The 56,734-nt window shown below is 64.6% G+C and carries 52 protein-coding genes (1 of these 52 running past the window's edge); 30 read left to right on the forward strand and 22 right to left on the reverse strand.

All coding sequences use genetic code 11. The features are described 5' to 3' along the window. The 6 genes from BraRD5C2_RS24585 to BraRD5C2_RS24610 form a co-directional block, all read right to left on the reverse strand. A partial coding sequence (locus tag BraRD5C2_RS24585; RefSeq protein ID WP_223972330.1) for an FAD-dependent monooxygenase occupies positions 1–601 on the reverse strand: 601 nt, incomplete at its 3' end. Between the two features lie 283 nt (positions 602–884). Further along, positions 885–2,879, reverse strand: a complete 1,995-nt coding sequence (locus BraRD5C2_RS24590; RefSeq protein WP_223972332.1) for a carbohydrate porin — start codon at positions 2,877–2,879, stop codon at positions 885–887. Between the two features lie 307 nt (positions 2,880–3,186). Beyond that, positions 3,187–3,426 (reverse strand): hypothetical protein, encoded by a 240-nt coding sequence (locus BraRD5C2_RS24595; protein ID WP_223972334.1) that lies wholly within the window; start codon positions 3,424–3,426, stop codon positions 3,187–3,189. After that, on the reverse strand, positions 3,423–5,108 hold the full coding sequence (locus tag BraRD5C2_RS24600; RefSeq protein ID WP_223972336.1) for an Nramp family divalent metal transporter: 1,686 nt from the start codon (positions 5,106–5,108) through the stop codon (positions 3,423–3,425). The genes BraRD5C2_RS24595 and BraRD5C2_RS24600 overlap by 4 nt, the downstream gene beginning before the upstream one ends. 13 nt (positions 5,109–5,121) lie before the next feature. After that, entirely contained in the window at positions 5,122–5,415 is a 294-nt protein-coding gene (locus tag BraRD5C2_RS24605; RefSeq protein ID WP_223972337.1) for a hypothetical protein, read from the reverse strand. Between the two features lie 335 nt (positions 5,416–5,750). Next, entirely contained in the window at positions 5,751–5,894 is a 144-nt protein-coding gene (locus BraRD5C2_RS24610) for a hypothetical protein (protein WP_223972339.1), read from the reverse strand. A 337-nt stretch (positions 5,895–6,231) separates the two neighbouring features. Between BraRD5C2_RS24610 and BraRD5C2_RS24615 the strand changes: the two genes are divergently transcribed. Continuing rightward, complete coding sequence (locus tag BraRD5C2_RS24615) at positions 6,232–6,501, forward strand: metal-sensing transcriptional repressor (protein ID WP_050403822.1); 270 nt, start codon at positions 6,232–6,234, stop codon at positions 6,499–6,501. A 133-nt stretch (positions 6,502–6,634) separates the two neighbouring features. Here BraRD5C2_RS24615 and BraRD5C2_RS24620 read toward each other — a convergent pair whose 3' ends face one another. Together BraRD5C2_RS24620 and BraRD5C2_RS24625 are read right to left on the reverse strand one after the other, a co-directional pair. Continuing rightward, positions 6,635–6,898, reverse strand: coding sequence for a hypothetical protein (locus BraRD5C2_RS24620; protein ID WP_173640237.1), 264 nt, complete (start codon positions 6,896–6,898; stop codon positions 6,635–6,637). Between the two features lie 146 nt (positions 6,899–7,044). Beyond that, positions 7,045–7,851 (reverse strand): creatininase family protein, encoded by an 807-nt coding sequence (locus BraRD5C2_RS24625; protein WP_223972341.1) that lies wholly within the window; start codon positions 7,849–7,851, stop codon positions 7,045–7,047. A gap of 145 nt (positions 7,852–7,996) precedes the next feature. Here BraRD5C2_RS24625 and BraRD5C2_RS24630 point away from each other — a divergent pair, with 145 nt between their 5' ends. From BraRD5C2_RS24630 to BraRD5C2_RS24680, 11 genes are all read left to right on the forward strand, one after another. Next, the gene (locus BraRD5C2_RS24630; protein ID WP_223972343.1) at positions 7,997–9,034 is read left to right on the forward strand and encodes an ABC transporter substrate-binding protein; all 1,038 of its coding nucleotides are present in this window, start codon (positions 7,997–7,999) and stop codon (positions 9,032–9,034) included. A 15-nt stretch (positions 9,035–9,049) separates the two neighbouring features. Further along, positions 9,050–9,853, forward strand: a complete 804-nt coding sequence (locus tag BraRD5C2_RS24635; RefSeq protein WP_223972348.1) for an ABC transporter ATP-binding protein — start codon at positions 9,050–9,052, stop codon at positions 9,851–9,853. Then, positions 9,850–10,638 (forward strand): ABC transporter permease, encoded by a 789-nt coding sequence (locus BraRD5C2_RS24640; protein ID WP_223972350.1) that lies wholly within the window; start codon positions 9,850–9,852, stop codon positions 10,636–10,638. The genes BraRD5C2_RS24635 and BraRD5C2_RS24640 overlap by 4 nt, the downstream gene beginning before the upstream one ends. Continuing rightward, positions 10,638–11,621 carry a 2-hydroxyacid dehydrogenase gene (locus tag BraRD5C2_RS24645; protein WP_223972352.1) on the forward strand — a complete coding sequence of 328 codons (984 nt, stop codon included), beginning with the start codon at positions 10,638–10,640 and terminating at the stop codon, positions 11,619–11,621. Before BraRD5C2_RS24640 ends, BraRD5C2_RS24645 begins: the two co-directional genes overlap by 1 nt. Then, positions 11,621–12,316 (forward strand): AprI/Inh family metalloprotease inhibitor, encoded by a 696-nt coding sequence (locus BraRD5C2_RS24650; protein WP_223972354.1) that lies wholly within the window; start codon positions 11,621–11,623, stop codon positions 12,314–12,316. The genes BraRD5C2_RS24645 and BraRD5C2_RS24650 overlap by 1 nt, the downstream gene beginning before the upstream one ends. A 269-nt stretch (positions 12,317–12,585) precedes the next feature. Next, the gene (locus BraRD5C2_RS24655) at positions 12,586–12,957 is read left to right on the forward strand and encodes a YciI family protein (protein WP_223972363.1); all 372 of its coding nucleotides are present in this window, start codon (positions 12,586–12,588) and stop codon (positions 12,955–12,957) included. A gap of 15 nt (positions 12,958–12,972) precedes the next feature. Then, positions 12,973–13,323: a YciI family protein gene (locus BraRD5C2_RS24660; RefSeq protein ID WP_223972365.1), complete on the forward strand. Its 351-nt coding sequence runs from the start codon at positions 12,973–12,975 to the stop codon at positions 13,321–13,323. Positions 13,324–13,354: 31 nt separating this feature from the next. Further along, positions 13,355–14,638 (forward strand): RNA polymerase sigma factor, encoded by a 1,284-nt coding sequence (locus BraRD5C2_RS24665; protein WP_223972367.1) that lies wholly within the window; start codon positions 13,355–13,357, stop codon positions 14,636–14,638. Between the two features lie 68 nt (positions 14,639–14,706). Next, complete coding sequence (locus tag BraRD5C2_RS24670) at positions 14,707–15,084, forward strand: hypothetical protein (protein ID WP_223972369.1); 378 nt, start codon at positions 14,707–14,709, stop codon at positions 15,082–15,084. A gap of 122 nt (positions 15,085–15,206) precedes the next feature. Continuing rightward, positions 15,207–16,235, forward strand: a complete 1,029-nt coding sequence (locus tag BraRD5C2_RS24675) for a putative zinc-binding metallopeptidase (RefSeq protein ID WP_223972377.1) — start codon at positions 15,207–15,209, stop codon at positions 16,233–16,235. Further along, positions 16,232–17,266: a D-alanine--D-alanine ligase family protein gene (locus BraRD5C2_RS24680; protein ID WP_171947882.1), complete on the forward strand. Its 1,035-nt coding sequence runs from the start codon at positions 16,232–16,234 to the stop codon at positions 17,264–17,266. Before BraRD5C2_RS24675 ends, BraRD5C2_RS24680 begins: the two co-directional genes overlap by 4 nt. 9 nt (positions 17,267–17,275) lie before the next feature. Here BraRD5C2_RS24680 and BraRD5C2_RS24685 read toward each other — a convergent pair whose 3' ends face one another. Both BraRD5C2_RS24685 and BraRD5C2_RS24690 read right to left on the reverse strand, forming a co-directional pair. Then, positions 17,276–17,548 (reverse strand): hypothetical protein, encoded by a 273-nt coding sequence (locus BraRD5C2_RS24685; RefSeq protein ID WP_223972385.1) that lies wholly within the window; start codon positions 17,546–17,548, stop codon positions 17,276–17,278. A gap of 363 nt (positions 17,549–17,911) precedes the next feature. Then, complete coding sequence (locus BraRD5C2_RS24690; protein WP_223972398.1) at positions 17,912–18,538, reverse strand: Crp/Fnr family transcriptional regulator; 627 nt, start codon at positions 18,536–18,538, stop codon at positions 17,912–17,914. Between the two features lie 102 nt (positions 18,539–18,640). Here BraRD5C2_RS24690 and BraRD5C2_RS24695 point away from each other — a divergent pair, with 102 nt between their 5' ends. Beyond that, entirely contained in the window at positions 18,641–20,194 is a 1,554-nt protein-coding gene (locus BraRD5C2_RS24695; protein ID WP_223972400.1) for a serine hydrolase domain-containing protein, read from the forward strand. A gap of 379 nt (positions 20,195–20,573) precedes the next feature. Here BraRD5C2_RS24695 and BraRD5C2_RS24700 read toward each other — a convergent pair whose 3' ends face one another. After that, entirely contained in the window at positions 20,574–20,750 is a 177-nt protein-coding gene (locus BraRD5C2_RS24700) for a hypothetical protein (protein WP_223972402.1), read from the reverse strand. 287 nt (positions 20,751–21,037) lie between these two features. On the opposite strand from BraRD5C2_RS24700, the gene BraRD5C2_RS24705 reads away from it, so the two are divergent. Next, positions 21,038–21,265, forward strand: a complete 228-nt coding sequence (locus BraRD5C2_RS24705; RefSeq protein ID WP_223972403.1) for a hypothetical protein — start codon at positions 21,038–21,040, stop codon at positions 21,263–21,265. Between the two features lie 121 nt (positions 21,266–21,386). On the opposite strand, the gene BraRD5C2_RS24710 is transcribed toward BraRD5C2_RS24705, so the two are convergent. The 4 genes from BraRD5C2_RS24710 to BraRD5C2_RS24725 are packed head-to-tail and all read right to left on the reverse strand — an operon-like array spanning position 21,387 to position 24,992. Next, complete coding sequence (locus tag BraRD5C2_RS24710; RefSeq protein ID WP_223972405.1) at positions 21,387–22,142, reverse strand: GntR family transcriptional regulator; 756 nt, start codon at positions 22,140–22,142, stop codon at positions 21,387–21,389. Between the two features lie 6 nt (positions 22,143–22,148). Beyond that, entirely contained in the window at positions 22,149–23,129 is a 981-nt protein-coding gene (locus BraRD5C2_RS24715; protein WP_223972407.1) for a Gfo/Idh/MocA family protein, read from the reverse strand. Further along, positions 23,126–24,013, reverse strand: coding sequence for an NAD(P)-dependent oxidoreductase (locus BraRD5C2_RS24720; protein ID WP_223972409.1), 888 nt, complete (start codon positions 24,011–24,013; stop codon positions 23,126–23,128). Before BraRD5C2_RS24720 ends, BraRD5C2_RS24715 begins: the two co-directional genes overlap by 4 nt. Before the next feature lie 19 nt (positions 24,014–24,032). Continuing rightward, positions 24,033–24,992 (reverse strand): Bug family tripartite tricarboxylate transporter substrate binding protein, encoded by a 960-nt coding sequence (locus BraRD5C2_RS24725; RefSeq protein WP_223972411.1) that lies wholly within the window; start codon positions 24,990–24,992, stop codon positions 24,033–24,035. A 138-nt stretch (positions 24,993–25,130) separates the two neighbouring features. On the opposite strand from BraRD5C2_RS24725, the gene BraRD5C2_RS24730 reads away from it, so the two are divergent. From BraRD5C2_RS24730 to BraRD5C2_RS24740, 3 genes are all read left to right on the forward strand, one after another. Then, positions 25,131–25,520, forward strand: coding sequence for a carboxymuconolactone decarboxylase family protein (locus tag BraRD5C2_RS24730; RefSeq protein WP_223972413.1), 390 nt, complete (start codon positions 25,131–25,133; stop codon positions 25,518–25,520). Positions 25,521–25,580: 60 nt separating this feature from the next. Next, complete coding sequence (locus BraRD5C2_RS24735) at positions 25,581–26,942, forward strand: class-II fumarase/aspartase family protein (RefSeq protein ID WP_223972421.1); 1,362 nt, start codon at positions 25,581–25,583, stop codon at positions 26,940–26,942. A gap of 119 nt (positions 26,943–27,061) precedes the next feature. Further along, a complete protein-coding gene (locus tag BraRD5C2_RS24740; protein WP_223972423.1) occupies positions 27,062–28,318 on the forward strand; it encodes an aminopeptidase in 1,257 nt (418 codons plus the stop codon). Positions 28,319–28,525: 207 nt separating this feature from the next. Here the strand turns inward: BraRD5C2_RS24740 and BraRD5C2_RS24745 are convergent, their stop codons facing one another. The 3 genes from BraRD5C2_RS24745 to BraRD5C2_RS24755 are packed head-to-tail and all read right to left on the reverse strand — an operon-like array spanning position 28,526 to position 31,379. Continuing rightward, on the reverse strand, positions 28,526–29,458 hold the full coding sequence (locus tag BraRD5C2_RS24745) for a GNAT family N-acetyltransferase (RefSeq protein ID WP_223972425.1): 933 nt from the start codon (positions 29,456–29,458) through the stop codon (positions 28,526–28,528). An 11-nt stretch (positions 29,459–29,469) separates the two neighbouring features. After that, positions 29,470–30,519 (reverse strand): amidohydrolase family protein, encoded by a 1,050-nt coding sequence (locus BraRD5C2_RS24750; protein WP_223972434.1) that lies wholly within the window; start codon positions 30,517–30,519, stop codon positions 29,470–29,472. Between the two features lie 44 nt (positions 30,520–30,563). Then, the gene (locus tag BraRD5C2_RS24755; protein ID WP_223972437.1) at positions 30,564–31,379 is read right to left on the reverse strand and encodes an MBL fold metallo-hydrolase; all 816 of its coding nucleotides are present in this window, start codon (positions 31,377–31,379) and stop codon (positions 30,564–30,566) included. 174 nt (positions 31,380–31,553) lie between these two features. Here BraRD5C2_RS24755 and BraRD5C2_RS24760 point away from each other — a divergent pair, with 174 nt between their 5' ends. Next, a complete protein-coding gene (locus BraRD5C2_RS24760) occupies positions 31,554–32,492 on the forward strand; it encodes an alpha/beta fold hydrolase (protein ID WP_223972439.1) in 939 nt (312 codons plus the stop codon). On the opposite strand, the gene BraRD5C2_RS24765 is transcribed toward BraRD5C2_RS24760, so the two are convergent. Beyond that, positions 32,489–34,006 carry a permease gene (locus tag BraRD5C2_RS24765; protein WP_223972441.1) on the reverse strand — a complete coding sequence of 506 codons (1,518 nt, stop codon included), beginning with the start codon at positions 34,004–34,006 and terminating at the stop codon, positions 32,489–32,491. The genes BraRD5C2_RS24760 and BraRD5C2_RS24765 overlap by 4 nt on opposite strands. After that, positions 34,003–34,755 (reverse strand): ABC transporter ATP-binding protein, encoded by a 753-nt coding sequence (locus BraRD5C2_RS24770; RefSeq protein ID WP_097670958.1) that lies wholly within the window; start codon positions 34,753–34,755, stop codon positions 34,003–34,005. The genes BraRD5C2_RS24765 and BraRD5C2_RS24770 overlap by 4 nt, the downstream gene beginning before the upstream one ends. Positions 34,756–35,049: 294 nt before the next feature. Between BraRD5C2_RS24770 and BraRD5C2_RS24775 the strand changes: the two genes are divergently transcribed. The 6 genes from BraRD5C2_RS24775 (at position 35,050) to BraRD5C2_RS24800 (ending at position 41,907) form a co-directional block, all read left to right on the forward strand. Beyond that, complete coding sequence (locus BraRD5C2_RS24775) at positions 35,050–35,925, forward strand: branched-chain amino acid ABC transporter permease (RefSeq protein WP_050423026.1); 876 nt, start codon at positions 35,050–35,052, stop codon at positions 35,923–35,925. Positions 35,926–35,935: 10 nt separating this feature from the next. Continuing rightward, positions 35,936–37,087 carry a branched-chain amino acid ABC transporter permease gene (locus BraRD5C2_RS24780; protein ID WP_223972443.1) on the forward strand — a complete coding sequence of 384 codons (1,152 nt, stop codon included), beginning with the start codon at positions 35,936–35,938 and terminating at the stop codon, positions 37,085–37,087. Next, a complete protein-coding gene (locus BraRD5C2_RS24785) occupies positions 37,084–37,842 on the forward strand; it encodes an ABC transporter ATP-binding protein (RefSeq protein ID WP_223972445.1) in 759 nt (252 codons plus the stop codon). The genes BraRD5C2_RS24780 and BraRD5C2_RS24785 overlap by 4 nt, the downstream gene beginning before the upstream one ends. A 10-nt stretch (positions 37,843–37,852) precedes the next feature. Next, positions 37,853–38,632 (forward strand): ABC transporter ATP-binding protein, encoded by a 780-nt coding sequence (locus BraRD5C2_RS24790; protein WP_223972448.1) that lies wholly within the window; start codon positions 37,853–37,855, stop codon positions 38,630–38,632. A gap of 158 nt (positions 38,633–38,790) precedes the next feature. Continuing rightward, a complete protein-coding gene (locus BraRD5C2_RS24795; RefSeq protein ID WP_223972450.1) occupies positions 38,791–40,629 on the forward strand; it encodes an AMP-dependent synthetase/ligase in 1,839 nt (612 codons plus the stop codon). A gap of 78 nt (positions 40,630–40,707) precedes the next feature. Then, the gene (locus BraRD5C2_RS24800) at positions 40,708–41,907 is read left to right on the forward strand and encodes an ABC transporter substrate-binding protein (RefSeq protein WP_223972452.1); all 1,200 of its coding nucleotides are present in this window, start codon (positions 40,708–40,710) and stop codon (positions 41,905–41,907) included. Positions 41,908–42,044: 137 nt separating this feature from the next. Here BraRD5C2_RS24800 and BraRD5C2_RS24805 read toward each other — a convergent pair whose 3' ends face one another. Then, entirely contained in the window at positions 42,045–42,797 is a 753-nt protein-coding gene (locus BraRD5C2_RS24805; protein ID WP_223972454.1) for a transglutaminase-like cysteine peptidase, read from the reverse strand. Positions 42,798–43,391: 594 nt separating this feature from the next. On the opposite strand from BraRD5C2_RS24805, the gene BraRD5C2_RS24810 reads away from it, so the two are divergent. Together BraRD5C2_RS24810 and BraRD5C2_RS24815 are read left to right on the forward strand one after the other, a co-directional pair. After that, positions 43,392–47,555, forward strand: coding sequence for a VCBS domain-containing protein (locus tag BraRD5C2_RS24810; protein WP_223972456.1), 4,164 nt, complete (start codon positions 43,392–43,394; stop codon positions 47,553–47,555). 95 nt (positions 47,556–47,650) lie between these two features. Beyond that, entirely contained in the window at positions 47,651–49,885 is a 2,235-nt protein-coding gene (locus BraRD5C2_RS24815; protein ID WP_223972458.1) for a CHASE2 domain-containing protein, read from the forward strand. A 184-nt stretch (positions 49,886–50,069) separates the two neighbouring features. Here the strand turns inward: BraRD5C2_RS24815 and BraRD5C2_RS24820 are convergent, their stop codons facing one another. After that, a complete protein-coding gene (locus BraRD5C2_RS24820) occupies positions 50,070–51,677 on the reverse strand; it encodes an ABC transporter substrate-binding protein (protein ID WP_223972467.1) in 1,608 nt (535 codons plus the stop codon). Positions 51,678–51,886: 209 nt separating this feature from the next. Between BraRD5C2_RS24820 and BraRD5C2_RS24825 the strand changes: the two genes are divergently transcribed. The 4 genes from BraRD5C2_RS24825 to BraRD5C2_RS24840 form a co-directional block, all read left to right on the forward strand. Next, entirely contained in the window at positions 51,887–53,539 is a 1,653-nt protein-coding gene (locus BraRD5C2_RS24825) for an ABC transporter substrate-binding protein (protein WP_374708040.1), read from the forward strand. Positions 53,540–53,738: 199 nt separating this feature from the next. After that, complete coding sequence (locus BraRD5C2_RS24830) at positions 53,739–54,692, forward strand: ABC transporter permease (RefSeq protein WP_223972469.1); 954 nt, start codon at positions 53,739–53,741, stop codon at positions 54,690–54,692. A 91-nt stretch (positions 54,693–54,783) separates the two neighbouring features. Next, on the forward strand, positions 54,784–55,671 hold the full coding sequence (locus BraRD5C2_RS24835; protein ID WP_163161839.1) for an ABC transporter permease: 888 nt from the start codon (positions 54,784–54,786) through the stop codon (positions 55,669–55,671). A gap of 3 nt (positions 55,672–55,674) precedes the next feature. Continuing rightward, positions 55,675–56,734, forward strand: partial view of an ABC transporter ATP-binding protein gene (locus BraRD5C2_RS24840; RefSeq protein ID WP_223972471.1) — the 5' portion only. 14 nt of this gene lie beyond the right edge of the window; the window shows 1,060 of its 1,074 coding nt (coding positions 1–1,060); the start codon lies at positions 55,675–55,677; its stop codon lies beyond the right edge, outside the window.

A 56,734-nucleotide genomic window follows, 5' to 3' on the forward strand; every position in this document is an offset into this window, starting at 1 on the left:
CATAGATGCCGGCGTCGTCGTGGCGAAAGCCCCATTCCGGTTCGTCCGATGTCTCGGCTTCGGCGATCAGCCAGCTCCTGGTCGGATCCCATCCGGCGAATTCGATGCCCGCCGCCTTGCGGACGATGCTGCGGCCGCCGTCGCAGCCGACGAGATACTGCGCCCGGAGCAATTGGCCATCCGACAGCGCGACATCGACGCCATCGTCGTCCTGCGTGAAGCCGGTCACCTCGCGCCCGCGCTCGATCGGCACCGCCAGTTCGTCGGCCCATTCGCCGAGCACGCGCTCGATATGGTTCTGCCGCAGCCCCAGCGTGAAGTTGCGCCGGGTCGGGAAGTCGCTGATCCCAAGCGGAACCAGATGCGAATGGAACAGCACCGCCGGATGGCGCGTGCCCAGTGCAACAAAGCGGTCGCCGATGCCGCGCTGGTCGAACACCTCGATGGTGCGTGCGTGCAGGCCACCCGCCCGCGCGCCGATCAGGTCCGGACTCGCGCGCCGCTCGACAATCGCAACATCGACGCCGGCCAGCGCCAGCTCGCACGCCAGCATCAGCCCGGTCGGCCCTCCGCCGGCAATCACCACAGCATGTTCCCGCATCCCGCACTCCTCCGTTCGATTGGGCGCGCGTTCTACGGGATGACCCCGGGCTTGCGGCAAGCCCGGGGGGTCTACATATATCTAAGTGGGAAGAGGGCGTTTTGCTGCTCGAACCAATCCAGCTCACATAGCGAAGAACTGCGCGACAAATTCAATGTCGTCCCGGCGAAAGCCGGGACCCATAACCACAGGATGTTGTGTTTGCCTCGCTGTGGCCCCAGCCTGCCATAACCACAGACAGCGGTGGCTATGGGTCCCGGCCTTCGCCGGACGACGTTGGGACTCAAAACTCGCCGTGGATGCGGCCGGAGAAGATGTGCACCGGGCCGCGGTCGGCGTTGTAGGCGGGGTTGGTGATGAACTGATAGTCCGCGGTCAGCGTCAGGCTCTTGTTCACCTGGTAGGCATAGTAGGTCTCGAAGATCCGCTCCGGGCTGTAGTTCAGCGCGCCGTCGCCGATCAGAAGGCCGAGGCCGCCGGCGGCGAGGTAGTCGCGATGCGCCGATGACAGTCCGTTGATCGCGCCGCCGATTCCGATCGTGTCGTTCGCCCGGCCCCAAGTGCTGCCCTTGATCGACACGCCGCCGGAAACGCTGCGGTCGACATCGGTGAACGACAGGATCTCGTTCCGGCCGTCGTTCCAGCTGAGCCGGCCGAACAGGCCGACATCGGTCGCGATCTGCTGCTCGCCGTTCAAATAGAAGCCGTACTTGGTGTTGTCCTTGCGGATACCGGCCATCACGTCGTTGATGTCGAGCCCGGGGTTGGCGTCCTCGATCGCGAGCGCCTGGCGATAATTACCGGTGTTGCCGCGGTTGCCGAATACGCCGACGCGCAGCTTGCCGGGTTGATCGAAGATCGAATAGCGGCCTTCGAATTCCACCACCGCGCCGCCATTGTTGGCGTTGAAGATCAGCACGTCGCTGTTCGGTGCATTGGGCACCTGGAACACACCGGCGCGCACCGCCCAGTCCTTGCGGTTGAGCTCGACCACGGCGCCGCGGGTATAACCGGGCAGATCCGCCGGGAAGTCGTAGGCGGCGGAGGCCCACATCGCCCAGTTCATGAAGTCGGCGCGCGGATCCTTGGCGTAGGAATTGCCGTCGAAGAAGTCGCCCACCGCAAAGCGCCCGACCACGATCGTGAGGCGGTCGATGTCGCGCTTGCCCGCGATCTGGTTGGGGCCGTCGGGGACGTCCTCCTGCTCGCCGCCGAAGCCGAAGGTCTGCTTGAAGTAATAGCGCTGCGGGCGGATCTTCGGGAATTCGGCGCCAGCCTTCTGCGCTTCGCCGTTCGAGAAGCCGGCCAGACCGAGCGTGCCGTTGAGGCCAAAGCCCTGCGCCGTCTCCGGATTGAAATAGAACTCGCCGCCTTCCCATAGCCGCACGCCGAGAAACGCCGTCGTGGTCCAGGTCTGTTGCACCTGTCCCGGGCCCGGAAGGCTGTTGGTGCCGGTATAGGGCGCGCGGAACGACGGATAGCCCTGACCGAGCAGCGTGGTCTGTCCGTGCACGCTCCAGTCGCTCGATTCCGGCAGCGCGGTGCGCGTCGGCGTCGCCGACCAGGGTGAGTCGCCGAGCTGGTAGTTCAAGCCGAACTTCAGCAGGTGGATGCGCGGGTCGATGCTGACGCCGGGCATGCCGAAATCGTTGAGACCGAGCGTGCGCCGCGACAGGTCGATGTAGTCGTATTCGACCTTGGCCGTCCAATTGCCGCTCACCGCGAATTCGGCGCCGGCACCGACGGTCCAGCCGGTCTGGTACTGGCCGGGCTGCGAGATCACATTGCCGCCGGCATCATTGACCCTGACCTCGGTGTGCCCCCAGGCGAAGCCGCCGGTCACATAGGGCATCCAGGTGCCGAGGCTGTAACCGGCGCGGCCGCGCAGCGTGCCGACATAGTCGATCGACGCGTTGAAGGGCCCGAGCACGCGCCGCGGCAGGTCGGTCGGGCCGGTGAAGGTCGCATCCGCCTCGACGCCGAGCACGAAGCGGTTGGCAAATTCCTTGTTGTATCCGGCCTGGAAGCCGCCGATCCCGCCGGTGATCGTGGGCGGAAAGAACACGCCCTGTTCCAGGATCGGATTGGTGCCCGGTCCCAGCGTGCCGTCGCCATAGCCGACATGAGCGCCGACGTAGAAGCCGGTCCAGCTGTAGACCGCCTTGGCGGCGGGGGACTTGAGCGGCAAATCGGCCGCGGCCGCCGACGTGCCGAATGCCGCCGCGCCGAGCGCTGCGCCGGCGGCGATCCGAACCCGGAAGAGACGGACGCAAGTCATGACGCGGCTTTCCGCGAATGGTTGGCGGTTTCGCCCGGCATTACAGATTTGGCGGCCACTTGCCACCCGAGATTTGAAGTCATCGCCCGCCGTCCCCGGTCCGATCCGTATCGTCCCATCCAAAGCCAGATCAGCACCTAGCATCCCCTGTCGCCTGTTGCAAGTAATTCGCAATAGCAACTGAGGTGCGCCGGATACCTCTTCGATTTGCACGCGACTATGACAGTCGCGTAACGCCACGAGGCCGCGAGCCTGATCGGCTGCGATCGACCGCACATCTGTGGCAAATCGGTCGAGATCCGACCGTTCAATCGAGGCCACCATTGTCTTCGTCCCTTGTCTTGATGAATGCCGGCTGCGATGGCCGGCCGAGTACGACCCTCGCGCCGGCCCGTTCGACGCATCGCGCCATCGACAGCGCCGTCCGCAGATCGGCGCCTGAAATCACACGCCGCTGATAGAGCGCGGTCGCGCCGCGCAGGATGGCGCCCGCCAGCCTGAACAACACGATCGCGCCCCATCGTCGGCCGCGGCCGAGTGCCGTCACGCTCCCACCGTGGCGAGCTGGACGATCCGCAGCAGCACCAGGCCGGCAGCGACGACGAGGTAGCCGCGCAGCACCAGCATCCAGATCCGGCTCAGCGGGCTGAGCCGCGCCGGTGGCAGCCGGTCAAGCGGCGGCATCCGCCAGGTGTCGCGGTCGAACAGTGGCGGCTTGTGCTTGAAGCGGGAGGACGCGCGACCGTGCGACAGCATCTCGTACAGCTTGACCGCCGCGGTGACTGCGAGCGCAAGCAGGCTGCCGCCGACCAGGATGCCGATGATCCACGTCTCGCCGAGATCGGGGAACAGCACCGCGGCAGTCAGGATCACCGACAGCATTACGAGGCCCGCGACCACCGCGCCGGTGAACAGGTTCAGCCTGACGGAATTGACCCAAGGTCCGAGGATGTGGCGGTCGTTGCACAGCAAGAGCAGGAACACGGTCGCGCTCGGCAGCAGCACGCCGGCCAGCGTCTGCACCGCGTTGGTGAGCAGTCCGAGCGGTGTGCCCGGCGTCAGCACCAGCACGGCGGCGAGCACGATCAGCCCGCAATAGACGCCGTAGAAACCTTTCGCATCCCACGGCTTGCGGTGCAGCGAGTGCTTGACCGCGAACACGTCACCGATCGCATAGGCGGTCGAGAGGGAGACCGCGGCCGCGCCGATGATGCAGGCATCCAGCAGTGCGAGGGCAAACAGCACCGCCGGCAGCCGGCCGGCATATTTCTCGAGCCCGACCGCGGTCCCCAGCGCGTCGGTGTAATTGCCGAATTCGGGCTTTCCGGCGAACACTTCGGCGCAGAACGAGATCATCGCCACGGCGCCGACTACGACCAGCACGATGCCGATGCACAGATCCATCCGCTCATAGCGGATGAAGCGCGGCGTGATCCGCTTGTCGACGATGTAGCTCTGCTGGAAGAACAACTGCCACGGCGCCACCGTGGTGCCGACGATGGCGACGATCAAAAGCATCACCTCGCTGAGCTTGGCGTCTTGCGGCATCTTCGGCACGAAGAAATCCGCCGCGATCTGCCCGACCGGCGGATGCACCATCAGGATCACGGGCACCAGCAGCAGGCTGCCTGCGACCAGCACGATGCCGAAGCGTTCGAAGCGGCGGAAGTCGCCGGTCGAGACCGCCAGCATCACGATAACAGCCGAGGCCAGCACGCCCCAGAACTGCGAGACGCCGAGAAAATGCAGCGCGAAGGTGATGCCGATGAATTCGGTGACGATGGTCAGCGCGTTCAGCACCAGCAAGTCGATGACGCTGAAGGCGCCCCAGAACTTGCCGAAGCGCTCGAAGATCAGCCGCGCATGGCCGACGCCGGTGACGGCGCCGAGCCGCACCACCATCTCCTGGTTGACGTAGAGCACGGGAATCAAAAGCAGCAGCGTCCAAAGTAGCGTGGTGCCGTAGTTCTGCCCCGCCTGGGTATAGGTGCCGAACGCGCCGGCATCGTTGTCGCCGACCATCACGATCAGGCCGGGGCCGACGATCGCCAGCAGCGTCTTCAGCCGGGCGAGCCATGTCGCGCGCGGCGCGGTGTCACCTTCGGCGATGCTTCCAAGCGCGCCATGGATGTCACCGAGATGCGCGCGGTCGAGCACCGCGGTGCGGACGGAGCTGGCGGTGGCCTCACGATCGGAGGCGTGCACGTTCAAGTCATTGACGACGGTCATGACTCATTCCTTCTCATTTGCGTGGTTTGGTCGTTTTGGGAGTTGGAAAGCGGATGATGTTGCCGGCTTCAGGCACTGGGATGGAGTCTGAAGCCGGCCGGCGCCGCGGTGGCGCGCGGCCGGTGTCCAGCATCAGCGCGATGCCAAGCGCGGCGACATGGCGCACGAGGCCGGCGCTCTCGTTGATGAGACCGACGATGCTCCGCATCACCGGAACGAGCCGGTCGTTGGCCGGTGCGGGATGCCTGACGGCACCGGCAACGGTCGGCCGACGGGCTTGCCCGAAAATGTCATTTGTCTTGCTCATCGTCGTCTCCCCGCTGCCTGTTGGGCACGGCGGGAGGGACGCGGAGCAGCTCTATGCGCGCGCGCAGCCTCCGCTGCCGTGAGCAGCGGCAATTCCAAAATTGATGTCGTTCCCCGGAGGGAGTCCCGTTGCCGCGCCGCGATGGCGCGCAACGGGACAACTAGGTCCTTCGTCCATGTCGGTCCTTCAGGCGCTTGCGATCATCTTTGCTGCGGAATGCGCAGGTATTGCGCGCGGGCCGGAGTACCGGTCCGCGCGCCGCTTTCGATGGAGATCATTCGTCGATGATTCGAGGGTGGTTTCGACGATCCACCGGCACTCCGGGCGGCCGTCGATCAGGATCCAATGACAGGCCGGGGTTGGACGCCGGCGGTCCGCCGGGCGGCGAAAACCGGCTGGTTGTCATTGGAATAGGTGGCCGCCCGCGGCGGGATCTGCCGCGGCTCGAACGGCCGGAATTTTGCGAGCTTTTCGAACATCGCTCACCTCCACTTCCGCTGTCGCGCGGCAGGCCGGTGAGGAGCAGGCGGTTACGCGAGGCGTGACCACCCATCCACGCAGGCGAAATCTGCGCGATCAGTCTTGCTATGTTGCGGCGTCAACAGTCCCGTTGCCGGTCTACTGTCGCCTGAGTTGCTACTGCCCATGTGCCTTCTGTGTTGGCTCGTGGTCGGGTTGATGTCCGGGATCAGACCCCGGTGCGGAACGCATGTTCCGGCGATCGGCCACTACGCCTGCCACAATGGCCTGTCAAGCCGATTCTGCTATCCTCCGGGGAGGATCATGATTATCCTCCAGGGAGGATAGGAGAACCGAATGTCAGACGACCATCCACACGCAGCGATTGCCCGGCGCCTGAAGCGCGCCAACGGCCATCTCGAGACCATCGTCGAGATGATCGAGCAGGGCCGGCCCTGTGCGCAGATCGCACAGCAGTTGCAGGCGGTGGAGAGCGCGATTGAGAGCGCCAAGAAGGCGCTGATCCACGATCACATCGGCCACAGCCTGGAGGAGACGCTGAAGGCGTCGGGTCCGAAGGGCCGCAACGTGCTGCGCGACTTCCGGCTGATCGCAAAATATCTGTGATCCGAGCCCGCATGTCGCGAGCTCGCAACGGTTGACCCGCCCGGGGGGATGACCGGACGGGTCGTGCGCGACACGGGGTGGATGAGGACCCGTGCCGAACGCAGGATCCGCAGCCTGAGAAAAAACCTGTCGATCAGTAGCAGGAGCGCACGCGGCCGATGTAGTTGCCGTAGGCGTCGAACTGGCGCACCCAGGCGCAGCGCCGATAGCCGCCGTCGTAATAGCCGTCACTGGCCGCGATCGCGCTGCCGACGATGGCGGCGCCGACGAGGCCCGCGCCGACGCCCCAACCCCAGCCATACGGCTTGGCATTGGCCTGCGACGTGGTGGACGCGATGGTGCCGGTCACGGCGAGCGCGGTGAGGGCGAGGGCGGCAAACTTGGTCTTGATCGACATGGAATACTCCATCCAGTTGGGCGCGGTCCGGTTTGTTCCGCATGCCCGTTGGACGGAGGCTTTTCGGTTCCGGTTCGAAGGCCGTGCCGGAAATATGGTTTCGTGAATTGTTTCGTCGGCCTCTGCCAGGACGAAGGAATTCCCGGTCAGTTGCCCCCGAAGACGCCCGGATCGAACCTGTCGACGTCGGCGAGCAGCTCGCAGAACGCGCGTGCGCCGTGCTCGAGCAGCTGCTCGCCCTTCTCGGCCGAGGCCTTGGTCGCATCGCCGATCGCGCCGCTCGGATTGAGGTCCTGCGCCTGCCAGGCGAACGGCGCCGGCCGCTGGGTCGACAGGAGGCGGTGGTCCTTCTCGATCTGCACGCTCGCGGGCTTGAAGTCCGCGATCGCATCCTTGCGCACATGTTGCGGATATTTCGCCAGCATGATCGAGGTCTCGATCGCGCCGCCGTGGATGCCGTGGCGCAATTCGTCGGCATCGAACAGCCCGTCCGGCGTGCCGAAGCGCGACCAGCTCGTGGTCACCACCAGCATCTTGTGTTGCGCGCGCAAGTCCTGCGCCACGAGCTGCATCGCGGCGGAATTGCCGCCATGGCTCGTCACCATCACGAGCTTCCTGGCACCGGCGCGCACCACGCTCTCGCCGAGCGCCATCCAGCTGTTCAGCGCCACCTTGGTCGGCAGGGTCAGTGTGCCCGGAAAATCGATGTGCTCGGTGGAGATGCCGACCGGCTGCTGGGGCAGGAACGTCGCCGGGATCGCCGCCGGCAGCAGCTCCTGAACCCGTGCCAGATACGCCTCGCCGATCATGACGTCGGTTCCGAGCGGCAGATGCGGCCCGTGCTGCTCGGTCGCGGCCAGCGGCAGCACCGCGATCCAGCGCGCTGCCGCGTCCTTGGCGAGGTCGGGCCAGTGGATGGCGGTCCAGTCACGGGGCGGAAGCTGAGAAGTCATCAAGCCGGTCGTTTCAATACAAGCGTTTCATGGGATGGATTTGCAGGCTAGTTTGTTTAACATCGGTGAGGCGTTCGCGTCTCCGGGCGCGGTGCGCGTCTTCCCGCCTTCCATCATGGGCCATAATGATCGACGGAGTCCAACCATGATCCCGGCCTTTTTGCCGCGAGCGTTAACCACAGCCGTTCTGGCCGCGACCCTCGGCGTTTCAGCGGGCCTCCTCCCGGCGCGGGCGCAGGACAAGACTTTGGACAAGGTCTCGTTCGGCACCAATTGGGTCGCCGAGGGCGAGCATGGCGGGTTCTTCCAGGCGCTCGCCGACGGCACCTACAAGAAATACGGCCTCGACGTCACAATCGTGCCCGGCGGTCCCAACGAGAACAACCGCATGCTCCTGATCGCGGGCAAGCTCGACTTCTTCATGAGCGCGAACTCGCTGCAGACCTTCGACGCCGTCACCAACAACGTGCCGCTGGTCGCGGTCGCCGCGATGTTCCAGAAGGACCCGCAGGTCTTCCTGACCCATCCCGAGGTCAAGGTCAGCAAGATCGAGGATCTGAAACCGCTGACACTTTTGATCTCGAAGGAAGGCATCACCAGCTACTTCCAGTGGCTGAAGTCCGAATACGGCTTCGACGAGAACAAGGTGAAGCCCTACACCTTCAATCCGCAGCCCTTCATCGTGAACAAGCAGACCGCGATGCAGGGCTATGTTACCTCGGAGCCCTTTGCGGTGGAGAAAGCCGCCGGCTTCAAGCCGAACGTGCTGCTGATTGCCGACTACGGCTTCAACTCCTACTCGACCCTGATCGAGACCCGCCGCGACCTCGTCGACAAGAAGCCGGACCTGGTGCAGCGCTTCGTCGATGCCTCCATCGTCGGCTGGTACACTTACGTCTACGGCGACAACTCGGCCGGCAATGCGATGATCAAGAAGCTCAACCCTGATATGAACGACGAGCTGCTGGCCTATTGCGTCGCCAAGATGCGCGAGCACGGCATCGTCGATTCCGGCGATTCCATCAAGAACGGTATCGGCGCAATGACCGACGAGCGGATGGCGAGCTTCTTCGACAAGATGGTGCGCGCCGGCGTGGTCAAGGGCACGATCGACTATCGCCAGGGCTACACGCTGCGCTTCGTCAACAAGGCGGTCGGCGTCGAGCTCCGGCCGAAGAACTGAGGGTGCGGACGCGCAATGGCGGAGCCTGCGTTGTCTGGACCTGATGCCGCATGGGCGGTGCGCCTGCGCGGCGTCACCAAGACCTATGACAGCGGGGTGACGGCGCTCGGGCCGCTCGACCTCGATGTGGTCAGTGGCGAGTTCGTCTCGCTGCTCGGACCCTCCGGCTGCGGAAAGTCCACCGCGCTGCGCCTCATTGCCGGCCTCGCCGCACCGAGCGCCGGCACGGTCGAGCTCGCCCATCACGGCGCCGAGCGGCGCGGCAGCCACAGAGTAGGCTTCGTATTTCAGGAGCCGACGCTGATGCCGTGGGCCAATGTGCGCGACAACGTCCGCCTGCCGCTCAAGCTCGCGCGCCCGGCGGCGACTGACGCCGATGCACGCATCGAGGCGGCGCTCGATCAGGTCGGGCTGGCGGACTTCGCGGCCGCCTATCCGCGCGAACTCTCCGGCGGCATGAAGATGCGGGTATCGCTGGCGCGCGCGCTGGTCACCGATCCCGATATCCTGCTGATGGACGAGCCGTTCGCGGCACTCGACGAGATCACGCGCTTTCGCCTCAACAACGACCTGCTGTCGCTGTGGCGCAACCTGCACAAGACCGTCATCTTCGTGACGCACTCGGTGTTCGAGTCGGTCTATCTCTCGCAGCGCGTGATCGTGATGACGGCGCGCCCGGGCCGGATCGGCGCCGAGTTTCGCATCACCTCGTCGGAGCCGCGTGGTGAAGAGTTCCGCACCTCGGCCGAATATGCCGCGTTCTGCCGCGAGGTCTCGGGCGCGCTGGCGCCGTCCTATGCAGGGCAGGCAGGCGCATGAAGTCTCCGCAGGACCTCGTCCGCTTTCTGCTGCCGCTCGCGGTGTTTGCCGCGGGCCTCGTGCTCTGGGAAGCGATCGTCCGCGCCTACGGCATCCAGCCCTATGTGCTGCCGAGCCCGCTCCTGGTGCTGAGAACGCTGGTCGCAGACTGGCCGGTGCTGTCGCAATCGCTCGGCGTCACGCTGCTGACCACGCTCGAAGGCTTCATCGCCGCCGCGGTCGGCGGCGTCGTGCTGGCGCTGCTGTTCAACCAGTCGAAATGGCTGGAATATTCGCTGTTCCCCTATGCGGTGGTGCTGCAGGTCACGCCGGTGATCGCGATCGCGCCGCTGCTCCTGATCTATCTGCAACAGCAGACCGCGGTGATCGTCTGCGCCTGGATCGTGGCGTTCTTTCCGGTGCTGTCGAACACGACGCTCGGCCTCAGTTCGGTCGATCGCAACCTCGCCGGATTGTTTCAACTTTATGGCGCCTCGCGGCTGCAGACGCTGCTGTTCCTGAAGTTGCCCGCGGCGCTGCCCTATATTCTCGGCGGCCTGCGCATCGCCGGCGGGCTGTCGCTGATCGGCGCCGTGGTCGCGGAGATCGCGGCGGGCAGCGCCGGCGCCGGCTCGGGCCTTGCCTTCCGGATCGCTGAATCAGGCTACCGGCTGAATATTCCCCGCATGTTTGCAGCACTTCTGCTGCTATCGCTGGCCGGGATTGTCATCTATGGGGTGCTGGCGCTAGTTTCGCACCTTCTGTTGCGGCGTTGGCATGAAAGCGCGTTAGGAAAGGACAATTGATGGCCCCGATTTCTTCCGAAAAGATCGATCTGTTGGTTTATGGACCGATCCGGCCAATCCTCGAAAACGGCTTTTCCGATCAATACGTGCTGCACCGGGCCGAGAGCCGCGGCGATCTCGAGCGGCTGACGCCCGATACCATGGCCAAGATCCGCGGCATCGCCGTCACCTATCACACGATGGCGACCGACAAGACCGCGATGGCGATGTTTCCCAAGCTCGAGATCGTCGGCAGCTTCGGCGTCGGCTACGACCACGTCGATTCCCATTATGCCCGCGATCACAATATTGTGGTCACCAACACGCCCGACGTGCTGACCGAAGAGGTTGCCGACGTCGCGATGGGGCTGCTGATCGCGACGCTGCGCGAATTCGTCAAGGCCGATCGCTATGTGCGCTCCGGCCTGTGGCAGACCCAGAATTATCCGCTCAGCGTCGGCTCGTTGCGCGATCGCAAGATCGGCATCGTCGGCATGGGCCGGATCGGCCAGGCGATCGGGCGGCGGCTCGAGGCCTCGCGCGTGCCGGTGTCGTATCACTCGCGCAATCCGTCCAAGGACGTCGCCTACAAGCACTATCCCGATCTGATCGAGATGGCGAAGGCGGTCGACACCCTGATCGTCATCGTGCCGGGCGGCGCTTCGACCGCGAAGATGATCAATGCCGATGTGCTGAAGGCGCTCGGCCCGCGCGGCGTGCTGATCAATGTCGCGCGCGGCTCCGTGGTCGACGAGCCGGCACTGGTCGCGGCGCTGAAATCCGGCACCATCCTCGCCGCCGGCCTCGACGTATTTGCGGCCGAGCCCAATGTGCCGGACGAGTTGAAGGCGATGCAGAACGTCGTGTTGCTGCCGCATATCGGTTCGGCCTCAGTGGTGACGCGCAATGCGATGGACCAGCTCGTGGTCGACAACATCACGAACTGGTTCGCCGGCAAGCCGCCGCTGACGCCGGTTGCGGAAACGCCGGTGAAGGGCCGCTGATGCCGCTGTCCCGCTTCAACCTCGTGCTGCTTGTACTGCTGGCCGCGTACGGTCCGGCTGCCGCGCAGGACATCTCGACGTTGAAGAAGGACATGATCGGGCAGTGGGAGCTCGCCACCACCGAGCGCAGCAAGACCTGCGTCGTGACGCTGAAGAGCGATGCGACGCCACAAGGCTTTAAGCTCGAGCTCGAGCCGGCCTGCGCCGCCGCGCTGCCCTTCACCAAGGACATCACCGGCTGGAGCATCAAGGGCCTCGGCGACATCGTACGGCTGCACAATGCGGCCGGCGAGGCGGTGATTGATTTCACCGAGGTCGAGACCGGCATCTTCGAGGGCATGCGCACCAACGAGGGCGTCTACATCCTGCAAAACCTCGCAGCGGCGCGCGCGCTCGCCAAGTCGATGGACCAGATGATCGGCGACTGGTCGATGGTCCGCGGTAATGGTCAGGCGATCTGCGCGCTGGTGCTGACCAACACCGACGCCGGCAACGACAATTTCCAGGTGTTCCTGAAGGGCAAATGCGATCCCGCGGTCGCGGCCTTCAACCCGACGCTGTGGCGGCTCGACCATGGCCAGATGGTCCTGATGTCGCCCAAGGGCGAGACCTGGCAGTTCGAGGCCGACGACAACGCCCAATGGCGCCGCGTCCCCGATAGCGCCGACCCGCTGATCATGTTGCGGGAGCAATAGGGCGCTAACCCTCGCTTGCCTCTCCCGCTTGCGGCGGGTGGAGGCTTTCTCCGCGCAAATGCACGGCGTCATTTGCGGCAACACCCCCACCCCGACCCTCCCCCGCAAGCGGGAGAGGGGGTGCACTACCGCTGCGGCCGTAGTTGATGCATTTTCTCCAAAAATAATTCGCTTTCCTTGTCGATCCGGCATGCCCCGGATCGTCGTCCTCGATAGCGAGCCGATTTCACCGCGATAATCCCGTGGCTTGCCGAAAACAGGAGCATTTCATGCGCTTTATGTCGATCGTCACCTCGCCCCAGTCCCCGGCACAGCCGACCCCGGCGCTGCTGGAGGCCATGCACAAGCTCGCCGACCGCGAGATCAAGGCCGGCCGCATGGTCGATACCGGCGGGCTGATGCCGCTCGCGACCGGCGCGCAGGTCCGCATTGTCGACGGCCATCTCAGCGTCGTCGACGGTCCGTTCGTCGAGGCCAAGGAAGTGATCGGCGGCTACGCGATCTTCGAGCTGGGCAGCAAGGAAGAGGCGGTGGCGCTCGCAGTCGAGTTCATGCAGCTCCACAAGGATCACATGCCCGGCTGGCAAGGCACCTGCGAGGTCCGCGCCTTCGCAGGCTTTGCCGGACAATGTCCCGAGTGAGCCGGAGGGCAGGCGATGCGCTTCATGTATGTCCTGGTGGCGGAGAAGCCGATGCTGCCGAATCCACCATTGAGGGAGGCGATCGGCAAGCTCGCCGAACGCGAGATCGCGGCCGGCCGCATGCTCGATACCGGCGCGCTGTTGCCGCGCATGGCGGGCGCGGAGGTGAAGATCAAGGACCGCAAGCTCACCGTCACCGACGGTCCTTTCATGGAGGCCAAGGAGGTGGTCGGCGGCTACGCCGTGTTCGAGCTGAAGGACAAGGAGGAGGCCGTGGCGCGCGCCGTCGAGTTCATGCAGCTTCATCTCGACCATATGCCGGATTGGGAACTGTCATGCGAGGTTCGCCCCTTCATGGAGTGCTGACCGTCGCCTCCGTCGCATGCCGGTGGTCGGCGTGACGGAGGACGAGGTCAAGCGCACCATCCTCGGCGTGTGGCGCATCGAGCAGCCGCGGCTGATCACCAGCCTGTCGCGGATGCTGCGCGACGTGCCGCTCGCCGAGGATCTGACCCAGGAAGCGTTGATCGCGGCGCTCGAGCACTGGCCGCTCAGTGGCGTGCCGGAGAAGCCGGGTGCCTGGCTGATGGCGACCGCCAAGCGGCGCGCGCTCGATCACATCAGGCGCAACCGCATGCGGACCGAAAAGCACGGCATGCTGGCGCATGATCTGGTGCGGGAGCAGGAGACCATGCCGGATTTCGATGCCGCGCTCGACGACGATATCGGCGACGAATTGCTGCGGCTGATCTTCACCGCCTGCCATCCGCTGCTGTCGCGCGAGGCGCGCGCCGCGCTGGCGCTTCGGATGATCTGCGGCCTCACCACCGAGGAGATCGCGCGCGCCTTCCTGCAGGCGGAGGCAACCATCTCCCAGCGCATCGTGCGCGCCAAGCGCACGCTGTCGGAGTCAGGTCTTGCCTACGAGACGCCGCGCGGCGAGGCGCTGTCGGAGCGGCTAGCCTCCGTGCTCGAGGTCGCCTACCTGATCTTCAACGAGGGCTATACCGCGGCAAGCGGCGACGAATGGCTGCGGCCGCAGCTCTGCAACGAGGCGCTGCGCATCGGCCGCGTGCTGAGCTCGATCGCGCCGCAGGAGCCGGAGGCGCACGGATTGCTGGCGCTGATGGAGTTCAACGCCTCGCGGATGGCGGCGCGCACCGATGCGGCCGGTGAGCCGATCCTGCTGATGGACCAGAACCGCGCGCTGTGGGATCGCCTGCAGATCCGTCGCGGGCAACTGGCGCTGGCGCGTGCCCGCGAGCTCGGCGGCGCCGGCGGCTTCTACACATTGCAGGCCGCGATCGCCGCCTGCCACGCCGAGGCCGACACGCCTGACGCGACGGATTGGCGCCGCATCGCCGCGCTGTACGGCGATCTCGCCGCGCTGCTGGATTCGCCTGTCATCGCGCTCAACCGCGCGGTCGCGATCGGCATGGCCGAAGGGCCGCTGGCCGCGCTTGCGATCGTCGACGGCCTCGCGGACGAGCCGGCGCTGAAAGCCTATCATCTGCTGCCGAGCGTGCGCGGCGATCTGCTGCACCGGCTGAGCCGCTTCGCGGAGGCGCACACCGCGTTCGAGGCCGCCGCTGAACTGGCCGGCAACGCGCGCGAGCGCGAGTTGCTGCGGCGGCGCGCCGCGGTCGCGGCACGCGCCGCGCAGGAGCAGGCCCGCGGCTGAACGGCCTCGCGATCGACGCAAAGCGCCGGCATGTTCGCCGAATCGCAATGCGTCAGGGAACCGCGACCATGACGAAACCATCCGTGCTGGCGATCGGGCTCGACCCCACCTTCGTCGATCTGTCCGTCATGCCGCAATTCACGCCCGAGCTCGTGCGCAGCTACATCGACGCGCAGATCGAGGGGCTGCGGATGCTTGGCTACGATGTCGAGAGCTGTCTCGTCGACCTCGGCGATACGGCCGAAGCGGTGACGGCGGCGGCCCTCAACGCGCGCCGTTACGATTGCGTCGTGATCGGTGCCGGGCTGCGCGAGCCGCCGGAACGGCTGCTGCTGTTCGAGGCGATCCTCAATCTGGTGCACCGGCTCGCGCCCGGCGCCGCCATCTGCTTCAACACCAACCCGGCCGACACCACTGCTGCCGTGCAGCGCTGGGTCAAGCCTTAGCGCGCGGCGCGGTAGATTGGCACGCGGGCCGAGCCCACCGCGAAGGCCCGGCGGTTGTTGCCAGCCCCAACCTATCTATGACAACATTCAAAATTCTGAATTGTCATGGCTTTTGGGACCCTATGCCGCGCCGCAAATTTGCCTGGGAGAAGCTCACGGATGCGCAGTTGCTCGAGCAACGCCTCAGCAGTCTGAGGGTTGCGGTCGAAGGCACCTGGCTCGCGGATTGTGTCAGCACACTCTACGAAGAGCTCGAAGAGCGCGGCATCCGGCTGCGGCCGCATGCATGGATCTCGAGCGAATGGTTCAGCCCGGCCGATGTGCCCGGCATCGCTATTCCGTTCTATCTCGCCCATCCCCGCCTGATGAAGCTCGAGAAGAAGATGATGCTCGACGTCGAGGGCGCATCGTGGTCCGAGTGCATGGCCATTCTCCGCCACGAGGCGGGGCACGCCATCCAGCACGGCTACCAGCTGCAACGCCGCCGGCGCTGGCAGCAGCTGTTCGGTCCGTCGTCGCAACACTATCCGCGCTACTACCGGCCCAATCCGGCCAGCCGCAATTATGTCCAGCATCTCCGGCTGTGGTACGCGCAAAGCCATCCGGACGAGGATTTCGCCGAGACCTTCGCGGTGTGGCTGCGGCCGCGCTCCAACTGGCGGACCCGGTATGCCGGCTGGCCGGCGCTGAAGAAGCTCGAATATGTCGACGAGCTGATGGGCGAGATTGCCGGCGAGCGGCCGCTGCTGACGACACGCGAGCGGGTCGATCCGCTGCATACGCTCAAGCAGACGCTGGGCGAACACTACAAGAAGAAGCAGGCGTTCTACGCCTTCACGCCGCCGAAGACCTACGACCGCGATCTGTCGAAGCTGTTCTCCGCCGATCCGCGGCATCACCGGCATCCGCCGGCTGCGTCCTTCATCAGGCGGCATCGTGCTCAGGTCAGGCAGCTGGTCGCGCGCTGGACCGGCGAGAACCAGTTGACGCTCGATGCCGTGCTCGACGACATGATATCGCGCTGCCGCGAGCTCAATCTGCGTGCCGTCGGCCCCGAGCAGAAGCTGGTGACCAACTTCACCATCCTGCTCACAGCCAAGACCATGCACGCGCTGTTCGGCCCGTCGCGCCGGAAATGGATCGCGCTATGAAACACTTTCGCATTCTGGTGCTGATGCACCCGGACTGTGTGCCGCCGGACTCCAGCGACGGATACTCAGCGCGGGAAATCAATGAGTGGAAAACCGAATACGACGTGGTGAGCACCTTGCGTGCGGCCGGCCATGAGGTGCGTCCGCTCGGCGTGCAGGAAGAAATCAAGCCGGTTCGCGACGAGATCGAGGGCTTCAAGCCGCACGTGGTGTTCACGCTGCTGGAGGAGTTTCACTACGACGTCGTGTATGACCAGCACATCGCGAGCTATCTCGAGCTGATGAAGATCCCCTATACCGGGTGCAACCCGCGCGGCCTGATCCTGGCGCGCGGCAAGGATCTGTCCAAGACGCTGGTGCATCACCGCCGCATCCCGGTGCCGGCCTTCGCCGTGTTCCCGATGCGCCGCAAGGTCAAGCGGCCGCCGCGGCTTGCGCTGCCGCTGATCGTCAAGAGCCTGAGCAGCGATGGATCGCTCGGCATTTCGCAGGCGTCGATCGTCGATACCGACGAGAAGCTCGCCGAGCGTGTCGCCTTCATCCATGAACGGATCGGAACGGCCGCGATCGCCGAGCAGTTCATCGAGGGACGCGAGCTCTATGTCGGCGTGATCGGCAACAACAGGCTGCGCGTCCTGCCGGTTTGGGAATTGAAGTTCGGCAGCATGGGCGGCCCTGCTGCACGCCAGATCGCCACCGAAAAGGTCAAGCACGACACCAGCTATCAGGAGCGCATCGGAATTGCGGACGGGCCGGCCGAGGATCTGACGCCCGAACTATCCGCCCATATTCAGCGGCTGGCGAAACGCATCTACCGGACCCTGGGGCTCGACGGCTACGCGCGCATCGACTTCCGCCTGTCCACCAATGGCGTTCCGTATTTCATTGAAGCCAATCCCAATCCCGAAATCGCCAAGAGCCAGGAGTTCGCGACAGCCGCGGGGCATGATGGACTGGACTACCCGGTACTGTTGAATCGAATCGTGGCGCTCGGGATCAGCCGCGCCAAGGCCGGCGTATCCCTGGGCTGAACCGAAGCGTTAAAGGCTGCGTTGCATCAGGTGGCGTCGTGCGTCCCTGGGGATGAACATCGCAAACGTTTCCCTAACGCGGGCCGCCGGCGTCGCGGTTGCGGCGAGGGTGGCGACGGGGGGAGCCGTGCCACGAAATTCATCTGGTTCCGGCCATCGTCGCGCAAAGATATCGTTTACCGATGCCGGCATGGTGAGCCAGTCGCTGCGGCAGGTATCGTAGACGTACAAACCGGCAAGAAAAATCGATACGACAACAAGGATCGTTCTGAAAATCGGCATTGTGATTGCGCCTTCTTGATTGAGGCGAACAATGCCTGGACACAGTGAACCGCGCGTTTAGCGCTCTGGCCGATCGGCCGATACGGTTCCCAACTCATGAACGGGCTTGCGTAAACGGCTCGCTTACCAATGCCTTCAAGGTTGCGGCAACCAGCTTTCCTCACCGGCGGGAAAGAAGTCTCTGGCATCAAGAGAGCAACAAAAAGACTGAGGAGGCACCATGTTCGTCGCCATTCGAGTCATGATCCTGATCGCCAGTGCGTATGCCGGCTCGGCCGTTGCAGAGATGCAGTTCGCGCCGCTGCCGAGCCTTGCGTCGTCGTCCGCGCCGTAGGCCTGCAAGCGACGCAGTGCCCCCGCGATTTACGCCGGATTGGGCGCTGCCGCGGCAACCCCGATGGCGCGGGCTGCGTTTTCCGTCATCCGGGTCGCCGTCAGCCGCAGGAAATACAGCGACAGTCCTGGATTGCGTTCGCACAGCTTCATCAGTGCGCCGTCGCTGATCGACAGCAAATCCACATCGGTAGCTGCCAGGGCAGTCTGCGTGCGTCGTCGCTCGAGAGAGAACAGTCCGATCTCTCCGAACAACTCGCCCGCCGAGACCCCGCGATCGATCTCGGGAAACCTGACCTCGCCCGATACGACCATGTAGAGCAGGTCGGCGTCATCGCCTTTCCTGAAGATCGTTTCTCCTGCCTTGATATGCTTCGGCCGCATGAACGGTTGCAGCCAGCTCGGAGAAAGGTCCGTCGCTGCGGCGCGCCTGGCCTTGCGAAGCAGCCGAACCATCTGGAACAGCAACACCACGTTGAGCGGCAGCAGAATGATGTGCAGGATGAGCACCGGGTAGATCCGGTCGCCCAATCCATAGCTGATGAATGCCAGATTGCTGAATATCGCGACAGCGCGCAGGCTCAACATCGTGCTCATGCAGAACGTCAGCAACACAAGAGCCGACGCGAGGTAACCCAAGCCATCGATCAGCGTCATGACAGCGCCCCGTCAGAAATGAATTGCAAGAAATGCGCTCTGAAAACGACTGGAAACGTGTACCAGTCCGCTTATTCTCTTGGGCGGAAATGAGGCCATGCCATGCATCTCAGACGACTGGCCGTATCGATCCTGACCGGGTTGCTGCTCGCAGCCTCGGCCTTGTCAGGTGCAGCCCGCGCAGAAGGGGACGCCGATCCGGTGTGGCCGACCCGGCAGTGGCAGAGCTCGGCGCCGGAAGAGCAGGGGATGGACTCCGGCGCGCTGGCGCGGCTCGTCAACTTTGGCGCCGCCCACAGTCTCGATAGCCTCCTGATTGCGCGTCATGGCCGGATCGTGCTCGACGCTTACTACGCGCCGTACACGCCGGAGATTCCGCATCTCTTCAATTCCGTCACCAAGGCAGTGACCGGCACGCTGGTCGCGATGCTGCTCAGGGACAAGGTGCTCGACAGCCTCGACCATCACATGATGGACTTCTTTGGCGACCGCAGCATCGCCAATCTCGATGACCGCAAGCGGGCGATCACGATCCAGACCATGCTCAACATGACCTCGGGGATGGCCTGGACGGAGGGCGTCGAGGGCGGCCGACCGGAGTCGCTGATCGAATGGGGGCGCAGCCCCGATGCGATCCAGTTCATCCTGGACCGTCCGATGGCGAAGGCGCCGGGCGAGGCGTTCTACTACAACACCGGCAATCCGCAGCTGCTGGCCGCGATCGTCAACAAGCTCACCGGCGTGAGCGCGCGGGACTATGCGGTGACGAAATTGTTTCGCCCGCTCGGGATTGCCGCGCCGTACTGGCACAGCATCGGGCCGGGGCTGACCCAGGGCGGCGGTGGGCTTCTGCTCGCGCCGCGCGACGCCGCCAAGATCGGGCTGCTCTATCTGCATGACGGCGAATGGGAAGGGCAGCGGCTACTGCCGTCCGGCTGGGTCGATCGCATCAGGCACGCGACGACCGAGATGCACACGTCGTTCGATCCGTCCCTGCACTACGCCAATTTCTTCTGGGTGATGCCGAAGCAGCAGGCCTTCATGGCGGTCGGCGACCGCTGCCAGCTGATCATGATCTTTCCCGCGCTCGACATCGTCACCGTCGTGACCGCGCGCAACTACTGCTCGTTCGGCAGGATGGCCGACGACGTTTCCGGCGCGGTCAAGTCCGACACGGCGCTGCCGGTGAACTCCGCCGGTGGCAATCAGCTTGCCGCGGCGCTGCGCGATAGCGCGACGGAAAAGCCGTCGGCGATTGGTGCTGTGCCCGAGACCGCGGCGGCCATCTCGGGCAAGACCTGGCGCTTCCCGGCCAACGGCCTCAATCTGCGGGCGCTGACGCTGTATCTGACCGATCCGTCCGCGCGCTACGAGCTGGAAACGACGCCGGATCCGGCGCGGCCGGTGGTGAGATTGGCGGGACCGATCGGGCTCGACGGTACCTATCGTCTCGGCCAGCCGACGCCGCTCGGCGTGATGGCGCTGAAGGGAACGTGGCAGACTGCTGAGACGTTTGCGATCGACCTGCGTCTGGTCGGCGGTGATACCGACCGCAAATGGCTGCTCACGTTCGACGGCGGCAAGGCCAGGCTCAGCGGCAAGGATCGCTTCGGCCAGGATGTGCAGGTCGATGCGGAAGCGCAGGGCGGGCCGTAGCGATTCGTCATTTTGAGGTGACGCGCACGGTGCAACGACGGTGAGGTGAGCACGCTCTCAGGCTCCCTCTCCCACAAGGAGGGCGCCCTTCCGCCGCTGGCTCCCTCACGCGCGCGCCACTGAGTGCCCGGCGGCCGAGAGGGCGGAACGAAGAGCAAATCTCGGACGATTGATGACGCGAAGATGCGAAGCTGCGTCCTCGTTCACAACTGTCATCGCCCGGCCTGTGCGCAATTGCGCACATGGACCGGGCGATCCAGTACGCCGCGGCTTCTCGACTCAAGCACAGGCGTCTCTGGAATACTGGATCACCCGCATGCGCGGGTGATGACGCCGAGTAGCTGTTCGACAGTTGAATCGGAAGCGGGCGGCGGTGCGCCTAGTGGTCGGTCTTCGGCGTCTTGGCTGCGAAGTCGAGGCCGAGCCGGAGGGCGCGCTCCTGGCGCTCTTCCGTCAAGAACTGCAGTTCCCGTTCCAGCGACCGCGCGACCTCGTCCTGCGTTTCCTGGGAGTGGCGGCGGGAGCCGCCGTGCGGTTTGGCCGATTGGGCAGTCACGGGAGAACCCTTGTCATCGCGGTGTCACAGGCGCAGGCATGCCACGGCCGGAGTCCGGCGGACAATCAAAAAGAATTCAGCGGGGGGGCTTTGGAATGTTTGTTGTGCAACTGACTCAATTTTAAGCAGGAAATTCTCCGGCCTTGTCGCAAGCGGCCGAGGCCGTTGAGACCTCGGTCTCATCAATTCGGATGAGAGGAGCCGGTTCCGACGAAATCATTTCTGGATTCGCACGAAGACGTCCCGAAACCGACAAGGTCTAACCTTAGTAGCGTTGTGAAGGACGGGTGCCTGATGAGACGCTGACGATTGAGGTCGTGAGATTCACGACCGAGGTTGTAAGGTTCGTCGGTGCACCTGAGACGCTGGGGATGATCTCGGAAATGAAGAAGCCGAATGCTGTGCCATATGTCTGGGCGGCCGCGCTGATCGCGGTCGTGGTCTGGGGCGTGAGCGGAACCCCGCAGATGGCACATACCTCTGCCAGCAGCACGCATCTGGCCCGGGCGCGCTAGCGCAATTTCAAGCGAAGCGGTTTCCGCCTCGCGTCAAGACAACGCGTCTCCACAAAAGCCAGAGCGTTTTCGAGCGAAGTGGACACCGGTTCGCGTGAAGAAAACGTGTCAAAACTAGAATCTAGAGCTTCGGCCGCAGCGAGCGCTGCATATCCATCGTGTAGGTGTAGCGCCCTTCCGGGTGCGTGGTGATGGTGACCTCGAACAGTTCCTCGCGCAGGCCGTAGTAGCGGCGTACCACGGTGAGCGCCGGCGATCCGGTCTTGACGCCGAGTGCCTTGGCGATCGGCGCCGGCATGCCCCGCACGAAGATTTCCATCTGCGCGCGCTCGGTGACCTGGCCGTACATCTTGGCGATCTGCTCGTGCACCGGGGTGCGGCCGTGGTCGCTGCGGGTCACGACATCGGCGAATCGGCGCAGTACGTAGATTTCGGTCCAGCCGAGCGGTGCGGCGAACTGGTCGGAGCGGCGCACGGCCTCGATCAGGAACCAGCTCTTGCCGGGCTCGCATTTCAGGAGCGCGGCGAGCTTGCGGTCGGCGACGATGTCGCTGCTGCCGACCACGTCGCGGTAGGTCTCGTTGGAATAGCGCAGCCACTCGCCGAGCGACTTGACGCTGTGGGTGAACAGCACCGGTGGCTCGGAGGCGATCACCACCGAACCGAGGCCGGCGCGGCGCACGATCAGGCCCTGGTCGATCAGGATGCGCAGCGCCTCGCGCACGGTCTGGCGGCTCGCCTGATAGCTCGCCATCAACTCGGTTTCGGTTGGCAGCAGATTGCCGACCGCGTAGGCGCCGAGACGGATGTCCTTCTGCAGCCCGGTGGCGATGTCGCGGTAGCGGGACGATCTCGCCCTCTCCGGTTGTTCAGACATGGCGCATCACTGGTATGCCGTATGGCAGGCAACCGGATGTCCAGACTGCATCGACTGCAACGCGGCCTCGAATGCGGCGAGCGTCGCCAGCACATCCGCTTCGGGCACCGGGAACGGCTGTCTGCGTTCGACCGCGTCGGCAAAGGCCGAAAGTTCCGCGGTGAGCGTGTTGACCGCCGGATAGCGCGTCGTTTTCGGTGCCTCGCCGGATTTCCGTAGCACCATCGTCCCCTCGTCGAGCACCTCTGCGGATCCCTTCGTCCCGAACACATGCACGCGCCAATAGAACGGTGTTGCGCGGATTGTCGCAAGGGTTGCACTCACGCCATTCACAAATTCAATCGCTAAAGTTGCAGTGTCGAGCGGCGGCGGCCCGGCCTCGCGTTCACTCAACCGGGCATAAACCTGTCGGGCAGGACCAAGGAGGCTGACGAAGCCGTCGAGCACATGCAGCCCCGCGCCGGTCAGCCCGCCGCCAGGCGATTCCTCCGGCGACAGCCGCCAGCCCTGCGTGACGGCCAGGGAGTTCTCGTTGCTGTTGTGGCCCTCGACATGCAGGATGGTGCCGAGCTCGCCGCTGGCTGTGATCGCGCGCAGCGCCTGCATCGACGGCCAGAACCGGCGGTTATGCCCGACCGCGAGCAGCACGCCGGCGTTGCGGCAGGCTACGAACATCTCGGCCGCATCGCTGCGCCTCAGCGCCAGCGGCTTCTCGCAAAACACCTGCTTACCGGCTCTGGCTGCCGCGATCACCTGGTTCCGGTGCAGCGAATGCGGTGTTGCGAGCAGCACGGCATCGATATCGAGCTCGGCCAGCACGGCCTCCAGGCTGGCCGCGGGGGACAGACCGTGCGCCGCGCAGAAGTCCGCGGCGCCGCTCGTGTCGGGTTCCACCGCGCGAACGATCCGCAGCCGCGGCTCGCTCTGAGCGGCCTCGACCAGCGCGCGGCCCCAGCGGCCGAGGCCCGCGATCGCACAATTGATCATGAGAGGTCCTTGTCCATATCGCGTCCGGCACGGATCGCCTCGATGACAGCGGCGCTGTCGCTGTCCGGGCCTTGCAGCGCGATCGCCGCGCGCAGCAGCTCGGCCTGCACCGAGGTCAGCGGCAACGGCAGGCCGTGCCGGCCGGCCTCCTGCAGGATCAGCTCGGCGTCCTTCAGGGTCTGCGCGATATGCGATTGCGGCGCGAAATCCCGCGCCAGCATCTTTGGTCCCTTGCTGTCCATCACGCTGGAATATGCCGCCGATTGCCGCGCCGTCGCAAGGAAGCTCGCGCCGTCGAGGCCGAGGCTTTCGGCAAAGGCGATGCCTTCGGCCAAGGCGGCGCGGTTGTTCTGCAGGATCAGGTTGATGGCAAGCTTGGTGCGGCTTGCATGGCCGATCGCGCCGACACGGATCCGCTGCGGGCAGAGGATGTCGAGCGTCGCCGCGGCGGCGGCGATGACGTCGGCATCGCCGGCGACCAGCGCGGTGGCCGTGCCCGCGCGGACCTCGGCGCTGGTGCCCGAGATCGGCGCTTCGATGAAGGCAAGGCGCACGCGCGCGGCGAATTCGGCGATTGCCGTGATTTCGCCCGGCGCGCAGGTGGTGGTGCAGATCACGAGCGGCGGCACTGTCGCGTTGGCGAGGTCCGGCAGCAGGCCCATGACCTGGGCCGCGTCGTACACGGCAATCACGATGGTCCGGCACCGCGCCGCCACGTCGGCGGCGAAGGCCGCGAACCCGGCGCCGCTGGCCCGCAAGCCGTCGCTCTTCGCGGCATCGACGTCGAAGCCGATCACCCCGATGCCGGCATCGATCAGCCGCGCGGAAAGCGCCGATCCCATCAAGCCCAGGCCAATCATGCCGACAGGTGTCTCGCGAGCCATGATGCGCCGCCGCTTCGCGCTATTGCGGCTGGATGCCGGCCGCCTTCACCTCCGCCGACCAGCGCACGACCTCGCTCTTGACGAAGGCGCCGAACTCGGCCGGCGCCAGCGGCGCCACGATCACGCCGACATCGGCGAGCTTCTTCCTGGTCTCCGGCATCGCGAGGTACTTGGCGCATTCGGCGTAGATCTTGTTGACCACCGGTTCCGGCGTCCCGGCCGGTGCGAACAGCCCGTACCAGATGGTGGCCTCGAAGCCGGGCATCGCTTCCGAGAGCGCGGGCAGGCCGGGCGTCAGCTCGTTGCGGGTCGCCGACGTCACGGCGATCCCGCGCAAGGTGCCGCCCTGCATCTGCGGGATCGCGACCGAGAAATCGCCGAAGGTGAGGTCGATGACGCCGGCCATCACATCGGTCATCGCCTGCGGCACGCCGCGATAGGACGCCGCGATAAGCGACAGGCCGCCACGCGACTGCAACTGCGCGATCGAGATTTGCGACGCACCGGAGCCGTAGCCCCCGGTCAGATTGGGCGTGGTCTTGGCGTAGCTGAGGAACTGCGGCAGGTCCTTCGCCGCAAGCTTCGGGTTGACCAGCAGCACCATTGCCGTGGTGGTGGTGCGGATCACCGGCGCAAAATCCTTCACCGGGTCGTAGGGCAGGCTCTTGAGGGTCGCGACGTTGCTGGCATGGGTGGTGTTGGTGCCCATCAGCAGCGTGTAACCGTCGGGCGCGCTGCGGGCGACTTCCTGGGCGCCGATGCTGCCGAGTGCGCCGGCGCGGTTCTCAATCAGCACGGTCTGGCCGAACGCGTCCTGGAGGTGCTGGCCGACCAGCCGCGCGACATTGTCGGGCCCGGCGCCGGCCGGAAACGGCACGATGATCTTGATTGGCCGTTGCGGGAAATCGTCCGCTGCAAGCGCCGGCAGGGCCGGAAGCACAGCGAGCAGGACGACGAGCAGCCCCAGCCGTAACTTCATCCCGGTCCCCTCCGTCCCTGCTTTTGGGCAAATTTATACGGACAAATACATCGGAATGGCAAGCATCAGGCCTATAGAAATATTGAGGTACGACATATTTATCCGTATAAATAGCCCATACAGGGGAGCCAGACGACGATGGTGGACACCAGCGATCTCCATGCCCGCGGGCTGCGCCGGCGCCAGAAGATGTTCGGCGAGGTCGAAGTCGCCAAGCGGATGGCGGCCGCGGGCGATTTTGGCACGCCGCTGCAAAACATCATCAATGCCTACGTCTATGGGGACGTCTGGGAGCGCTCTGGGCTCTCCGACCAGATCCGCAGCCTGGTGATGCTCGGCATCACAGCGGCGAGCAGCAAGCCGACCGAGTTCCGCGTCCATGCCAAGGGCGCGCTGGCCAATGGCTGCACCGCCGCGCAGGTGCAGGACGTGCTGCTGCTGGTCGCGATGTATTGCGGCATTCCAGCCGCGATCGAGACCAGCAAGATCGCAGCCGAGGTGTTCGGCGAGGCGCCCGCGGAGGGGTAGGGCACGGGCCTGCGGCGTGATAGGGACGTTGCCGACTGCGAACGGCAACAGGATGCGTCCATGTCCGGCTTCCCCACTTCGACCACCGTGCTCGATTCCGTGCTGTTTCGCGATGCCTTCGGCACGCCCGCGATGCGCGAGGTGTTCTCCGACCTGCGGCTGCTCCAGCGCTATGCCGAAGTCGAAGTGGCGCTGGCGAAGGCCGAAGCCCGTTGCGGCGTGATCCCTGCGGAAGCGGCCGCCGAGATCGTAAAGCGCACGGACGTCGCCGCGTTCGATTTCGACCTGCTGCGGCAAGAGACCGACATCGTCGGCTACCCGATCCTGCCGCTGGTGCATCAGATGGCGAAGCAGTGCGGCGAGGCCGGCCGCTACGTCCATTGGGGCGCCACCACGCAGGACATCATGGACACCGCCGTGGTGCTGCAACTGCGCGATGGCCTTGCGATCATCGAGGACGATATCGCCGCGCTGCGCGGCATCCTCGCCGATCTCTCGAAGAAATACCGCGACACGCCGATGGCCGGCCGCACCCATCTGCAGCAGGCACTGCCGGTGACCTTCGGTTACAAGACCGGGATCTGGCTCGCCGCCTTCGATCGCCACGCCGCGCGGCTGGCCGAGCTGAAGCCGCGCGTGCTGGTCGGCCAGTTTGCCGGCGCCGCCGGCACGCTGGCCTCGCTGGGTGACAAGGGCTTCGAGGTCCAGCAGGCGCTGTGCGAGGAACTCAGCCTCGGCGTTCCCGTCTCCACCTGGCATGTCGCTCGCGACGGTCTGGCGGAAGTGGTGAACTTCCTCGCGCTCGTCACGGGAACGCTCGGCAAGATCGCGCTCGACATCATGATCATGGCCTCGATCGAGTTCGGCGAGGTCTACGAACCCTTCGTGAAGGGACGCGGCGCGTCCTCGACCATGCCGCAGAAGCGCAACCCGATCTCGTCGGAGCTGATGCTCGCCGCTTCCAAGGCGGTGCGCCAGCATGCAGGTTTGATGCTGGATGCGATGGTGCAGGATTTCGAACGTGCCACCGGCCCGTGGCACGCCGAATGGATGGCGATCCCGGAAAGCTTCGTGCTGACCGCCGGCGCGCTGAACCAGGCCAGGTTCGCGCTTGGCGGCCTCATTGTTGATAAAGAGCGGATGGCCGCCAATCTCGACATCAGCCGCGGGCTCATTGTGGCTGAAGCCGTGATGATGGGCCTTGCGCCCGCGATCGGCCGGCAGGACGCGCATGATGTGGTCTACGACGCCTGCCGGGTCGCCAACGACAAGGGCCTGACGCTGGCCGAGGCGCTGGCCGCGGATGATCGCGTCGCAAGCCGAATCGATCGGGCGACGATCGACCGCCTCACCGCGCCGAAAAACTATCTCGGCCTCGCACCCGAGATGGTCGACCGGGTGCTGACGTCGGTGAAGCGGTAAAATTCGACGCAATTGCTCGCCGTCGCGTGATCGGGCGCGGCGGGCGGGAACCTTGCGAACGCCGATCGAATTGGACTACGAATCCTTGAAAGCCCTCAAACGACACGGCCGGACGCTTCATGACCGCACATCAACGCAACCTTTCCGCCTCGATCGATCCTGTCAAACTCGATCGGCTCGCCGAAGTCGCGATCAGGGTCGGCCTGCAGCTGCAGCCGGGACAGGATCTGCTGCTGACGGCGCCTTCCGCGGCGATGCCGTTGGTGCGGCGGGTGGCGGAGCACGCTTACAAAGCCGGCGCAGGTCTGGTGACCCCGTTCTTCTCGGACGAGGAGCTCACGCTGGCGCGCTACCGTTACGCCAACGACGCGAGCTTCGATCGTGCCGCGAGCTGGCTCTATGAGGGCATGGCGAAGGCGTTCGGTGCCAACACCGCGCGGCTCGCGATCGTCGGCGACAATCCGATGCTGCTGTCGGGCGAAGACCCGACCAAGGTGGCACGCGCCAGCAAGGCCAATTCGATCGCCTACCAGCCGGCGCTGCAGAAGATCGTCAATTTCGACACCAACTGGAACATCATCGCCTATCCGAGCACGTCCTGGGCGAAGCAGGTATTCCCCGATGATGCCGAGGATGTCGCGGTGGCCAAGCTCGCGGATGCGATCTTCTCTGCGTCCCGGGTCGATCAGGACGGCGCCGTCGCCAACTGGGAACAGCACAATGCCAGGCTGCGCGAACGCACCGAATGGCTGAACGGCCAGCGCTTCCATGCGCTGAAATATTCCGGTCCCGGAATGGATCTCACGATTGGGCTTGCCGACGGCCATGAGTGGGAAGGCGGCGCGTCGACCGCCAAGAACGGCATTGTCTGCAATGCCAACATCCCGACCGAGGAGGTCTTCACCACGCCGCACTGCCGTCGCGTCTCAGGCCACGTCGTCAGCTCCAAGCCGCTCTCCTATCAGGGCACGCTGATCGACAATATCTCGGTCAAGTTCGAGGACGGCCGCATCGTCGAGGCCAAGGCCTCGCGCGGCGAGGAAGTGCTGAACAAGGTGCTCGACACCGACGAGGGCGCGCGCCGCCTCGGCGAGGTCGCGCTGGTGCCGCACTCATCGCCGATCTCGAAGAGCGGGCTGTTGTTCTTCAACACGCTGTTCGACGAGAACGCCGCCTCGCACATCGCGCTCGGCCAATGCTACTCGAAATGCTTCGTCAACGGCGACAAGCTGACGCCGCAGCAGATCGCCGAACAGGGCGGCAACAAGAGCCTGATCCATATCGACTGGATGATCGGCTCCGCCCACACCGACATCGACGGCATCCATGCCGACGGCCGCAGCGTGCCGGTGTTCCGCAAGGGCGAGTGGGCGTAGAGGCGACTAGCCCATCTTGCGCAGCTCAATTCCGTCATCCTGAGGAGCGGCCACTTGGCCGCGTCTCGAAGGATGCACGGCCCGGATGCGTCCGCGCGTTGCTTCTCTACCACCGAGAGTGTGGCCGTCCACCCTTCGAGACGCCGCTTCGCGGCTCCTCAGGGTGACGAGGATAGATTTGCGCCACGGGACTAATGCTGCAGGGCGCTAGCGAAACCGCCGCCCACGCGCGGCGATCAGGTCGCCACGCGGCGCACTGAAGCGGCAGGTCTCGTGCTGCGGCTTGAAACCCAGCCGGCGATAGATTTTCAGCGCGGCGGCGTTGCGGCTCGAGACGTTGAGCCAGCAGGGATGCTCGACCGACACGTCATGCGCGGCCAGCACGCGGTAGACCAGCAGCTGGCCGAGCCCGCGTCCTTGCCGTGCCGGGTCGACGGCGACCGACTCGATCCACATCGAGTTCCGCTCCGGCTCGGTCAGGCAGAAGCCCGACATCTGGCCATCTTCCGACGCGATCCAGACTTCGCTCTCGGACAGGACCTGCGCCATCTCCTCCGGCGAATACCGTCGGAAGGCGGAGTCCGAGGCATAGGCGGCGTTATGGATGCGCGCGACCTCGCCGGCGCAGGCGGTGACGTCGCCGGCCTGCTCGATGGTGGCGCGGGCCGCCGCGAGCGTGCGTGCCGGCTGCAGCGGCTCGACGCATTTCATCCCGATCTCGGACTCAAGATGAACAAAGCCGAAGGCGGCGACGAAGGCCATTCCCGCCGGCCAATCGCTGCTCACCAACGTCTGGACGGTGAGATCGGGATCGGTGTCGATCGCAAGCACGTCGTCGAACAGCGCAAGGCCAATCCGGCGGCGCCGCATCTCGGGCGCGACGACGATCTTGAGGAACCTGGAATGATGCGCGCCCTGATCGCGCAACGAAGATTCGGCCAAGCCGAGCAGCCGGCCGTTTCGCTCGGCAATGCGGAAGTCGCGACCGCCACGGTTCTGCGGCAGCTTCAGGAACTGGTCCCACTGCGGCAGCGTGACAGGGCCCAGCCGCGGTTCCACCGTAGCCGCCTTTGCGTAGAGTTCGACCACCGCTTCTGCATCAGCCTCACGAAGCGGCCGGATGGTGATGCTGTCATCCATGAGTCGCAAGTTTACCCGATATCGAGCCGATAGACATCCTTTGCCGTCTGCAAGAACAACGCCGTCTTTTCGGCTTCGCTATATTGTGATGCAAGCCGTTTAAAGGTGTTGAAGATCACCTGATAGCTGCACTGTCCCTTATCAGGTGGGAAGTTGCTCTCGAACATGCAACGGCTCGGGCCGAATGCCTCGATGCAGGTCTCCACATAGGGCCGCCAGGCGGCGGCGAGTTCCTCCGACGAGGGTGGCCTCGGGCGGAGGTGGAAGTCGTAGCCGAGCAGGCACATCGCGAGCCCGCCGAGCTTGACCACGACGTTTGGGCATTTGGCGATCTCCTGGATCGACGCCTTCCAGACCGGGAAGGTCTCCTCGCGCTTGCCGGCGAAGCGGCCGGTGCCGACCGGGCCGCCGCAATGGTCGAGCACGATCCTTGTGTCGGGAAAGGCGCGGGCGAGGTCGGTCAACTCACCGATCTGCGGGTGGAACAGCCAGGCATCGAAGCTGAGGCCGAGCGGCGCCAGGCAGGCGAACCCCCTACGAAAGGTGGAATCCAGCAAGATGCCCTTCGGGCGGTTGGCATACATGTGGGCGACATTGGGGTCCTCGTCCCAGGCCGAGGAGTGGCGGATGCCGCGGAACCGGCCGTTGCCGGCTGATATCTCCGCCTCCAGCACCGCCTTGGCCTGATCGCCGATCAGAAGGTTAACATGGCTGACGATGCCGGCGCAGATCGCGGCCTTGCCGTAGCCGCCGCTCGCCGCCATCGCCGCGACGCCGTTGGCGAACTCGACCTCGCCGACCGGGCGGAACGCCTCCGGCCCGTCGGCGCGGTACATCGAGCGGCAGTCGACATAGACGGTCGCCACGATGTTGTGGCCCGAGGCGATGTCGTCGCGCATCTCCTCGATCAGGTAGCGCAGCCCCCCGCGGTCCCAGAGATGATGGTGCGGATCGACGATCGGCCTGCTGGGATCGATGATCTCCTCGGTGTATTGGGCGAGCCAGTCTTCGCGCGGGTTGGCATAGAGCCCGCTCGCAGAGGCCGGCAAGGTACTGGTCATCGATTTCACTCCCGTCTGGTTTTGCTTCTTCTTGAAAAGAGACGTCACACCCCGTCGAGGATGATCACCGTCGGGGTCGCCGGCAGCGTGTCGCGCGAAATCCGCAAGGTGCGCTCGCCGCCGCGGCGGTCGATCTCGAATTGCTGGCCGATCAGCCGCATGAACTCGTCGAGCGGGGTCGCGAAGCGGTGCATCGGCAGCACGACGGCTGAGCGCAGCCGCTTGGTGATCTCGGAGATGCCGTCGAGCGACATCGTATAGGTGCCGTCGATCGGCACCATCACGATGTCGAGCCGGCCGATCGCCGCGAAATGGCTGTCGTCGAGCTTGACGTGGAGGTGGCCGAGATGGCCGATGCAGAGGCCGGCGACCTCGAAGATGAAGATCGAGTTGCCGTCCTTGATCATCTCGCCGCCGGAGTCTTCGCCCCAATAGCGGCGGATGTCGGTGGTGACGTTGCGGATATAGACGTCGCCGATCCGCATCCCGTAATGCGCGGCCTGGCCGTTCTCGCCCCAGCCATGCAGCACGTGGGGAATTTTCGGGTCGGGAAACAGCGTGTAATGCGTCGCATGCGCCCGGTTCATGGTCACTACGTCGGGCAACCGCCCGGTTTGATAGACGCCGTTGTAGTCGGTCGCGATCCTGATGCCGCCGGGCGTATCGATGTAATAGGTGGAATGGCCGGCATAGGTGATCGCGACCTCATCCGCTTTGGCCGCGACGCGCCGGTAGTTCACCGGGACGGCGCGTGGTGGTGCATTGGCCATCGCCAGGCATTCGCTGCGCGGGGCGTCCTGCGCCAGGGCGTGACTGGTCAATGATCCCAGCAAAGCGAGCGCGGCAAGCAATCTCAGCATGAGCTGTTCCGTCTCCGGCGATATCCGCCGGCGTCACACTATCGCGCAATCGGCGTGTCGTCATGATGAGGCGGGCGCATCGCTCCATGGCGTTGGCTGCAATACGATCCGGGCGATTCTTGCGGCGGGACGCGCTACCATGTCGCGCAGATCACAGCGATCAGGGAGTTCTGCGTGACTGACAATAGCTCCGCGCCGCGCGCATCATCCACCAGGCGGCTCGAGCCGCTGCGCCATGTCGACGCAGGCGTGCTCGACATCGCTTATTACGAGGCGGGTCCGGCGGACGGGCCGGCGGTGCTGCTGATGCACGGCTTTCCCTACGACATCCATTCCTATGTGGATGTCGCCCCACTGCTGGCGGCGCAGGGTTGCCGGGTCATCGTGCCCTATCTGCGCGGCTACGGACCGACGGTGTTCCGCGACAAGGCGACGCCGCGCTCGGGCGAGCAGGCGGCGATCGGCGCCGACCTGATGGCGCTGATGGATGCGCTCGGCATCAGGCGCGCGGTATTCGCTGGCTATGACTGGGGCGGCCGCGCCGCCTCGATCGGTGCGGCGCTGTGGCCGGAACGATGCATCGGGCTGGTCTGCACCAACGGTTACATGATCCAGGACATCGCACATGCGATGGTGCCGGCGCGGCCGGAGCGCGAGGTGCCGCTGTGGTATCAGTATTACTTCCAGCTCGAGCGGGGGCGCGCCGGGCTCGCCGCCGACCGGCGCGGCATCGCGAAGCTATTGTGGTCGCAATGGTCGCCGAGCTGGGCGTTCGATGACGCCTGCTTCGAGCGGACTGCAGTTGCATTCGACAATCCTGATTATGTCGACGTCGTGATCCACAGTTACCGGCATCGCTACGGCGTTGTAGCTGGAGATCCGCAGTACACCGACATTCAGCGGCGGCTGGACGCGCTGCCGGTGATCACGGTCCCCACCATTACGCTCGACGGGGCCGATGACGGGGTTACGGCTGCCGCCGACGGCAGCGCCAGTGCGGCCAGGTACACCGCCCGCCGCGCCTATCGGGTGATCCCGGGCGCCGGCCACAATCTGCCGCAGGAAGCGCCGGAGGCATTTGCTGCGACGGTGATGGAGGTGATGAAGGGTTAGCGCCGCGGGCTGATCTTCCAAGCTGTCGCAAGCGTCAGCAGCGTCAGAATACCGCTGACGAGCGCGGCCATCGGGATCGTCAGGGCTAGTGCGGCAGTTGCGGCCCAGCCGATCGAGGAGAAGGCTTCCGCGAAGGTGGCGATGCGGGAGGAGGTCTGGCGCCGGCGGAACTGGCTGCGCTTGGCCTGCGCGCGGAACCAGAGCTGGACCGCGGCGGCGGATGCGGTCGCGATGACGATCGCGATCGCCGTCACCACGGCCTGCCCCGGCGAGGCGAACGCCAGCGCGACCACCAGCGGCGCGAAAACCGCAGCGATCGCAAGCAGGACGACCTCGACCTTGGCGCGGGTCACACGCGACGGCGGCAGCGGCGCAGTCGCCACCAGATCGGGCGCGTCTTCGCCCGAGATGGTCAGCCACGCCAGCCCACCGGCGAGCTGGCCCGCGGCCATCACGATGACAGGCGTGATCAGCACGATCGCGGTCGACGTCCCGGAGAAGCTGCGCCACAGCATCAGCGCCGGCGGCAGCAGATAGAGCATCTGCATCAGGCTCTGCGACAGCAGCCACGGATCGCGGCGCAGCAGCAACAATTCCTTGCGCCGCAGCGCCTGCTGCCGCGAGCCGCTCCGGAACGCGCGTGCCCGTCCCTGCGTGACCGCAGCTGGATTGGCGGCGACGCGTGCGACGGTGTCGGCAAACCGCGGCGCGAACACCGCCATCACGATGCCGAGCAGCACGAGCGCGGTGGCGAGCAGCAGCAGCATGATGTCGACATCGCCGAGCGATGCGCGCGCCGGCCACCAGACGAGGCTGTCGGGCGCCGGGGCAATGCGTGCCGCTGTCTCCGACGTCAGAAAGGCAAAGCGCGACAGCGTGCCGTAGGACAGCACGGCGACGACCTGCAGCGCGATGACGAAGCCGGCGCCGATGACGGCGGAGACGATCTGTGCCACCAGCCGCGTCCGGCCCGGCCCGATCAGGCGAAACAGCAGCGCGGTGACGGCGATCGCCGCGGCAGCCGCCGACAGCCCGATCGCAAGGACGACGCCGAAGCCGGCAAGCCAGCGTGCGCCGCCGAGATACACCAGCACGTCGATGAACGGCGTCGACAGCAGGAGCGCCATGCTGCTCACCGTCATCGCGATTGCGGCGATCCGGATCGAGAAGATGTTGGTGAGCTTCGCCGGCGACGACATGATCAAATCGAGATCGGCGCGGGCGTAGAACACCCGCGTCACCGACTCGATCGCCTGCGAGAGCATCAGCGCCCAGGACAGGAAGATCGTCGCGGTCAGCACGATCAGCGAGGACGGATCGAGCGGAAACCGCAGGTCGACATAGCGGGCAACCACGGCATAGGCCGGCAGATGCAGGATCGCCGCGAAGATCAAGAGGCCGATCACGGCGCGATTGCGCCGGCGCCGGCCGCCGGTCATCATCGCCAGCCATTCGCGCCAGGCGAGGCGGAATTCGTGGCGGGCGAACCAGGTGAGATGGGCGGTCGAGCTCACGCGGCGGCCGCCTCGGTATCGACAAGCGCGATGAACATGTCCTCGAGGGTGGTGTCGTTGCGGCCGTTCTGCTCGCGCAACTCGGCCAGCGTGCCCTCGGCGATCAGCCTGCCGGCCGCGATGACGCCGATGCGGTCGGCCATGCGCTCGGCGACTTCGAGAATGTGGGTGGTCATGATCACGGTGCAGCCGGCGCGGACGCGCTCCTGCAACAGTCCCTTGACGTGACGCGCCGACAGCGCGTCGAGGCCGGTCAGCGGTTCATCGAGAATGATGAGGCGGGGATCGTGCACCAGCGCGCCGGCGAGCGCCACCTTCTGGCGCATGCCCTTGGAGAAGCCTTCGCAGCGCTCGTTGAGATGCGGCTCCAGCCCGAGCGATACCAGGAGATTGCGCGCCGACTTCTCCGACGTGCGGGGATCGATGCCCCACAGGCCAGCGACGAATTCGAGATATTCGAGCGGCGTCAGCTTGTCGTAGATCATCGGCTCGTCGGACACCCAGGCCATGATCTGCTTGGCTGAGACCGGGTCGGCCAGCGCATCGATGCCGAGGATCGACACCGAGCCGGCATCGGGCCGCAACAGCCCTGCCACCATGCGCAGCGTCGTGGTCTTGCCGGCTCCGTTCGGCCCGAGCAGCGCATAGAATTCACCGACACGGACGGTGAGATCGAGCGCGTCGACCGCCGGGCGGTCAAAACGCTTGGTTAACCCTCGCACAGCGAGTGCAGACAGTTCCGAAGTCATGGTGCGTTGGCGATCCGGGAGTTCGCTCGTCGGTTGCGCAAGCTTGGACAAAAACCGTTTCGGTGCAGTGAATCGCACGGGGCAAATCGACCGCGATATCCGTATTAGTCCGTGCTGCGGCATATCTCCGCAAATGTGATGATACAGCCGGATCAGCGGTTTGTTGACAGGGATCGGGCCTTTTGGCTCAATCGGAGCGGACATAGGCAGCTTTCAGCGCTTCCGACACAAGGGCGTGAAGGCGGGATGCGACGAGCGATCTGATAAGAATCGCCGGGCATCGGGGAGGGAACGATGCTGGACTTTGTTCAGCAGCTCGTCAGCGGCATCGCGCTCGGCTGCGTTTACGGCCTGATCGCGCTCGGCTTCGTGCTGGTCTACAAGGCGACCGAGGTCGTCAATTTCGCGCAAGGCGATTTGATGATGCTGGGCGGCTTTTTCGCCTTCACCTTCATCGGCATGCTCGGACTGAATTACTGGGTCGGCTTCGCCGGCGCGGTGATCTGCATGGCGCTGTTCGGCATGCTGGCCGAGCGAGTCGTGGTGCGGCCGATCCTCGGTTATCCGCAGTTCTCCATCATCATGGCGACGATCGGGCTCGGCTATTTCCTGCGCTCGGTTGCCGGCATGATCTGGGGCACCGACGACTTCAAGATCGAAACGCCGTTCAGCCAGGGCGTCCTGAGGATCGGCAGCCTGGTGCTCGCCTATGACAAATTGTCGGTGATCGCGGCGACCATCATCCTGTGCGCGCTGCTCTATCTGTTCTTCAACCGCACCACGCTCGGCACCGCGATGCGTGCCAGCTCCGAGAACATGCTGGCTGCCTATTACATGGGCATCCCGGTCAAGCGCGTGGTCTCGATCGTCTGGGCGATCTCGGCGGCGGTGGCGACCTGCGCCGGCGTGCTGCTGGCGCCGATCACTTTCATCCATTCCAATGTCGGCCTGGTGTTGGGGCTGAAGGCGTTTCCGGCCGCGGTGCTCGGTGGCTTCGGCTCGATTCCGGGTGCGGTGGTCGGCGGCGTCCTGATCGGCGTGATCGAGAGCATGGCCGGCTTCTATCTGCCGCAGGGATGGAAGGACGTCGCGCCCTACATCGTGCTGCTCGCGGTGCTGCTGCTCAAGCCCGAGGGCCTGTTCGGCCTTCATGTCCGCAAGAAGGTTTGAGGGGTAACACATGCGGTTTCTCTTCAAGACCGACTATGAAGACGACATCAGGTTGTTTCCGCATTCCGGCTATATCTATTCCTACGGCCTGCTGCTGGCGGTGTTGCTGATCGCGCCCCACGTGCTCTCAAGCTATCTGATGAGCCAGCTGGTCTTCGTCTGCATCTATGCGACCGTCGGCGTCGGGCTCTTGATCCTGACCGGCTTCACCGGACAGGCCTCGCTCGGCCATGCCGCGTTTCTGGCGATCGGTGCCTACACGGCGGCCTATCTGCAGCAATTCAACGTGCCGTTTCCGGTCTATTTCCTCGCGGCGGGGCTGTTGACCGGCGTAGTCGGTGCGCTGGTCGGATTTCCGGCGCTGCGGCTGCAGGGCATCTATCTGGTGATCGCCACGATTTCGTTTGCCTTCATCGTCGAGGAAATCCTCGCGCGCTGGGAAAGCGTGACTCGCGGCAATGAGGGCATGCGGGTCAAGACCATTCAGCTGCTTGGCACCACGGTGTCGCGCGACGGCCCGACCTTCTACTATCTGTGTCTCGCGGTGCTGGTGCTGACCATCGTCGGCACGCTCAACCTGCTGCGCTCGCCGACCGGGCGGGCCTTTGTCGCGATCCGCGACAGCGAGACCGCGGCGCGCAGCATGGGCATCAACGTCGCGCTCTACAAGGTGAAGTCGTTCGCGATCTCGGCGGCGATCACCGGCTTCGCCGGCGTGCTGTTCGCCCATAAGCTCTCCTTCATCTCGCCGGAGATGTTCACGCTACAGCTCTCGATCGAGTTCATCATCGTGATCCTGATCGGCGGCACCTTCAGCCTGCATGGCGCGGTGCTGGGTGCGATCTTCCTGGTCATGATCGATCCGTTCCTGACCTACCTGAAGGACGACATGCCCGGCGTGATCGCCGGCGTCGCCGCCACGCTCGGCGCCGGCACGGAACGCGCAGGCCACATCCAGGATGCGGTCGCGGCCTTCGCCTCCGCCAACGGGCTGAAGGGCGCGATCTACGGCGTCATCATCGTCGTGTTCGTGCTCTTTGAACCGCTCGGACTCTACGGCCGCTGGCTCAAGATCAAGCTCTTCTTCCAGCTGTTCCCGCTCTACAAGCGCGCGACCTTCAAGTGGCAGAAGATCTACGTGAAATCGGAGCGGAACCGATGAGCTATTTCCGCGCCGAGAACCTGTCCCTGCATTTCGGCGGCCTCAAGGCGGTCGATGCCGTCAGCTTCGCGGTCGAGAAGGGCGAGATTCTCTCGATCATCGGGCCCAACGGCGCCGGCAAGAGCTCGATCTTCAACCTGATTTCGCGGATCTATCCGCCGACCTCGGGAAGGATCTTCTTCGAGGATCAGGACATCACCCAGCAGCCGGCCTACGACATCGCCAAGCTCGGCATCGCGCGGACCTTCCAGAACATCGAGCTGTTCGAGAATGCCACTGTGCTGAGCAACCTCCTGGTCGGACGGCATCGCCATTCCACCACCCAGCTGTGGCAGGAGCTCTTGTTCCTGCCGAGCGTCCGCGCCGGCGAGAAGGCGCATCGCCGCCGGGTCGAGCAGGTGATCGAATTCCTCGATCTCGAACCGTATCGCGACAAGCTGATCTCGGGACTGCCTTACGGCGTGCGCAAGGTGATCGAGCTGGCGCGCGCGCTTTGCTCGGAACCGAAGCTGATCCTGCTCGACGAGCCGTCGTCCGGCCTCAACGTCGAGGAGACCGACGACATGTCGTTCTGGATCCGCGACATGAAGAGCGAGCTCGGCATCACGGTCTTGATGGTCGAGCACGACATGACGCTGGTCAACCGGGTCTCCGACCGCGTCATCGCGCTGAACTACGGCCGCGTGCTGGCGATGGGCTCGCCGTCCGAGGTGCAGCACCATCCCGACGTCGTCGCAGCATATCTCGGCGCATGAGGATGATGCCATGAGCGCAGCAGACATCATCCTGAAACTCTCCAACATCGAGAGCTATTACGGGCCGATCATGGCGATCCGCGGCATCAGCCTCGAGGTGCAGCGCGGCCGGATCGTGACGCTGCTCGGTGCCAACGGCGCCGGCAAGACCACGGTGCTGAAGACGATCTCCGGCATCCTCGATCCGCAGAAAGGGTCGATCGAATTCCTGGGCAAGCCGATCCAGCGCATGGAGGCCGACCGGATTGTGCGGCTCGGCCTCAGCCACGTGCCGGAGGGACGCGAGGTGTTTCCGTTCCTGTCGGTGCGTGAAAACCTGATGATGGGCGCCTTTCTGCGCAAGGACCGCGACGGTGTGGCGCAGGACCTCGAACGCGTCTACGGCTATTTTCCACGGCTGAAGGAGCGGCTCGGCCAGCCGGCCGGACAGCTTTCGGGCGGCGAGCAGCAGATGCTTGCGATCGGGCGGGCGCTGATGAACCGGCCGACCTTGCTGCTGCTGGACGAGCCGTCGCTTGGACTGTCGCCGATCCTGGTGAAGGAGATCTTCACCATCATCCGCCGTGTCAATGAGGAACAGGGCATGTCGATCCTGCTGGTCGAGCAGAATGCCAAGATTGCGCTGGAGACGGCGCATTACGGCTATGTACTGGAGATCGGCCGCGTCGTCATGAACGACACCTGCGAACGGCTGTTGAATTCGCCCGATATCCAGGAGTTCTACCTCGGCGCCAAGGAAGCCGGCGCGCGGGGCGAGCGGCGCTGGAAAAAGAAGAAGACGTGGCGCTGAGAGGTAAGGCTGCCGCAGACGAAGGTTGGCGTCGACTAAAGTTGGCCGAGGAAGGTTTGGCGCTGAGAGCGAGTTGGAGCTAGATTTCGGGCCTGCTTCGCGAACAAGACCGGCCTTCGAGCCGGCGGATGAGGCAAGCGGCAGAGGAGGGAGCGCGCATGGCAGGACCAGCGGTGCTGACGGTTGCCGACACGATCGCGAGGAGCTTTCTGCTCGCGGTGCAGACGCGTGGCGACCGGCCCGCGATCCGCGAGAAGAAGTTCGGCATCTGGCAACCGACCAGCTGGCGCGAATGGCTGCAGATCTCCAAGGACATCGCCTTCGGCCTGCATGCGACCGGCTTCCGCCCCGGCGACGTCGCCTCGATCATCGCCAACGCGGTGCCGGAATGGGTTTATGCCGACATGGGCATCCTGTGCGCCGGCGGCGTGTCCTCTGGCATCTATCCGACCGATTCGGCGGCGCAGGTCGAATACCTGGTCAATGATTCCCGGACGCGGGTGATGTTCGTTGAGGACGAGGAGCAGCTCGACAAGGTGCTGACCTGCCGGTCGCGCTGTCCGACGCTGGAAAAAATCGTCGTGTTCGACATGGAGGGCCTCTCCGGATTCTCCGATCCGATGGTGCTGTCGCTCGCCGAATTCACGGCGCTCGGCCGCAATCATGCGCGGGGCAATGATGCCTTGTGGGATGAGATGACCGGCAGCCGCACCGCCTCCGATCTCGCGATCCTGGTCTACACCTCAGGCACCACGGGCCCGCCCAAGGGCGCGATGCATTCCAACCGCAGCGTCACGCACCAGATGCGCCACGCCAACGATCTCTATCCTTCGACCGACAGCGAGGAGCGGCTGGTGTTCCTGCCGCTCTGCCATGTCGCCGAGCGGGTCGGTGGCTACTACATCTCGCTCGCGCTGGGTTCGGTGATGAATTTTGCCGAGAGCCCGGAGACGGTGCCGGATAATCTGCGCGAGGTGCAGCCGACTGCATTCCTTGCGGTGCCCAGGATCTGGGAGAAGTTCTATTCCGGCATCACCATCGCGCTGAAGGACGCGACCCCGTTCCAGAACTGGATGTACGCCCGCGCGCTTGCGATCGGCAATCGGATGACCGAGTGCAGGCTGGAGGGCGAGACGCCGCCGCTGTCGCTGCGGCTCGCCAACCGCGCCGCCTACTGGCTGGTGTTCCGCAACATCCGCCGCATGCTCGGGCTCGACCGCTGCCGGATCGCACTGACCGGCGCGGCGCCGATCTCGCCGGATCTGATCCGCTGGTATCTCGCGCTCGGCATCGACATGCGCGAGGTCTATGGCCAGACCGAGAATTGCGGCGTCGCGACCATGATGCCGGCGGAGCGCATCAAGCTCGGCTCGGTCGGCAAGGCCGCGCCCTGGGGCGAGGTCATGATCTGCCCGAAGGGCGAGATCCTGATCAAGGGCGACTTCCTGTTCATGGGCTATCTCAACCAACCGGAGAAGACTGCCGAGACGATCGACGCGAAAGGCTGGCTGCACACCGGCGACGTCGGTGCGATCGACAATGAAGGCTATGTGAAGATCACCGATCGGATGAAGGACATCATCATCACCTCCGGCGGCAAGAACATTACGCCGTCGGAGATCGAGAACCAGCTGAAATTCTCGCCTTACGTCTCCGATGCGGTCGTGATCGGCGACAAGCGGCCGTATCTCACCTGCCTGATCATGATCGATCAGGAGAATGTCGAGAAATACGCCCAGGACCAGGACATCCCCTTCACCAACTACGCGAGCCTGTGCCGTGCCCGCGAGATCCAGGACCTGATCCAGCGCGAGATCGAGGCGGTCAATATCAAGTTCGCGCGCGTCGAGACCATCAAGAGATTCTATTTGATCGAGCGCCAGCTCACGCCCGAAGACGAGGAGCTGACACCGACCATGAAGCTGAAGCGCAGTTTTGTGAACAAGCGCTACGCGGCCGAGATCGACGCCATGTATGGCGCGCGGGCGGTGGCGTAAGCGGAGGTATGGAATTGGCGAGGGAGCGAGCAGGCCCGACCCTTCGCCCAACATGGGCCATGTGAGGAGGAGACTGCAATGTCGAAATCGCTGAAGGCGCTGGGCCTTGCGGTGAGCGCTCTGGCGCTGACCTGTCTGCCGGCCGCAGCCCAGACCAAGGTCACCAATGAAGGCATCTCGCCGACCGAGATCGTGATCGGAACGCATCAAGACCTGTCCGGCCCGATCAAGGTCTGGGGCGTTCCGGTGTCCAACGGCATGAAGATGGCGGTTGAGGAAATCAACGCCAGCGGCGGCATCAACGGCCGCAAGATCAAGATGATCCTGGAGGACAACGGCTACGACCCGAAGAAGGCCGTGCTGGCCTCGCAGAAGATGGTCGAGCGCGACAAGGTCTTCGCCATGATCGGCCCGATGGGCTCGCCGACCGTGCTCGCCGCGCAGGACATCCTGTTCGATGCCGGCGTGCTGCAGTTGTTCCCGCTGACCGCCGCCGAATTTACCTTCAAGTTCGATCCCGCCAAGCCGCAGGAGCGGCTGAAGTTCAACAACCTGCTGCCCTATGTCGAGAGCACGCGCGCCGCGATCAAATACATGATGGAGTGGAAGAACTTCAAGAAGCCCTGCATCATGCACCAGGACGACGAGTACGGTAAGAACGTGCTCGACGGCTTCACCCAGCAGCTCGGCGCGATGAAGGTGCAACCCGCCTCGATCACGAGCTACAAGCGCGGCGCCTCCGACTTCTCGGCGCAGGTCGCCAAGATGAAGTCCGACGGCTGCGATCTCGTCGTGCTCGGCACCGTGATCCGCGAGACCATCGGCGCGATGAACGAGGCGAAGAAGCTCGGCTGGGACGTGACCTTCCTCGGCGCCACCCCGACCAACGTGCTCGAAGTGCCGGCGCTCGGCAAGGAAGCGGTCGAGGGCCTCTACGCCGCGTCGGGTTTCGAGATTCCCTACGAGGACACCGCCAAGGGCAAGGTGAAGGACTGGCTGGTCAACTACAAGAAGATGTTCAACAGCGAGGCCAACACGCAGGCGATCATCGGCTACAACGCGGTGATGACCTTCGCCTTCTACGCGCAAAAGGCGGGCAAGGATCTCACCGGCCAGAAGATGCTGGACGCGCTGGAGTCAGGCGACAAGTTCCTCGACATCTTCAGCTCGCCGCCGACCAAGTTCTCCAAGACCGATCATCTCGCCAACACCATCACCCAGGTGCAGCAGGTCAAGGGCGGCCGCTGGGTGCTGGTCAAGGACAATTTGATGTTCTGAGCGGTCTGGCACTCCGTCATTGCGAGCGTAGCGAAGCAATCCATAGCTCCGCGAAGGAAACGTGGATTGCTTCGTCGCTTCGCTTCTCGCAATGACGTTGTGGCAGCGGCTCATGCCATGATCGGCAGTCGAGCGCGTCAGTTCACTCCCGCGGCCGGCCACCACGCGGCCTCGGTGACGAGCGGAGCGTCGACATAACGGCTGACGCCGTTCTGGTCGATCACGAAGGTCGGCCGAAAACGCCTGATGTCGGCATCCTCGATCATCGCCATGCGGCGGTTGTCGAGCGTGAGCCAGTGGCCGTCGAGCCGCGCCGCGACCACGGCATGATCCTCGTCACCGAGCAGGTCATGCATGACGACGATGCGCAAATCTTCCGGCGCGACGCCGGCCTTGCCGAGCGCCACGAATTTCGCGATCGCATAATCCTCGCAATCGCCGCTGCCGCGGGCGAACGTGGCGAGCGGCGTGGCCCAGACGTCGGGCTCGCCATAAGTCGCGAGATCGCTGCCCGGGCGGATCGCCAGGTTGATCGCGCGGTTGATCTCGCCGAGACGGGCGCGGCCGCTGCGCGCGCGTCCGGCGTCGACGATTGCCAGGAACCGCAGCGCCTCCGGCGACGCACATTCCGCACGGTCGCTCTCGCAGGCTGCGAGCTGCACCAGTTCGTCGGCAAGCTGGCGCCGCACGCCGAGCCATTTGTCGCGCAGGCCGCCGTCGGCAAGCAGGCTGGTCGCTAGGCCGAACGGCTCGGTCGACTTTCTGAGGAGGGTCGCCGGGCCGGGCGAAAGCACCGAGGCGGCATTGAGCTCGGCGATCGGCGCGGCCAGCGCCAGGCCGAAGCCCAGCATGACGGCGCGCAGCGCAAGCGAACGAAGCGAGTTACCCATGTGACACCCCCTGTCCGCTCATCGACGGGTGGATACTGCACCGCGCACGCGACCGGATCGTTTCATGCCGGCAGCATGGCCAACGATCCCTTCGAATCGACTTAAGATGTGGGGAAACCGGACAGGAGGCTAAAGGGCGCGTGCGCCGGGTCCCGAAAACTTTACCGGTTTGTGAAACGGACCGGCGAACCTTTTTCCACCGCGAAACGCCTCACACTTGCTTTCTGGTTAACCCGGCCGGTCCGCGCGCGGGATAGCTGCGATTTGTAAGCCAAGTCACAGCTTTGGCCGGAAAATTGGGGTCAGATGCCCTCTCGGGGCCGCGGGGAAATAAAGGCAAGTAGAGAAATGCCAGTGAATACCACGAATACGTGGCTCAGTACCCATCTTGGTTTCAATCCCATCTCATGGTACCGTCAGGCGAGTCGGAAATACACGACTCATGTAAGAGTGAGCCAAGTCACACCCACTCAAACCGCGCAATCAGAGCACCTTGCGAAAGCACAGGATGGTTTCGCGAAGCTTTATCCGATGATATGCACGCGTAATCATTCGGATAATCTACCAATATTAACCTTCGTGCGGTGATCCGCAGTGAACTTTGTCGAGAAATTCGACGGCCATTTGCCGAACGTGGACGCTTATGCCCGCGGATCGGTGCATGTCGACAGCGTGTCCACGCACGCGCCGCCCGGCGCGATCACCGTCGACGACGGGCAATTGCTGTTCACCGGCGACTTCAAGCGGACCGGGCTCGATCTCGTCATCTCGAAGGACGACCGGGAACTCGTCCTGCGCGACTACTTCAAGGGCGAGAAACACGCCGCACTGGCGTCGCCTGAAGGTGCGCATCTCACCGGCGAGATCGTCAGCGCGCTCACCGGCCACACCCAATATGCCCAGGCCGGCGGCGTGGTGGAACCGGCAAAGGTCATCGGCCATGTCACCAAGCTGACGGGCAGCGCCACCGCGATCCGCAATGGTGTCGCTGTTGTCCTGAACCAGGGCGACAACGTCAACAAGGGTGACGTGGTGCAGTCCGGCAGTGACTCGACGCTCGGCATCACCTTCATCGACGGCACCGTGTTCGGTCTCGGACCGAATGCCAAGATGGTGCTGAACGAGATGATCTACGACCCGAACGGGTCGAGCAACTCGTCGCTGATGAGCCTCGTCTCGGGCACGATCTCGTTCGTTGCCGGCGCCACCGCCAAGCATGGCGACATGAAGGTCGATACGCCGGTCGCGACCATGGGCATCCGCGGCACCGCCGTGCTGGTCGAGATCGATTTCGACGTACAGGGCTCGGGTGGCGTGCCGCCGGCCAAATTCCAGGTGCTGGTCGAGCCCGACGGCACCACCGGCTCCTACATCCTGTTCGACAAGACGACGCTCAATCCGATCGCGACCGTCGATCAGGCCGGTACCCAGACCATCGTCAACGGCCAGGGCAGCGTCAGCTTCGTCTCGTCGGCGCAACTGTCGACCGATGCCCAGAAGCTGATCTCCGACGTCTTCGCGCTGAAGTTCACCGACAATTCGAATCCCAACACCAAGCTCACGACGAACTTCACGGACAGCGTCGTCCCGGTCACGTTCGGCCTGAAACTCGCGACCGGCGAGGCGATCGTGCCGATCAGCTTTCTGCTGGGGTTGACCAACAATCCCGCATCGCAGGCCGCGCCCATCAAGTCCGACCACATCGCCGGGCCGCCGCATGTCGTGACGCAGAATGCGGCGTTCACCGAGCAGACCGGACAGACCCATAGCGCGCTGCCCGACACGGTGACCGGCCAGATCACCTGGGTGGACGTCAATCTCGGCGACAAGCCGACTGCAACGATCAACTTCAGCACGTTCAGCTACCACGACGCCGGCGGCCACGACGTCACCTCGTCGCTGACGGCGGCGGAACAGGCGGCCATCGCGGCCGTCGAGGTCCCGGTGCTGCTCGACCCCAATCCGCTGAACAACAACATCGGTTCGGCGACCTGGACTTACAGCCTTGCTGACGGCGCCTTCGACTTCCTCGCCGCCGGCGAAACGCTGACGCTCACCTATATGGTGCGCGTCGATAACAACTACGCGCTGAGCAACGAGACCGCATTCAAGACCATCACCATCACGATCACCGGCACCAACGACACGCCGGTTGTTACGTCGGCGGCGCAGGTCGGTTCGATCACAGAATTGCCATGGACGACGAATTCCGCCGCGCCCGATACGGCGCACGGCACGGTGACGTTTACCGATGCGGATTTGACCGACACGCACACGGTCGCCATCACCGGCGTTACCGCGACCGGCTTCACTGGCGGAATTCCCAACCAGGCCACCTTGCTGAGCTGGCTGTCGCTGGGCGCGCTGACCGATTCGACCGACGGCATGACGGGATCGCGCTCCTGGACGTTCTCGGCCGCCGACAAGAGTTTCGATTATCTCGCCACCGGCGAGACGCTGACGCTGATCTACACGATCCAGATCGATGACCATCATGGCGGCGTCGTCACCGTCCCCGTCACGATCACGATCGTCGGCACCGACGACAGGCCGGTGATCACCTCGCCGACCCAGGCGGCGGCCATCACCGAGGCCGAAGGTGTAACCGGTTCGGTGAATCCGGATACCGCGTCCGGCACCGTGACCTTCACTGATGCCGATCTCAGCGACACCCACAGCATCACCGTGGCCGGTGTCACCGAAACGGGCGTGACCACCGGGCTGCCCGATCAGGCGACGATCCTGAGCTGGCTGTCGCTGGGCACGCTGAAGGATACGACCGGCGGCGTCAGCGGATCCAATGTCTGGACGTTCTCGGCCGCCGACAAGAATTTCGACTATCTGGCGGCTGGCGAGAAGCTGACGCTGACCTACCTGATCCAGGTCGACGACCACCATGGCGGCGTCGTCACCCAGCCCGTCACGATCACCATCACGGGCACCAACGACACCCCGACGTTCACATCGGAACCGTCGACCACCTCGGTCCCCGAGGCGATCGGCGAGACCGGCTCGACCAAGCCGGACGTCGCCCAAGGCGTGGTGGCGTTTGCCGATGTCGATCTCAGCGACGCTCATACGGTGTCCGTCACCGGCGTGGCGGAGTCCGGAACGACCACCGGCCTGCCTGAGGACGAGTCCACGGTCCTGAACTGGCTCTCGCTGGGCACGCTGACGGATTCGACCGGCCATGTGAATGGATCGCAAGCCTGGACCTTCTCGGTCGCGGACCAGAATTTCGACTATCTCGCCGTCGGCGAGTCGCTGACGCTGACCTACACAGTCAAGATCGACGACCATCATGGCGGCGTGATCAGCCAACCGGTGACGATCACCATCACCGGCGCCAACGACGCGCCGACCGTGACGTCGGCGCCGCAGTCCGCCACCATTCCCGAGCAGCCCGACACGACGGGTTCATCCAAGCCGGACGTCGCATCGGGCGTGGTGGGATTTGCCGATGTCGATCTCAGCGATACTCACGCCGTATCCATCACCGGCGTGGCCGAATCCGGGGCGACCGCCGGCCTGCCCGAGGACCAGTCCATGATCCTGACCTGGCTGTCGCTGGGCACGCTGACGGATTCGACCGGCCATGTGAACGGATCGCAGGCCTGGGCCTTCTCGGCCGCGGACCAGAATTTCGACTATCTCGCTGTCGGCGAGTCGCTGACGCTGACCTACACGATCCAGATCGACGACCATCACGGCGGCGTCATCACCGCGCCCGTGACGATCACCATCACCGGCGCCAACGACGCGCCGACGCTGGCCGATGTCAATGCCGGCCCGCTCACCGATACCGCTGCCAATGACACGTTCAGCCCGCTCACCGGCGCGCTGCACGGCCATGACGTCGACGATGGCGAGACCGCGACGCTGACCTATGCGGCCCTCAATTCGGACCACGTCGCGGTCAACTCGTCGATCGCGGGCCTCTACGGCTCGCTCACGGTCAACCCGGACGGAACCTACAGCTACGTTCCCGACGCTGCCGCGATCAATGCGCTGGCCAAGGGCAGCTATGCCGACACGTTCACCGTCGAGACCATCGATGCGCATGGCGCGACCGGGACTGCGACGCTGACGGTCGATGTCGTCGGCGCCAACGACGCGCCGGTGATCCACGCCGACAACATCAGTATCACCAACAATCCTGACGGGACCGAAACGATCTCCGGCCTGACCGTCACGGATGTCGATGCCGGCGCCAACGAGAACTTCACCCTGGCGGCCGCGACGAACCCCGGTTCGGGCAGCAGCGTCGCGCCGCCTGCGCTGCTCGGCCATCTCCCGGATATCAACACCGCGCTCGGGTCGCCGGGCCTCGTCTACAACCCGGGCGAGACCCCGCCGGCGACCGACAAGATCGCGCTCTCCGTGACCGACGGCAACGGCGCGAGCGATACGGTCAACCTGATCTTCAACGTCCAGCAAAATCCGTCTCAGCCGGTGACGCTGACGGGGACCGGCGACAAGGACGTGTTTTTCGGATCGGGCTCTCAGGACAAGTTCGTGTTTGCACCGAACTTCAATCACGACACGATCCTGAACTTTACGCCGGGCCAGGACCAGATCGACCTGTCCACGGTCGTCTCGACAAGCACCTTCAGCAGTTGGTTCGATCAGCATGTGGCAACGTCGCCGACCAATTCGGCGGATACGCTGATCACGGTCGACAGTGCAGACACGATCACGCTGCACAATGTCTCGAAGGCGAGTTTGCATCAGAGCGACTTCATCATTCATTATACGTGATGGGCGCGCCGGCCTCCAGAAAAGGCCGGCTGGATCCTGCATTGCGCAACGTCTGCTCGATTGGAACAAATCTCCGCGCGTGATATCCAGACGGTATGAGACGGCTGAAGGCGATACGAAGGTGGTTCGGACGGCGCTTCGGCTATGCGCGGCTGGCCTGCGTGGCGCTGTTGATCGGCTTTGCCGCGCTGCGGGTCGCGGACCCGGCTCCGGTGCAGGAGCTTCGCGTCAGGACGTTTGACACGTTCCAGGTGCTCGAACCTCGCCTGAAGACCGCGCGGCCCGTCACCATCGTCGATATCGACGAGAAGAGCCTCGCCGACCCCCGGCTCGGGCAATGGCCGTGGCCGCGGACGCGGCTCGCCGACATCGTCATCAACCTCACCCGGCTCGGCGCCGTGGTGATCGCGTTCGACGCGGTGTTCTCCGAGCCCGACCGCCTCAACCCCGATATCGCGGCCGATACGTTCAGCAGCCTCGATGAGGAGATGCGCGCCAGGCTGCGGCAGCTGCCGAGCAACGACAGCATCCTGGCCGACGCCATCAAGAATTCACGCGTGGTGCTCGGCGAATCCGGCGGCCCCAACGTGCGCGCCGACCTCAACGAAAAGCTGCCGGTCACCGGGCTTGCGATGCTCGGCGAGGAGCCGCAGCGCTTCATGTTCCAGTTTCCGGGATTGTTGCGCAACGTGCCGGTGCTCGAGGAGGCCGCGGCCGGGCGAGGCCTGTTCACGATCAGGCCGGAACGCGACGGCATCGTCAGGCGGGTGCCGATGATGATGGTCGCGCAAGGCATCACCATGCCTTCGCTGACCTTCGAAATGTTGCGGGTGGCGGGCGGCTCGGGCACCATCCTGATCAAGGCCGACAAGGCCGGCATTCAGAGCCTCGGTATCAAGGGCTTTGCGATCCCGACCGATCTCTATGGCCAACTCTGGATCCACTACGCGCGCCGTGATCCCTCGATCTACGTCTCGGCCGTCGATGTGCTGGATGGGCGGGTGCCGCCGGACCGGATCGCCGGCAAGCTGATCCTGATCGGCACATCCTCGGTCGGGCTCAACGACATCAAGACCACGCCGGTGACGCCGGCGATGCCCGGTGTCGAGGTTCACGCCCAGGTGCTGGAGAGCGCGCTGACTGGGGACGTGGTTTCGCAGCCGAACTACGGCATCGGCATCGAGTTCTTCGCGGCGCTGATCATGGGGCTCCTGGTCATCGCCTTCGCGCCGAAGTTCGGTCCGATCACGCTGGTCGTCGTCGGCGGGCTGTTTGCCTCGGTGCTGATCGGCACCTCCTGGTACTTCTACTCCCAGCACCGACTCCTGATCGATTTCACCTATCCGTTGATGTCGACCACGGCAATCTATCTCACCCTGATCTTCTCCGCCTTCGTGCGCGAACAGCAGCAGCGCCGGCAGATCAGGTCGCAATTCGTGCAGTACATGTCGCCCGCGCTGGTCGAGCAACTGGCGCAGGCGCCGGAACGGCTCGTGCTCGGCGGCGAAGAGCGCGAGATGACCATCATGTTCTCGGACATGCGCGGCTTCACCACGATCTCGGAAACCTACAAGCGCGATCCGCAGGGTCTCACGGCGCTGATGAACCGTTTCCTCACCCCGCTCACCAACGTGATTCTCGCCCGCAAGGGCTATATCGACAAATACATGGGCGACGCCATCATGGCGTTCTGGAATGCGCCGCTCGACGACAAGCAGCACCACCTCAACGCCTGCGAGGCCGCGCTCGACATGCTGGAGCGCGTCGACGAGCTCAACGAGACGCGCGAGGAGGAGGCCAAGGAAGGTGGCCACGTCTATGTGCCGCTCAACATCGGCGTCGGCCTCAACACCGGCACCTGCGTGGTCGGCAACATGGGGTCCGATCTCAAGTTCAATTATTCGGTGTTGGGCGACAGCGTCAATCTGGCCGCGCGCCTGGAGGGGCAGTCCAAGGAGTACGGCTTCCCGATCATCGTGGGATCGAAGACCGCGCTTGCGGTGAAGGAGAAGTTCGCGATCCTCGAACTCGACTTCATCATGGTGAAGGGCAAGAAGGAGCCCGAGGTGATCTATGCGATCGCCGGTCGCGAGGATGTGGCCGGTTCCGGCCGCTTCCAGCGGCTGCGCAACCTGACCATCGAGATGCTCGCCTGCTACCGCGGCCGCGACTGGGACGGCGCGCTCGCCGCGATCGAGCGCGGCCGCAAGACCGACGAGGCGCAGACGCTGCAATATCTCTACCGCCTCTACGAGGCGCGCATCCGAGCCTTCCAGAAGGAGCCGCCGCCGGACGATTGGGACGGCGCCTTTGCGTTGACGACGAAGTAAGTGGCACACATTCGATGTCGTCCCTGCTGACGACGAAATGGGCGCCACACGTTCGTCGTCGTCCCGGCGAAGGCCGGGACCCATAACCACAAATGGGTGTTGTTAGAAAGCCGTCTGGCCGCTTGCCTATTGCGCCGGCCGCGGCGTATGGGTCCCGCCCTTCGCCGGGACGACGGTGAGATATCTACTCCAGCCCGATCTGCGTCAGATCCTGGAACCAGTGCTGCGCCTGCACGAAGGTCTTCACCTTCGGCGACAGCGCGTGCGGATTGGTGTCATGCACCACCCACACCAGCGCGGCATCGTCGACGATAAGCGCATGCGCCTGCGCAATCAGATTATCCTGCCTGGCGGTGTCGAACGTCTGCTTGGCCTCGTTGATCAGCGCATCGACCTTCGGGTTCTTGTAGCCGCCCCAGTTGACGCCGACAGGCGCTACCTGATCGGACGCAAAGAACCGCACGATGGCGTAGAGCGGATCCGAGGTGACGTAGGCGATGTTGTTGGCGGTGATACCGGCGTTCATCTCGTCGGCGGCGCCCTTGCGCCAGTGCGAATAGAGCGTCTCGAGCTCGACCACCTTGAAGTCGATATCGATGCCAATCTCCTTGAAGCTCTGCTGCAGGAATTCATTCATCGGCAGCGACAGCATCTGCCCGGTGCCGCCCTGGGCGATGATGAAGGTCGTCTTCAGCGGCTTGTCCTTGGAATAGCCGGCTTCCTCCACCAGCTTTTTCGCGGCCGCGAGGTCGTATTTCAGTTCGAAGCTCGGCTTGCCGAACCACGGGCTCGACGGGTCGACCTGGCCCTTGGCCGGCTTGGCGAGGCCGTTCATCAGGCCAACCACCGCGTCGCGGTCGATCGCGAGGTTGAGCGCCTTGCGCAGCCGGATGTCGGTCCAGGGCGAACCCGGCAGCACGCTCAAATGATAATTCCAGACATGCGGCGTCACGTTGTCGACGATCCTCATGCCGGCGGCCTTGAGCTGCGGCACGGCGTCGGGCGCCGGCGTTTCGATCAGGTCGACCTGGCCGGCCAGCAGCGCGTTGGTGCGGGTCAGCGCCTCAGGCATCGGGATCAGGATCAACTTGTCGACCTTCGCCAGCCGCTTCTTGTCCCAATAGTCCGGGTTCTTGGTCAGCTCGGCGAGCTCGCGCGGCACCAGCTTGGTCAGCTTGAACGGGCCGGTGCCGGAGGGCTGGCTGGCGAACTTGTCCCAGTCCTTGCCGAGCTTTTCGTACTGCGCGGGGCTCGAGACCAGAAACCAGAGCATCTGGTAGGGAAAGAAGGAGTCGACCGTCTTGGTGGTGATCTCGATGGTAGAGTCGTCGATCTTGGCGTAGCTCGCAACCGAGGGCAGCCGGGTCTTGACCTGGGCACTCTGCCGCTTGTCGAATTGCGGTGCCTTGTCGTTCAGCACCTTGTCGAGATTCCAGATCACCGCGTCGGCGGTGAAGTCGCTGCCGTCATGGAATTTAACGCCCTTGCGCAAGGTGAAGCGCCATTTGGTCTTGTCGTTGTCGTCGACCTTCCATTCGGTCGCAAGCCCGGGCACCAGCTTCCCGGGCCGGTCGGCAACGTCCATCTCCCAGGCCACCAGCGGATCGTAGATCGTGTAGGCCGTGAACTGATAGGCGCCGGCGCCGCGATCGGGCTGGCCGGTCGTCAGCGGAATGTCGGCCATTGAAATGCCGTAGCGCACAATGGACTCGGCTCGCGCCGACATGGCCGGCCAGCCCGCGGTCAAGGCGAGCGCCATTGCGGCCATCAGGATCGAATTGCGCGCGCGCATAGGAAGGCTCCGTTGCTGGGAAGTCGGGGCCAAATCTTGCAAGCATGATGCCAGAATAGGCATCTTCGCACGGTCAGACGCGAGGTGGGAAGAAATGACGCGCCCAGCGGTTATTTGCTGAAGAACTATTCCCCTTGGCACAGGCATTGCATACGCTTGCACAAGAAATAATCACCAAAACGTCACCAGACTTCGAAGGGGTTGCTCAGATGCGTAACAGGAAGACCAATGCGACGGCGATTATGCTGGCGCTTGCGATCGCCAATTGTGTGCCGGCGATCGCCAGCGCCGAGACCGTGCTGCGCATTGGCATGACGGCTGCCGATATTCCGCGCACGCTCGGGCAGCCCGACCAGGGTTTTGAGGGCAACCGTTTCACCGGGCTCACGATGTATGACGCGCTGACGATGTGGGACCTGTCGTCGTCGGACAAGGCGAGCGCGATGATTCCGGGCCTCGCCACCGAGTGGAAGGTCGACGATGCCGACAAGACCAAGTGGATATTCAAGCTGCGTCCCGGCGTCAGCTTTCACGACGGCTCACCGTTCAATTCCGACGCCGTGGTCTGGAACGTCGACAAGGTGCTGAAGCAGGACGCGCCGCAATATGACGCGAGCCAGGTCGGCGTCACCGCCTCACGCATGCCGACCTTGGTGTCGGCGCGCAAGATCGACGACATGACGGTGGAGTTGACCACTAAGGAGCCGGACAGCTTCCTGCCGATCAACCTCACCAATCTGTTCATGGCGAGCCCGGCCAAGTGGCAGCAATTCTACGACAAGGCCGAAGGTGCCGATGCCAAGGCGAAGTCGCAGGCCGCATGGGCGGCGTTCGCCAAGGACGCGTCGGGCACGGGCCCCTGGAAGATGTCGAGCTTCACGCCGCGCGAGCGGCTCGAGCTGGTGAAGAACGAGAACTACTGGGACAAGGCCCGCGTGCCGAAGACCGACAAGATGGTGCTGTTGCCGATGCCTGAGGCCAACGCGCGCACTGCGGCGCTGCTGTCGGGACAGGTCAACTGGATCGAGGCGCCGGCGCCCGACGCGCTGCCCGAGATCAAGCAGCGTGGCTTCGATCTGTATTCCAACGAGGAGCCGCATGTCTGGCCGTGGCAGTTCTCCCGCGTCGAGGGCTCGCCGTGGAACGACATCCGCGTCCGCAAGGCCGCCAACCTCTGCATCGATCGCGAAGGGCTGCGTGACGGCCTGCTCGCGGGGCTGATGGTGCCGGCCACCGGCACGTTCGAGCCGGGCCACCCGTGGCGCGGCAACCCGACCTTCCAGATCAAGTATGACAAGCCGGCCGCGCAGAAGCTGATGCAGGAGGCGGGCTTCGGTCCCGACAAGAAGCTGACGGTCAAGATCCAGACCTCGGCGTCGGGTTCGGGACAGATGCTGCCGCTGCCGATGAACGAGTATCTGCAACAAGCTTTGGCCGAGTGCTACTTCGATGTGCAGCTCGACGTCATCGAGTGGAATACGCTGTTCACCAACTGGCGGCGCGGCGCCAAGGATCCGTCGGCGAACGGCTCGAACGCGACCAACGTCACCTATGCGGCGATGGATCCGTTCTTCGCGCTGGTGCGCTTCCTGCAATCGGGCATGGCGCCGCCGGTCTCGAACAATTGGGGCTTCATCAACAATCCGAAGTTCGATGAATTGGTGAAGAAGGCCCGCCAGACCTTCGAACCGGCAGCGCGCGACGCAGCGCTCGCCGAGCTGCACGCCGCCTCGGTCGACGACGCGGCGTTCCTCTACGTCGCCCACGACGTTGCGCCGCGCGCGATGAGCCCGAAGGTCAAGGGCTTTGTGCAGCCGAAGAGCTGGTTCGTCGACTTCTCGCCGGTCTCGGTCGTGCCGTGACCTTGATGGCATAAATCGGTGCATCCTCTCCCCTTGTGGGAGAGGGTGGCTTCGCTGAAAGCGAAGCCGGGTGAGGGGTTGTCTCCGCGGACGCTCCTTTCTCGATCTGAAATGACTTCATCCGCGGACAGGACCCCTCATCCGGCGCGCTCTGCGCGCCACCTTCTCCCGCAAGGGGAGTAGGAAGAAAGAACCCAACGTGCTCGCCTATACGTCCAGACGGATCGTCTACGTCATTCCGATCGTGCTCAGCGTTGCGCTGGTGTGCTTCCTCCTGGTGCACATCACGCCCGGCGACCCCCTGGTCGCGGTGCTGCCGGCCGATGCCTCGCAGGAGCTCGCCGCGCAGCTGCGCTCAGCTTACGGCTTCGATCGCCCGTTGCCTGTGCAATTCGGCCTGTGGCTGTGGCGCGCGATCCATGGCGATCTCGGCAATTCGATCGCCACGGGGCGGCCGGTCCTGTCTGAAGTGATGCGCGCGGTTAGCAACACCGTGATGCTGGCGATTGCGGCTGCGATGATCGGCTTCACGCTTGGCTTGCTGTTCGGCCTGATCGCCGGCTATTTCCGCGACACCTGGGTTGACAAGGTCGCAACATCGATCGCCATCGCCGGCGTCTCGCTGCCGCACTACTGGCTCGGCATGGTGCTGGTCATCATCTTCTCGGTGCAGCTCAACTGGCTGCCCGCGGTCGGTGCCGGCCCCGGCGGTTCCGGCGCCTGGGCATGGGACTGGGAGCATCTACGCTATCTGGTGCTGCCGGCGATCACCACCTCGGTGATCCCGATGGGCATCGTCACCCGCACGGTGCGCGCGCTGACCGGCGACATCCTGAGCCAGGATTTCGTCGAGGCGCTGCGCGCCAAGGGCCTGCGCGAGACCGGGGTATTTCGTCACGTCATCAAGAACGCGGCGCCGACCGCGCTTGCGGTGATGGGTCTGCAACTCGGCTACATGCTCGGCGGCTCGATCCTGATCGAGACCGTGTTCTCCTGGCCGGGCTCGGGCCTGTTGCTGAACTCGGCGATCTTCCAGCGCGATCTGCCGCTGCTGCAGGGCACGATCCTGGTGCTGGCGCTGTTCTTTGTGTTGCTCAATCTCCTGGTCGACATCGCGCAGGCCGCGATCGATCCGCGCATCAAGCGGAGCTGAGCATGATCCGGAAAAGTGGGGACCGGTTTTCCCTCGCGACAAACGCGGAACGCGTTTGCGCGGAGATCATGCTCCAACAAAGAGCCAGCGCATGAGTGCGATGTCAGATACTGCATTGCAGGCAGCTCCCGCGACCAAGGCGCGCGGCTACTGGGCAACGGTTGGACGCCGGATCAGGCGCGACAAGGTCAGCATGGCCTGCGCAATCATCCTGGTGCTGATCTTCGCCTCCGCGCTGCTGGCGCCATGGCTGCATCTCGCCGATCCCTATCAGGGCTCGATGATCCGCCGTCTCCGCCACATCGGCACGCCGGGTTATCCGCTCGGCACCGACGAGCTCGGCCGCGACATGCTGGCGCGGCTGATCTACGGCGGGCGGCTGTCGCTGGTCATCGGCATCCTGCCGGTGGTCCTCGCCTTCATGATCGGCACCTCGCTCGGCCTCGTCGCCGGTTACGTCGGCGGCAAGCTGAACACCGCGATCATGCGCACCGTCGACGTGTTCTACGCCTTTCCGTCGGTGCTGCTGGCGATCGCGATCTCGGGTGCGCTCGGCGCCGGAATCACCAATTCGATCGTGTCGCTGACCATCGTGTTCGTGCCGCAGATCACCCGCGTCGCCGAAAGCGTCACCACCGGCGTCCGCAACATGGATTTCGTCGAGGCGGCGCGCGCGTCCGGCGCAGGTCCCTTCACCATCATGCGCGTGCACATGCTCGGCAATGTGCTCGGCCCGATCTTCGTCTACGCCACCGGCCTGATCTCGGTGTCGATGATCCTCGCCGCCGGTCTGTCGTTCCTCGGGCTCGGCACCAAGCCGCCGGAGCCGGAATGGGGCTTGATGCTGAACACGCTACGCACCGCGATCTATGTCAATCCATGGGTCGCAGCGCTGCCGGGCGCGATGATCTTCGCAGTCTCGATCTGCTTCAATCTGCTCAGCGACGGCATGCGCAGCGCCATGGACATCAGGAACTAGAGCATGAGCGAGGCCAATCTCTCCGTCGATATGCTGGAGCCGGTCGCCGATATCGGCGGCGCCGCGCAGCCGCTGCTGCAGGTCAAGGGACTGACCAAGCACTTCCCGGTGCGCGGCGGACTGTTCAGCCCGCGCAAGACCGTGCGTGCCGTCGACGACGTCAATTTCGCGGTCATGAAGGGGGAGACCGTCGGCATCGTCGGCGAATCCGGCTGCGGCAAATCGACCACCGCGCGGCTGCTGATGCACCTGATGGCGCGCGATGCCGGCGACATCATCTTCGACGGTCGGCAGGTCGGCCCGGCGCTCTCGCTGCGCGACTTGCGGCGCGGCGTGCAGATGGTGTTCCAGGACAGCTACGCATCGCTCAATCCGCGCCTGACAATCGAGGAGTCAATCGCCTTCGGACCCAAGGTCCATGGCATGGCCGATGACACGGCGCGGACCTTGGCGCGCGAGCTGCTCGGCAAGGTGGGTTTGCGGCCGGAGATTTTCGCTAACCGCTATCCGCATGAAGTGTCCGGCGGCCAGCGCCAGCGCGTCAACATCGCCCGCGCGCTCGCGCTGTCGCCGCGGCTCGTGATCCTCGACGAGGCGGTCTCCGCGCTCGACAAATCGGTCGAGGCGCAGGTGCTCAATCTGCTCGCCGATTTGAAGCGCGAATTCGGCCTGACCTATCTTTTCATCAGCCACGATCTCAACGTGGTCCGCTACATCTCCGATCGCGTGCTTGTGATGTATCTCGGCGAAGTGGTCGAGCTCGGCCCGGTCGACGCGGTCTGGGATGCGCCGGCGCATCCCTATACCCGCGCGCTGCTGGCGGCGATGCCGTCATCAGATCCCGACAGGCGCACCGAAGTGCCGCCGATCTCGGGCGATCCGCCCAATCCGATCGATCCGCCGGCCGGTTGTCGATTCCACACCCGTTGCCCGTTTGCGGAGCCGCTCTGCGCAAACGACACGCCAAAACTCAGCGATCTCGATACAATGGGCCATCAAGCGGCGTGCTACATGGCCATTCCTGGCTCGGGGCACAGCCGGGCGCCGGCAAAAGCAAAAGGAG

The organism is Bradyrhizobium sp. RD5-C2 (assembly GCF_019972155.1).
Classification (GTDB): Bacteria; Pseudomonadota; Alphaproteobacteria; order Rhizobiales; family Xanthobacteraceae; genus Bradyrhizobium.

What these genes read in the sequence shown, in the direction of transcription:
- BraRD5C2_RS24590 (WP_223972332.1), bottom strand. Translation starts at nt 2,879, where the DNA reads ATGACTTGCGTCCGTCTCTTCCGGGTTCGGATCGCCGCCGGCGCAGCG.
- BraRD5C2_RS24600 (WP_223972336.1), bottom strand. Translation starts at nt 5,108, where the DNA reads ATGACCGTCGTCAATGACTTGAACGTGCACGCCTCCGATCGTGAGGCC.
- BraRD5C2_RS24605 (WP_223972337.1), bottom strand. Translation starts at nt 5,415, where the DNA reads ATGAGCAAGACAAATGACATTTTCGGGCAAGCCCGTCGGCCGACCGTT.
- BraRD5C2_RS24610 (WP_223972339.1), bottom strand. Translation starts at nt 5,894, where the DNA reads ATGTTCGAAAAGCTCGCAAAATTCCGGCCGTTCGAGCCGCGGCAGATC.
- BraRD5C2_RS24615 (WP_050403822.1), top strand. Translation starts at nt 6,232, where the DNA reads ATGTCAGACGACCATCCACACGCAGCGATTGCCCGGCGCCTGAAGCGC.
- BraRD5C2_RS24620 (WP_173640237.1), bottom strand. Translation starts at nt 6,898, where the DNA reads ATGTCGATCAAGACCAAGTTTGCCGCCCTCGCCCTCACCGCGCTCGCC.
- BraRD5C2_RS24625 (WP_223972341.1), bottom strand. Translation starts at nt 7,851, where the DNA reads ATGACTTCTCAGCTTCCGCCCCGTGACTGGACCGCCATCCACTGGCCC.
- BraRD5C2_RS24630 (WP_223972343.1), top strand. Translation starts at nt 7,997, where the DNA reads ATGATCCCGGCCTTTTTGCCGCGAGCGTTAACCACAGCCGTTCTGGCC.
- BraRD5C2_RS24635 (WP_223972348.1), top strand. Translation starts at nt 9,050, where the DNA reads ATGGCGGAGCCTGCGTTGTCTGGACCTGATGCCGCATGGGCGGTGCGC.
- BraRD5C2_RS24640 (WP_223972350.1), top strand. Translation starts at nt 9,850, where the DNA reads ATGAAGTCTCCGCAGGACCTCGTCCGCTTTCTGCTGCCGCTCGCGGTG.
- BraRD5C2_RS24645 (WP_223972352.1), top strand. Translation starts at nt 10,638, where the DNA reads ATGGCCCCGATTTCTTCCGAAAAGATCGATCTGTTGGTTTATGGACCG.
- BraRD5C2_RS24650 (WP_223972354.1), top strand. Translation starts at nt 11,621, where the DNA reads ATGCCGCTGTCCCGCTTCAACCTCGTGCTGCTTGTACTGCTGGCCGCG.
- BraRD5C2_RS24655 (WP_223972363.1), top strand. Translation starts at nt 12,586, where the DNA reads ATGCGCTTTATGTCGATCGTCACCTCGCCCCAGTCCCCGGCACAGCCG.
- BraRD5C2_RS24660 (WP_223972365.1), top strand. Translation starts at nt 12,973, where the DNA reads ATGCGCTTCATGTATGTCCTGGTGGCGGAGAAGCCGATGCTGCCGAAT.
- BraRD5C2_RS24670 (WP_223972369.1), top strand. Translation starts at nt 14,707, where the DNA reads ATGACGAAACCATCCGTGCTGGCGATCGGGCTCGACCCCACCTTCGTC.
- BraRD5C2_RS24675 (WP_223972377.1), top strand. Translation starts at nt 15,207, where the DNA reads ATGCCGCGCCGCAAATTTGCCTGGGAGAAGCTCACGGATGCGCAGTTG.
- BraRD5C2_RS24680 (WP_171947882.1), top strand. Translation starts at nt 16,232, where the DNA reads ATGAAACACTTTCGCATTCTGGTGCTGATGCACCCGGACTGTGTGCCG.
- BraRD5C2_RS24685 (WP_223972385.1), bottom strand. Translation starts at nt 17,548, where the DNA reads ATGCCGATTTTCAGAACGATCCTTGTTGTCGTATCGATTTTTCTTGCC.
- BraRD5C2_RS24690 (WP_223972398.1), bottom strand. Translation starts at nt 18,538, where the DNA reads ATGACGCTGATCGATGGCTTGGGTTACCTCGCGTCGGCTCTTGTGTTG.
- BraRD5C2_RS24695 (WP_223972400.1), top strand. Translation starts at nt 18,641, where the DNA reads ATGCATCTCAGACGACTGGCCGTATCGATCCTGACCGGGTTGCTGCTC.
- BraRD5C2_RS24710 (WP_223972405.1), bottom strand. Translation starts at nt 22,142, where the DNA reads ATGTCTGAACAACCGGAGAGGGCGAGATCGTCCCGCTACCGCGACATC.
- BraRD5C2_RS24715 (WP_223972407.1), bottom strand. Translation starts at nt 23,129, where the DNA reads ATGATCAATTGTGCGATCGCGGGCCTCGGCCGCTGGGGCCGCGCGCTG.
- BraRD5C2_RS24720 (WP_223972409.1), bottom strand. Translation starts at nt 24,013, where the DNA reads ATGGCTCGCGAGACACCTGTCGGCATGATTGGCCTGGGCTTGATGGGA.
- BraRD5C2_RS24725 (WP_223972411.1), bottom strand. Translation starts at nt 24,992, where the DNA reads ATGAAGTTACGGCTGGGGCTGCTCGTCGTCCTGCTCGCTGTGCTTCCG.
- BraRD5C2_RS24730 (WP_223972413.1), top strand. Translation starts at nt 25,131, where the DNA reads ATGGTGGACACCAGCGATCTCCATGCCCGCGGGCTGCGCCGGCGCCAG.
- BraRD5C2_RS24735 (WP_223972421.1), top strand. Translation starts at nt 25,581, where the DNA reads ATGTCCGGCTTCCCCACTTCGACCACCGTGCTCGATTCCGTGCTGTTT.
- BraRD5C2_RS24740 (WP_223972423.1), top strand. Translation starts at nt 27,062, where the DNA reads ATGACCGCACATCAACGCAACCTTTCCGCCTCGATCGATCCTGTCAAA.
- BraRD5C2_RS24745 (WP_223972425.1), bottom strand. Translation starts at nt 29,458, where the DNA reads ATGGATGACAGCATCACCATCCGGCCGCTTCGTGAGGCTGATGCAGAA.
- BraRD5C2_RS24750 (WP_223972434.1), bottom strand. Translation starts at nt 30,519, where the DNA reads ATGACCAGTACCTTGCCGGCCTCTGCGAGCGGGCTCTATGCCAACCCG.
- BraRD5C2_RS24755 (WP_223972437.1), bottom strand. Translation starts at nt 31,379, where the DNA reads ATGCTGAGATTGCTTGCCGCGCTCGCTTTGCTGGGATCATTGACCAGT.
- BraRD5C2_RS24770 (WP_097670958.1), bottom strand. Translation starts at nt 34,755, where the DNA reads ATGACTTCGGAACTGTCTGCACTCGCTGTGCGAGGGTTAACCAAGCGT.
- BraRD5C2_RS24775 (WP_050423026.1), top strand. Translation starts at nt 35,050, where the DNA reads ATGCTGGACTTTGTTCAGCAGCTCGTCAGCGGCATCGCGCTCGGCTGC.
- BraRD5C2_RS24780 (WP_223972443.1), top strand. Translation starts at nt 35,936, where the DNA reads ATGCGGTTTCTCTTCAAGACCGACTATGAAGACGACATCAGGTTGTTT.
- BraRD5C2_RS24785 (WP_223972445.1), top strand. Translation starts at nt 37,084, where the DNA reads ATGAGCTATTTCCGCGCCGAGAACCTGTCCCTGCATTTCGGCGGCCTC.
- BraRD5C2_RS24790 (WP_223972448.1), top strand. Translation starts at nt 37,853, where the DNA reads ATGAGCGCAGCAGACATCATCCTGAAACTCTCCAACATCGAGAGCTAT.
- BraRD5C2_RS24795 (WP_223972450.1), top strand. Translation starts at nt 38,791, where the DNA reads ATGGCAGGACCAGCGGTGCTGACGGTTGCCGACACGATCGCGAGGAGC.
- BraRD5C2_RS24800 (WP_223972452.1), top strand. Translation starts at nt 40,708, where the DNA reads ATGTCGAAATCGCTGAAGGCGCTGGGCCTTGCGGTGAGCGCTCTGGCG.
- BraRD5C2_RS24805 (WP_223972454.1), bottom strand. Translation starts at nt 42,797, where the DNA reads ATGGGTAACTCGCTTCGTTCGCTTGCGCTGCGCGCCGTCATGCTGGGC.
- BraRD5C2_RS24815 (WP_223972458.1), top strand. Translation starts at nt 47,651, where the DNA reads ATGAGACGGCTGAAGGCGATACGAAGGTGGTTCGGACGGCGCTTCGGC.
- BraRD5C2_RS24820 (WP_223972467.1), bottom strand. Translation starts at nt 51,677, where the DNA reads ATGCGCGCGCGCAATTCGATCCTGATGGCCGCAATGGCGCTCGCCTTG.
- BraRD5C2_RS24825 (WP_374708040.1), top strand. Translation starts at nt 51,887, where the DNA reads ATGCGTAACAGGAAGACCAATGCGACGGCGATTATGCTGGCGCTTGCG.
- BraRD5C2_RS24835 (WP_163161839.1), top strand. Translation starts at nt 54,784, where the DNA reads ATGAGTGCGATGTCAGATACTGCATTGCAGGCAGCTCCCGCGACCAAG.